Annotated in this window: 53 protein-coding genes and 1 pseudogene (1 of these 54 cut by a window edge); 24 read left to right on the top strand and 30 right to left on the bottom strand. The window is 72.0% G+C overall.

Annotation, left to right across the window (positions count from 1 at the left end):
* Window positions 1-652: the 3' portion of an alpha/beta hydrolase gene (locus ABZ714_RS00810; protein WP_358822939.1), read on the top strand. It extends 332 nt beyond the left edge of the window; the window shows 652 of its 984 coding nt (coding positions 333-984); its start codon lies off the left edge, out of view; the stop codon is at window positions 650-652.
* Window positions 653-716: 64 nt separating this feature from the next.
* Here the strand turns inward: ABZ714_RS00810 and ABZ714_RS00805 are convergent, their stop codons facing one another.
* Entirely contained in the window at window positions 717-1,298 is a 582-nt protein-coding gene (locus tag ABZ714_RS00805; RefSeq protein ID WP_358822938.1) for a helix-turn-helix domain-containing protein, read from the bottom strand.
* 314 nt (window positions 1,299-1,612) lie between these two features.
* Here ABZ714_RS00805 and ABZ714_RS00800 point away from each other — a divergent pair, with 314 nt between their 5' ends.
* The 6 genes from ABZ714_RS00800 (at window position 1,613) to ABZ714_RS00775 (ending at window position 6,659) form a co-directional block, all read left to right on the top strand.
* On the top strand, window positions 1,613-2,773 hold the full coding sequence (locus tag ABZ714_RS00800; protein WP_358822937.1) for an agmatine deiminase family protein: 1,161 nt from the start codon (window positions 1,613-1,615) through the stop codon (window positions 2,771-2,773).
* Window positions 2,774-2,928: 155 nt separating this feature from the next.
* Window positions 2,929-3,942, top strand: a complete 1,014-nt coding sequence (locus tag ABZ714_RS00795) for a helix-turn-helix transcriptional regulator (protein WP_358822936.1) — start codon at window positions 2,929-2,931, stop codon at window positions 3,940-3,942.
* Complete coding sequence (locus ABZ714_RS00790; protein ID WP_358822935.1) at window positions 3,939-4,688, top strand: SDR family NAD(P)-dependent oxidoreductase; 750 nt, start codon at window positions 3,939-3,941, stop codon at window positions 4,686-4,688. The genes ABZ714_RS00795 and ABZ714_RS00790 overlap by 4 nt, the downstream gene beginning before the upstream one ends.
* A complete protein-coding gene (locus tag ABZ714_RS00785; protein ID WP_358822934.1) occupies window positions 4,681-5,310 on the top strand; it encodes a hypothetical protein in 630 nt (209 codons plus the stop codon). Before ABZ714_RS00790 ends, ABZ714_RS00785 begins: the two co-directional genes overlap by 8 nt.
* Window positions 5,311-5,492: 182 nt before the next feature.
* Entirely contained in the window at window positions 5,493-5,882 is a 390-nt protein-coding gene (locus ABZ714_RS00780; protein ID WP_358822933.1) for a hypothetical protein, read from the top strand.
* A gap of 267 nt (window positions 5,883-6,149) precedes the next feature.
* Complete coding sequence (locus tag ABZ714_RS00775) at window positions 6,150-6,659, top strand: GtrA family protein (RefSeq protein ID WP_358822932.1); 510 nt, start codon at window positions 6,150-6,152, stop codon at window positions 6,657-6,659.
* 110 nt (window positions 6,660-6,769) lie between these two features.
* Here ABZ714_RS00775 and ABZ714_RS00770 read toward each other — a convergent pair whose 3' ends face one another.
* The 10 genes from ABZ714_RS00770 to ABZ714_RS00725 all read right to left on the bottom strand — a co-directional run bounded on the left by ABZ714_RS00770 (window position 6,770) and on the right by ABZ714_RS00725 (window position 17,595).
* Complete coding sequence (locus tag ABZ714_RS00770) at window positions 6,770-7,777, bottom strand: aldo/keto reductase (protein WP_358822931.1); 1,008 nt, start codon at window positions 7,775-7,777, stop codon at window positions 6,770-6,772.
* A gap of 302 nt (window positions 7,778-8,079) precedes the next feature.
* Window positions 8,080-9,237, bottom strand: coding sequence for a glycosyltransferase family 4 protein (locus ABZ714_RS00765; RefSeq protein ID WP_358822930.1), 1,158 nt, complete (start codon window positions 9,235-9,237; stop codon window positions 8,080-8,082).
* The gene (locus ABZ714_RS00760) at window positions 9,234-10,496 is read right to left on the bottom strand and encodes an endonuclease/exonuclease/phosphatase family protein (protein ID WP_358822929.1); all 1,263 of its coding nucleotides are present in this window, start codon (window positions 10,494-10,496) and stop codon (window positions 9,234-9,236) included. Before ABZ714_RS00760 ends, ABZ714_RS00765 begins: the two co-directional genes overlap by 4 nt.
* Window positions 10,493-11,539 (bottom strand): glycosyltransferase family 2 protein, encoded by a 1,047-nt coding sequence (locus ABZ714_RS00755; protein WP_358822928.1) that lies wholly within the window; start codon window positions 11,537-11,539, stop codon window positions 10,493-10,495. The genes ABZ714_RS00760 and ABZ714_RS00755 overlap by 4 nt, the downstream gene beginning before the upstream one ends.
* Before the next feature lie 65 nt (window positions 11,540-11,604).
* Complete coding sequence (locus tag ABZ714_RS00750) at window positions 11,605-12,588, bottom strand: UbiA prenyltransferase family protein (protein ID WP_358822927.1); 984 nt, start codon at window positions 12,586-12,588, stop codon at window positions 11,605-11,607.
* Between the two features lie 29 nt (window positions 12,589-12,617).
* Complete coding sequence (locus ABZ714_RS00745) at window positions 12,618-13,661, bottom strand: NAD-dependent epimerase/dehydratase family protein (protein WP_358822926.1); 1,044 nt, start codon at window positions 13,659-13,661, stop codon at window positions 12,618-12,620.
* Window positions 13,652-15,097, bottom strand: coding sequence for an aminotransferase class III-fold pyridoxal phosphate-dependent enzyme (locus ABZ714_RS00740; protein ID WP_358822925.1), 1,446 nt, complete (start codon window positions 15,095-15,097; stop codon window positions 13,652-13,654). Before ABZ714_RS00740 ends, ABZ714_RS00745 begins: the two co-directional genes overlap by 10 nt.
* Complete coding sequence (locus ABZ714_RS00735; protein ID WP_358822924.1) at window positions 15,094-16,161, bottom strand: lysylphosphatidylglycerol synthase domain-containing protein; 1,068 nt, start codon at window positions 16,159-16,161, stop codon at window positions 15,094-15,096. The genes ABZ714_RS00740 and ABZ714_RS00735 overlap by 4 nt, the downstream gene beginning before the upstream one ends.
* Window positions 16,154-17,266, bottom strand: a complete 1,113-nt coding sequence (locus tag ABZ714_RS00730) for a glycosyltransferase family 2 protein (RefSeq protein ID WP_358822923.1) — start codon at window positions 17,264-17,266, stop codon at window positions 16,154-16,156. Before ABZ714_RS00730 ends, ABZ714_RS00735 begins: the two co-directional genes overlap by 8 nt.
* Window positions 17,236-17,595, bottom strand: coding sequence for a hypothetical protein (locus tag ABZ714_RS00725; protein WP_358822922.1), 360 nt, complete (start codon window positions 17,593-17,595; stop codon window positions 17,236-17,238). Before ABZ714_RS00725 ends, ABZ714_RS00730 begins: the two co-directional genes overlap by 31 nt.
* A gap of 612 nt (window positions 17,596-18,207) precedes the next feature.
* On the opposite strand from ABZ714_RS00725, the gene ABZ714_RS00720 reads away from it, so the two are divergent.
* On the top strand, window positions 18,208-19,197 hold the full coding sequence (locus ABZ714_RS00720) for a helix-turn-helix transcriptional regulator (RefSeq protein WP_358822921.1): 990 nt from the start codon (window positions 18,208-18,210) through the stop codon (window positions 19,195-19,197).
* A 90-nt stretch (window positions 19,198-19,287) separates the two neighbouring features.
* On the opposite strand, the gene ABZ714_RS00715 is transcribed toward ABZ714_RS00720, so the two are convergent.
* Both ABZ714_RS00715 and ABZ714_RS00710 read right to left on the bottom strand, forming a co-directional pair.
* Window positions 19,288-20,001, bottom strand: a complete 714-nt coding sequence (locus tag ABZ714_RS00715) for a hypothetical protein (protein WP_358822920.1) — start codon at window positions 19,999-20,001, stop codon at window positions 19,288-19,290.
* A 71-nt stretch (window positions 20,002-20,072) separates the two neighbouring features.
* Window positions 20,073-20,834, bottom strand: coding sequence for a DUF6585 family protein (locus ABZ714_RS00710; RefSeq protein WP_358822919.1), 762 nt, complete (start codon window positions 20,832-20,834; stop codon window positions 20,073-20,075).
* Between the two features lie 218 nt (window positions 20,835-21,052).
* Here ABZ714_RS00710 and ABZ714_RS00705 point away from each other — a divergent pair, with 218 nt between their 5' ends.
* A complete protein-coding gene (locus tag ABZ714_RS00705; RefSeq protein WP_358822918.1) occupies window positions 21,053-21,949 on the top strand; it encodes a LysR substrate-binding domain-containing protein in 897 nt (298 codons plus the stop codon).
* Window positions 21,950-22,503: 554 nt separating this feature from the next.
* Window positions 22,504-23,925 (top strand): hypothetical protein, encoded by a 1,422-nt coding sequence (locus ABZ714_RS00700; RefSeq protein WP_358822917.1) that lies wholly within the window; start codon window positions 22,504-22,506, stop codon window positions 23,923-23,925.
* Between the two features lie 91 nt (window positions 23,926-24,016).
* Here ABZ714_RS00700 and ABZ714_RS00695 read toward each other — a convergent pair whose 3' ends face one another.
* Entirely contained in the window at window positions 24,017-24,934 is a 918-nt protein-coding gene (locus tag ABZ714_RS00695; protein WP_358822916.1) for a LysR family transcriptional regulator, read from the bottom strand.
* 146 nt (window positions 24,935-25,080) lie between these two features.
* Between ABZ714_RS00695 and ABZ714_RS00690 the strand changes: the two genes are divergently transcribed.
* On the top strand, window positions 25,081-25,431 hold the full coding sequence (locus tag ABZ714_RS00690; RefSeq protein ID WP_358822915.1) for a DoxX family protein: 351 nt from the start codon (window positions 25,081-25,083) through the stop codon (window positions 25,429-25,431).
* 60 nt (window positions 25,432-25,491) lie between these two features.
* On the opposite strand, the gene ABZ714_RS00685 is transcribed toward ABZ714_RS00690, so the two are convergent.
* Together ABZ714_RS00685 and ABZ714_RS00680 are read right to left on the bottom strand one after the other, a co-directional pair.
* On the bottom strand, window positions 25,492-26,727 hold the full coding sequence (locus tag ABZ714_RS00685; protein ID WP_358822914.1) for a hypothetical protein: 1,236 nt from the start codon (window positions 26,725-26,727) through the stop codon (window positions 25,492-25,494).
* A gap of 495 nt (window positions 26,728-27,222) precedes the next feature.
* Window positions 27,223-27,666, bottom strand: coding sequence for an RICIN domain-containing protein (locus ABZ714_RS00680; protein ID WP_358822913.1), 444 nt, complete (start codon window positions 27,664-27,666; stop codon window positions 27,223-27,225).
* Window positions 27,667-28,043: 377 nt separating this feature from the next.
* On the opposite strand from ABZ714_RS00680, the gene ABZ714_RS00675 reads away from it, so the two are divergent.
* Complete coding sequence (locus ABZ714_RS00675; RefSeq protein ID WP_358822912.1) at window positions 28,044-28,250, top strand: hypothetical protein; 207 nt, start codon at window positions 28,044-28,046, stop codon at window positions 28,248-28,250.
* A gap of 166 nt (window positions 28,251-28,416) precedes the next feature.
* Here ABZ714_RS00675 and ABZ714_RS00670 read toward each other — a convergent pair whose 3' ends face one another.
* Complete coding sequence (locus tag ABZ714_RS00670; protein WP_358822911.1) at window positions 28,417-29,331, bottom strand: glycoside hydrolase family 19 protein; 915 nt, start codon at window positions 29,329-29,331, stop codon at window positions 28,417-28,419.
* A gap of 279 nt (window positions 29,332-29,610) precedes the next feature.
* Here ABZ714_RS00670 and ABZ714_RS00665 point away from each other — a divergent pair, with 279 nt between their 5' ends.
* From ABZ714_RS00665 to ABZ714_RS00655, 3 genes are all read left to right on the top strand, one after another.
* Entirely contained in the window at window positions 29,611-29,703 is a 93-nt protein-coding gene (locus ABZ714_RS00665) for a putative leader peptide (protein WP_358822910.1), read from the top strand.
* Between the two features lie 159 nt (window positions 29,704-29,862).
* Entirely contained in the window at window positions 29,863-31,284 is a 1,422-nt protein-coding gene (locus ABZ714_RS00660) for a sulfatase-like hydrolase/transferase (RefSeq protein WP_358822909.1), read from the top strand.
* A gap of 240 nt (window positions 31,285-31,524) precedes the next feature.
* On the top strand, window positions 31,525-32,502 hold the full coding sequence (locus tag ABZ714_RS00655) for an alpha/beta hydrolase (RefSeq protein WP_358822908.1): 978 nt from the start codon (window positions 31,525-31,527) through the stop codon (window positions 32,500-32,502).
* A 58-nt stretch (window positions 32,503-32,560) separates the two neighbouring features.
* Here ABZ714_RS00655 and ABZ714_RS00650 read toward each other — a convergent pair whose 3' ends face one another.
* Window positions 32,561-33,100: a TetR family transcriptional regulator gene (locus ABZ714_RS00650; RefSeq protein WP_358822907.1), complete on the bottom strand. Its 540-nt coding sequence runs from the start codon at window positions 33,098-33,100 to the stop codon at window positions 32,561-32,563.
* 143 nt (window positions 33,101-33,243) lie between these two features.
* On the opposite strand from ABZ714_RS00650, the gene ABZ714_RS00645 reads away from it, so the two are divergent.
* Window positions 33,244-33,657 carry a PPOX class F420-dependent oxidoreductase gene (locus ABZ714_RS00645; protein WP_358822906.1) on the top strand — a complete coding sequence of 138 codons (414 nt, stop codon included), beginning with the start codon at window positions 33,244-33,246 and terminating at the stop codon, window positions 33,655-33,657.
* Between the two features lie 34 nt (window positions 33,658-33,691).
* Complete coding sequence (locus ABZ714_RS00640) at window positions 33,692-33,874, top strand: SDR family NAD(P)-dependent oxidoreductase (RefSeq protein WP_358822905.1); 183 nt, start codon at window positions 33,692-33,694, stop codon at window positions 33,872-33,874.
* 698 nt (window positions 33,875-34,572) lie between these two features.
* On the opposite strand, the pseudogene ABZ714_RS00635 reads toward ABZ714_RS00640, so the two are convergent.
* Window positions 34,573-34,848 (bottom strand): annotated as a pseudogene (locus ABZ714_RS00635) (flavin reductase); the annotation flags it as partial.
* A gap of 214 nt (window positions 34,849-35,062) precedes the next feature.
* A complete protein-coding gene (locus tag ABZ714_RS00630; protein ID WP_358822904.1) occupies window positions 35,063-35,890 on the bottom strand; it encodes an MBL fold metallo-hydrolase in 828 nt (275 codons plus the stop codon).
* 87 nt (window positions 35,891-35,977) lie between these two features.
* Here ABZ714_RS00630 and ABZ714_RS00625 point away from each other — a divergent pair, with 87 nt between their 5' ends.
* Entirely contained in the window at window positions 35,978-36,640 is a 663-nt protein-coding gene (locus ABZ714_RS00625; protein ID WP_358822903.1) for an ABATE domain-containing protein, read from the top strand.
* A 580-nt stretch (window positions 36,641-37,220) separates the two neighbouring features.
* On the opposite strand, the gene ABZ714_RS00620 is transcribed toward ABZ714_RS00625, so the two are convergent.
* The 3 genes from ABZ714_RS00620 to ABZ714_RS00610 all read right to left on the bottom strand — a co-directional run bounded on the left by ABZ714_RS00620 (window position 37,221) and on the right by ABZ714_RS00610 (window position 40,259).
* On the bottom strand, window positions 37,221-37,595 hold the full coding sequence (locus ABZ714_RS00620) for a MerR family DNA-binding transcriptional regulator (RefSeq protein ID WP_358822902.1): 375 nt from the start codon (window positions 37,593-37,595) through the stop codon (window positions 37,221-37,223).
* An 89-nt stretch (window positions 37,596-37,684) separates the two neighbouring features.
* A complete protein-coding gene (locus ABZ714_RS00615) occupies window positions 37,685-38,983 on the bottom strand; it encodes an MFS transporter (RefSeq protein WP_358822901.1) in 1,299 nt (432 codons plus the stop codon).
* 310 nt (window positions 38,984-39,293) lie between these two features.
* The gene (locus ABZ714_RS00610; protein ID WP_358822900.1) at window positions 39,294-40,259 is read right to left on the bottom strand and encodes an alpha/beta hydrolase; all 966 of its coding nucleotides are present in this window, start codon (window positions 40,257-40,259) and stop codon (window positions 39,294-39,296) included.
* Window positions 40,260-40,425: 166 nt separating this feature from the next.
* Here ABZ714_RS00610 and ABZ714_RS00605 point away from each other — a divergent pair, with 166 nt between their 5' ends.
* The 3 genes from ABZ714_RS00605 (at window position 40,426) to ABZ714_RS00595 (ending at window position 43,217) form a co-directional block, all read left to right on the top strand.
* A complete protein-coding gene (locus tag ABZ714_RS00605) occupies window positions 40,426-40,758 on the top strand; it encodes a helix-turn-helix domain-containing protein (RefSeq protein WP_358822899.1) in 333 nt (110 codons plus the stop codon).
* A 336-nt stretch (window positions 40,759-41,094) separates the two neighbouring features.
* Complete coding sequence (locus tag ABZ714_RS00600) at window positions 41,095-42,666, top strand: cellulose binding domain-containing protein (protein WP_358822898.1); 1,572 nt, start codon at window positions 41,095-41,097, stop codon at window positions 42,664-42,666.
* Between the two features lie 110 nt (window positions 42,667-42,776).
* On the top strand, window positions 42,777-43,217 hold the full coding sequence (locus ABZ714_RS00595) for a hypothetical protein (RefSeq protein WP_358822897.1): 441 nt from the start codon (window positions 42,777-42,779) through the stop codon (window positions 43,215-43,217).
* Window positions 43,218-43,284: 67 nt separating this feature from the next.
* On the opposite strand, the gene ABZ714_RS00590 is transcribed toward ABZ714_RS00595, so the two are convergent.
* Window positions 43,285-43,896, bottom strand: a complete 612-nt coding sequence (locus ABZ714_RS00590) for a TetR/AcrR family transcriptional regulator (RefSeq protein ID WP_358822896.1) — start codon at window positions 43,894-43,896, stop codon at window positions 43,285-43,287.
* An 82-nt stretch (window positions 43,897-43,978) separates the two neighbouring features.
* Between ABZ714_RS00590 and ABZ714_RS00585 the strand changes: the two genes are divergently transcribed.
* Window positions 43,979-44,833 (top strand): alpha/beta hydrolase, encoded by an 855-nt coding sequence (locus ABZ714_RS00585; RefSeq protein ID WP_358822895.1) that lies wholly within the window; start codon window positions 43,979-43,981, stop codon window positions 44,831-44,833.
* 79 nt (window positions 44,834-44,912) lie between these two features.
* Here ABZ714_RS00585 and rutA read toward each other — a convergent pair whose 3' ends face one another.
* The 5 genes from rutA to ABZ714_RS00560 form a co-directional block, all read right to left on the bottom strand.
* The gene (gene rutA, locus ABZ714_RS00580; protein WP_358822894.1) at window positions 44,913-45,995 is read right to left on the bottom strand and encodes a pyrimidine utilization protein A; all 1,083 of its coding nucleotides are present in this window, start codon (window positions 45,993-45,995) and stop codon (window positions 44,913-44,915) included.
* 290 nt (window positions 45,996-46,285) lie between these two features.
* Window positions 46,286-47,608, bottom strand: a complete 1,323-nt coding sequence (locus tag ABZ714_RS00575) for a glycoside hydrolase family 18 protein (protein WP_358822893.1) — start codon at window positions 47,606-47,608, stop codon at window positions 46,286-46,288.
* Between the two features lie 294 nt (window positions 47,609-47,902).
* On the bottom strand, window positions 47,903-49,054 hold the full coding sequence (locus ABZ714_RS00570; protein WP_358822892.1) for an AI-2E family transporter: 1,152 nt from the start codon (window positions 49,052-49,054) through the stop codon (window positions 47,903-47,905).
* A 239-nt stretch (window positions 49,055-49,293) separates the two neighbouring features.
* Window positions 49,294-49,914 carry an L-threonylcarbamoyladenylate synthase gene (locus ABZ714_RS00565; protein ID WP_358822891.1) on the bottom strand — a complete coding sequence of 207 codons (621 nt, stop codon included), beginning with the start codon at window positions 49,912-49,914 and terminating at the stop codon, window positions 49,294-49,296.
* A gap of 197 nt (window positions 49,915-50,111) precedes the next feature.
* Window positions 50,112-51,254, bottom strand: coding sequence for a serine hydrolase domain-containing protein (locus ABZ714_RS00560; RefSeq protein ID WP_358822890.1), 1,143 nt, complete (start codon window positions 51,252-51,254; stop codon window positions 50,112-50,114).
* A gap of 466 nt (window positions 51,255-51,720) precedes the next feature.
* Here ABZ714_RS00560 and ABZ714_RS00555 point away from each other — a divergent pair, with 466 nt between their 5' ends.
* Both ABZ714_RS00555 and ABZ714_RS00550 read left to right on the top strand, forming a co-directional pair.
* Complete coding sequence (locus ABZ714_RS00555) at window positions 51,721-52,911, top strand: sensor histidine kinase (protein WP_358822889.1); 1,191 nt, start codon at window positions 51,721-51,723, stop codon at window positions 52,909-52,911.
* A gap of 59 nt (window positions 52,912-52,970) precedes the next feature.
* Window positions 52,971-53,648 carry a response regulator transcription factor gene (locus tag ABZ714_RS00550; RefSeq protein WP_358822997.1) on the top strand — a complete coding sequence of 226 codons (678 nt, stop codon included), beginning with the start codon at window positions 52,971-52,973 and terminating at the stop codon, window positions 53,646-53,648.
* A gap of 34 nt (window positions 53,649-53,682) precedes the next feature.
* On the opposite strand, the gene ABZ714_RS00545 is transcribed toward ABZ714_RS00550, so the two are convergent.
* Entirely contained in the window at window positions 53,683-55,317 is a 1,635-nt protein-coding gene (locus tag ABZ714_RS00545; RefSeq protein ID WP_358822888.1) for an amidase family protein, read from the bottom strand.
* Window positions 55,318-55,682: the final 365 nt, after the last annotated feature.

Genomic DNA, 55,682 nt, shown 5'->3' with positions numbered 1-55,682 from the left:
CGCGAACGCGGCTCTGCTGGAGCCGGACGTCTTCCGCGCGGTGGGGCTGCTGAGTGTCCCGTACGCCCCGCGCGGCGGCCCCCGGCCCAGTGAGATCTTCAGCCGGATGGGCGGTGCCGACGAGGAGTTCTACGTCGGGTACTTCCAGCGGCCCGGTCGGGCCGAGGCCGAGGTGGAGCCCGATGTCCGGGGCTGGCTCCAGGGCTTCTACGCGGCCTTCTCCGGCGACACGATGCCGGCGCCGGGCGCACCGGATCCTCATTTCACGGGCGGTTCGGGCACTCTGCGCGAGCGGTTCCCCACCGGCAGTCGGCCGCACTGGCTGGGCGAGGCCGATCTCGACTTCTACGCCGGGGAGTTCGAGCGGACCGGACTGACGGGGGCGCTGAACCGCTACCGGAACATGGACCGCGACTGGGAGGACCTCGCCCCCTTCGACGGCGCGCCCGTCGTCCAGCCGTCCTTCTTCGCGGGCGGCGCCCTGGACGCCTCCACGACCTGGCTGGCCGACGCGATCGAGGCGTTCCCGGCGACCCTGCCCGGTCTGGTCTCCTCGCATCTGCTGGACGGCTGCGGCCACTGGATCCAGCAGGAGCGTCCGGCGGAGGTGAACCGCCTGCTGGTCGAGTGGCTGGACGCGCTCCCCGGCTGACGGCACCGCTCCGCGCGCGGCCCCGGCTGACCGGATTCTCAGTCCCGCGGTTCAGCCGGGCGCGTCAGCCCTGCCGGAGCCCCGCCAGTTCGGCGGCGACGGCGCCCCGGATCAGCTCCCGGGCGTGGCCGGTCCGGATCGCTCCGCCGAGCCAGCGCGTGCTGAGCCCTTCCAGCAAGGCGGTGAGCCGTTCCGCCGAGGCGGCGAGGGCGGGGGCGGACGCCATCGGCTCGACCGCGCCCAGCAGGGCGGCGATCTCCTGGACCCAGACCAGGGTGGCCCGGGCCAGATCCTCCCGCAGGGCCTCCTCGAACACGGCGCTCGCCCGCAGTTCGCCCCAGGCCGCGCTGTTCTCCCGTACCTCCGCCTCGTCCTGGATCTCCAGCAGCAGGGCCCGTTCCAGCTCCTCGCGGGGGGTCGGGGGCGGGGCAGCCGGGTCGAGGGCGGTGGTGTAGCGCTCGGCGCGGTCGTTGATGAACTCCAGGGTCCGGCGCAGCACCCCGGTACGGTCCTTGAAGTGGTAGTAGATCAAGGCGGTGGAGACCCCCGCCTCGGCCGCCAACTCCTCCACGCGCAGGCCTCTGACGCCGCGCCGGGCGATCACCCGGGCGGCCGCTTCGAGGATCTGAGTGCTGCGAGACGCCATGGCGGGCACTCTACCCGCGGGCGGTGAGCAGGTTCGGCCGAGGTCACCGGGGGTGCGGAGGGTACGAGGCGCCGACGCGCCCCTCGCCGGGCCCCTCACGCCTGCTCCGCCACGCCGTCCCGAAGCGTGATCGCTCGGCGGCTCTCCGCCCATCGGTTTGACTGAATTTTCAGTCAGTGTCAGGGTGACGACACGGGGCCCTTCACCGCCCGGAACACACCGGGCCACGGCGCCGGTGCGCATCCTGGCCGGGACCCGCCCGTCCGCCACCGCCCGCAGGCCGTTCCGGCCGCCGCCCACGACAGGAGTCGTCCGTGCCCTTCTCGCCCACCCGGCGGTCCGCCCTCCGCGCCCTCTCCGGCCTCGGCGCCCTCGTCCTCGGGACGTCCGCCTGCGGTCCGGCCGCCCCGTCCGGCACCCCGACGGCCGCCGCCGGCTCCACCGCGCCGGCCTCGAAGACCACGGGCCGCAGACTGGGCGCCGAGTGGGAGAGCCATACCCGGACCTTCATGTCCTGGCCTGCCCTGACCTCGGTCTGGGAGGAGTTCCTGCCCGACGTCCGGGCGGATATCGCCCGGATCGCCCGGGCCGTCGGGGAGTACGAGGCGGTCGTCATGATGGCCCGGCCCGACCAGGTGCAGGCGGCCCAGCGGGCCTGCGGCCGCGATGTGGAGGTCATTCCCCTGCCGGTGGACGATCTGTGGGCCCGCGACACCGTCCCGGTCTTCGTCGAGGAGGGCGGCCGGGTCACGGGGGTCGACTTCAACTTCAACGGCTGGGGCGGCAAGCAGCAGCACACCAACGACGCCCGGGTGGGGAGCGCCCTGCTGCCCGAGTACGGGATCCCCCGGTCCCGGGCCCCGCTGGTCTCCGAGGGCGGCTCCTTCGAGACCGACGGCGAGGGCACCCTGCTGATCACCGAGAGTTCGATCGTCAACGCCAACCGGAACCCGGGCAAGAGCCGGGACCGGATCGAGGCCGAACTCCGCCGGGCCCTCGGCGTCGGGAAGGTGGTCTGGCTGGCGGGGATGCGCGGCGAGGACATCACCGACGCCCATGTGGACAGTCTCGTACGGTTCACCGAACCCGGTGTGGTGCTGCTGGACCGGGCCTTCCCCGGCACACCGCCGGACTCCTGGTCCCGCTCGGCCGACCAGGCCCGGTCGGTGCTGTCGACGGCGACCGACGCCCGCGGCCGGCGCTTCGAGATCGTCGGCCTTCCCCAGCCCGATCTGCGGAAGATCACCGGCGACGGCGACGACTTCCTCGCGTCGTACGCCAACTTCTATGTCGCCAACGACTCGGTCTTCCTGCCCCGGTTCGGGGACCGGAAGGCCGACGACCGGGCCCGGGGCATCCTGCGGGAACACTTCCCCGGCCGCGATGCCGTCCAGCTCAGGATCGACACGGTCGCCTCGGGCGGCGGCGGGATCCACTGCGCCGCACACGACCAGCCCGGCACCCCGGCCGACTGATCCCCCGGCGCCCCCGGCACCCTGTGGCCCACAGCCCGGGCCCGAGGGCGCCGGGGCCACCGCCCGGCCCTGGCGCGATCGTTCAAGACGGACCGGGGCGGCCCCGCCTACCGTTCCCGTGGAGCGGAACCAAGAAAAGGAAACGGGTAACGGGTATGGAGGAGTACGCGAGCGCCAGACTGCTGGAGCTGGCACAGCGCGCGCTGGCCGCCGAGGGCATCCGGGCGGTCGCGCCCGTGACCGGCGGCGCCCTGCTGCCGCCGGCCGCGAAACGCGCCTACCTCGCGGAAGTCGCCCGTGAGCACGGTCTGCTGCCGCTGCTGCGGGTCGGCTCCACCCTCTCCGGGGCCACCTCGGACCCGCTGATCGCCGCGCTGCTGAACGCCGTCGGCCCGAGGGATCTGCTCGAAAGGTGGCGGCGGCTGGAGCGGTTCCAGCACTCCCGGCACCGGACGGTCGTCCGGGAGTACGGGCCGCGGCATCTCGTCGTCGAGCACATCGGGCCGCCCGGGGCGCCGCCGGAACCCGCCGAGGACGCCCTCGTGCTCGGTGTGCTGACGGCGCTGCTCACCCTGTCGGGCGCGCGGGACGTCCGGGTCACGGCGGGCTCCGACCGGCCGGTGACGGTGTTCTCGGACGGCCTCTTCCGGGCACCCCCGCCCCGGCCGGGCGGCGGACTGTGGCGGTTCGCCTGGTCGGCCGCGCCCCCCGGCGACGGCATCCGGACCGGGGAAGCCGGGGCGACCGGCAAACCCGGAGAACCCGGAAGATCCGGAACGGACCGAGCGGACGGAGCGGCGGGCCGGGACGAGGTCGCCCTGACCCGGCGGCTGATCGCCGCCGACCCCGCGCGGCGCTGGACCCTCGGGGGCCTCGCGGCCGAACTGGGCGTACCGGCCCGGAGTCTTCAGCGGCGGCTGGCGGGGGCGGGCGGCTTCAGCGGGCTGCTGGCCGCGGTGCGCTCGGAGGCCGCCGCCGAGCTGCTGATCCGCGGCGACCATCCGATCGGGATCATCGGCTTCGTCTGCGGCTATGCGGACCAGCCCCATTTCACCCGCCAGTTCGGGCGGCGAACCGCGTTGACGCCCGCCGTCTACCGCTCCGTGTTCCAGGACCCCGGCGGGCGGACGAGCCGCGCCGGTGAACCGACCAGACGAAGGACGCCATGAACCTCACCGGCAGAACGGTTCTCGTCACGGGCGCGACCCGTGGCATCGGACGGGCTCTGACCCACCGGCTCACCGGACTCGGCGCACACGTCGTGGCCGTGGGCCGGGACCCCGGCGGGCTCGCGGCGCTCACGGCCGCGTACGGCGACCGGGTGTCGCCCGAGGCGCTGGACCTCGCGGACCCGGACGCCGTCGACGCCTTCGCGGACCGGCTCCCCGAGCGGCACCCGGAGCTCTCCGTCGTCGTCAACAACGCCGGGGTACAGCATCTCAGCGACTTCCTGACCGGCGACCCGCGCGAGCTGCGCCCGGTACTCCGGCGCGAACTGGCGGTCAATCTCGATGCCGTGATCACCCTCTCGACGGCGCTGCTCCCGCACTTCCGGAGTCTGCCGTCGGCCGCGATCGTCAATATCGGCAGCGGGCTGGCCGTCGTGCCCAAACCGTCGGCGCCCGTGTACTGCGCCGCGAAGGCGGGGGTCCGTACCTTCACCCGGGCCCTGCGCTACCAGTGCGAGGACTCCGCGCCGCAGATCCGGGTGGTGGACGTGGTCCTGCCGCTGGTCGACACGGAGATGACGGCGGGCCGGGGCCGGGGCAAGATCAGCCCGGCGGAGACGGCCGGGGCGATCGTCGACGGGATCCGGCGCGGCCGTACGGAGATCAGGGTCGGCAAGGCCGCGCTGCTGCCCGTCCTGATGCGGGTCGCGCCGTCGCTCGGCTACCGGGCGCTGCGCCATGGCTGACGCGCCGGGGACCGCGGCGGCGGGCCGGACCGCGCGGCTGCTGATCCGGCTCGACCGGGCCGCGCACCGGCCGTGGTTCCTGCCCGCGGTGGCCGTCTTCCCGCTCGGCGACTACGCGCTGCCGGTACTGCCCAATCAGATCCTGCTGACGGGGCTCTCGGCGCTGCGTCCCCGGCGGTGGCGGGCGGTCGCCCTGACCTTCGTCATCGCGTCGGCCCTGGGTGCCTTCCTGGTGGCGACCGCCGTCCGGGCGGTCGGGCCCCGGCTGCTGGAGGCCGTCGGCCCGGTCCTCGCCGATATCGGCGAACTGCGGGAGGCTGGGGGGTTCGTGACCGAGTACGGCGCCCCGGCCGTGGCCGTACTCGCCCTGCTGCCGTGGACACCCCGGGCGGCCGTGCTGGTCTGCGCGCTGGCGGGGGTGCCGCCCTGGTCGATCGGGGTCGCCGTACTGGTGGGCCGCCCTGTGCCGGTGGTGCTGCTGGCGGCCACCGGGGCCCGCGCGCCCCGGCTGCTGCGCCGGTTCCGCCGGATCGACCGGGTACTGACGGAGGCGGAGACCCTGCGCGCGGTCGTTCCGCCCGGCCGTGAGGGGGTGTCAACCGGTATGCCGACTGCGGCGTAAGGGACTGGGGTGAGGGCGGGGACACAGGGGGCGATAGGGGTTGTGACCGGGGTACGGCGCCGATTGCATGGAGCAGGCACCGGATCCCGTGGGACGCGGACCGGGCCGCTCAGGGCGCCCGGGGACAGGGCGCCGGCTCCGGTGCCCCGCCGGGCCCGGCCGATCTTCCAGAGGAGCAACTCATGGCCAAGCGTTGGATGTCGCGTGTCGCGATCGCCGGTGGTGCGTCGGTGGCACTGGCCCTGACCAACGTGAGCACGGCCCAGGCGGCCAATCTTTCCTTCTCCTTGAGCTACAACGGCGCTCAGGTCGGCACGATGGCCCATCTCGACGCGGACCCGGACCGGATCCAGGTCTGCGACACCCGGGCCGACGGCTACGGCGTCACGGGCACGCTCTCCATCCTGCACGGGGCCGCGGGCTGGAGCACCATCGCGGTCGTGGACGACGGCGGCGACGCGGGCTGCGACACGCTGCAGGTCCCGATCAGCGGTACCGCCTACTACTCGATGGAGCTGTGCTGGAACGGCCGCGCCGGCGTCTGCAAGAGCACCGCCCCCTTCCAGGAGTAGGGGTTCCCGGGCCCGGTGACGGCGCCCGTGCGATCGGTCCGACCGGCCGGATCCAGGTGACGGTACGTCAGTCACCGGGCCCGGCCGGTCTTCGCGTTCCCCCGGCCCGCCCCGCTCCCCCACCCCTCGGCGACCCGGCGCCATCCACCAACCATCATGGCGCCAAATAAAGTGGCGAATGGCGCCACTCATGTGCCATGCTTGCGCCGTAAGCGACGCCCCGGGGTCTTGAACGGGGTGCTCGGGGAGTGGGAACAAGGGGGCGGCATGGAACGGCACGCGGCGGACGACACCAACCGGAAGACGGCCCGGTCGGCCTTCGCCCGGTTTGTGGTCTGCGGCGGCGGAACGGGCCTGGCCTCCAGTTTCGCCGTGACCGCCGCCTCCTCCTGGATGCCCTGGTTCCTGGCCAATGCCGTGATCACCGTGATCTCGACCCTGGTCGCCACCGAGCTGCACGCCCGCTTCACCTTCGGTACGGGCGGTCGCGCCACCTGGCGCCAGCACCTCCAGTCGGCCGGGACCGCGGTGGCGGGATACGCGGTGACCGGCGCGGCGATGCTCGTACTGCACGCCGTGACGGAGGCGCCGGGCCCGGCTCTTCAGCAGATCGTCTATCTCTCCGCGTCGGCGGTCGCCGGAGTCGCCCGGTTCGCGGTGCTGCGGCTGGTCGTCTTCGCCCGCGGCCGGGTACGGACGACGACGGCCGTGCGGCCCGCGATCGTGGTCGGCGCCCCGGCGCCCGCCGGCCCGCCGGCGCTCTGCCCCGCCGCCTGACGGACCGTGGAACGGCCCCCGCCCGATTCGTCCGGGCGGGGGCCGTTCACGGGTTCCGCGAGGTCGCCGTGGTCAAAGCGGTCGACGGTTCCGACGATCCGCCGGGTGGGTCAGCGCTCGGCCGGATCCGTGGCGATGACGCTGTACGGATACGGCAGCGGCTGGTCACCGGCCTTGGTCAGCAGCTCGGCGTCGGCCGGGTCGAGATCGACATCGGCCGCGCCGAGGACGTTCTCCAGCTGCTCCAGCGTCCGGGCGCCGACGATGGGGGCGGTGACCGCGGGCCGCCCGCCGAGCCAGGCGACGGCGACCTGGGCCGGGGTCAGCCCGCTCCGTTCGGCCACCTCGAAGAGGGCGTCCAGGACCCGCCAGGTCCGCTCGTCCTGGTACGCGCTCCACGACTCGCCCCAGCCGAACCGCTCGGCCGTCTCCACCCGGCTGCCGGCCGGTGGCGCGGTGTCGCCGCGCCGGATCCTGCCGCTGAGCCAGCCGCCGCGGAGCGGGCTCCACGGAATGACGCCGAGCCCCTCCTGCCGGGCCACCTCGATCAGCTCCCACTCGGTGGAGCGGTCCAGCAGGTTGTAGAGCGGCTGGAGGGCGACAAAGCGCTCCCAGCCGTGCCGCTTGCTGAGGTCCAGGGCCTTCTGGAGCTGCCAGCCGGTGAAGTTGCTGGCCCCCAGGTAGCGGACCTTGCCGGACTTCACCAGGGTGTCGAGGGTGGAGAGGGTCTCCTCCAGCGGGGTCGCGGGGTCCCAAGCGTGCACCTGATACAGATCTATGTGGTCGGTACCGAGTCTGCGCAGACTGGCCTCGACCCCGGCGATCAGATGCTTGCGGCCCAGGCCCCGGTCGTTGGGGCTGTCGCCGGTGCCGTACCGGACCTTGGTGGCGATCACCAGATCGTCCCGGCGCCGCTTCTCCAGCCAGCGGCCCAGGATCTCCTCGGAGGCGCCCGCCGAGTAGATGTCGGCGGTGTCGACGAAGTTGCCGCCCGCCTCGGTGTAGCGGTCCAGGATCGCGTGGGACTCCTCCTCGGCGCTCTCCCGCCCGAACGTCATGGCGCCCAGGCAGAGCTCGCTTACCACCAGGCCGGTCGATCCCAGGAAGCGTTGACGCATGGTCGATGTCCTCTCGGCAGTTCGGTTTCGCACACGGAAGGCGGGCACGGGGGCGGACCGGCGAAGCGGTCGGCGCTGAGCCCCGGGGCTCCCCCGTCTCCCGGACGACGACACGGCCGGACGGGCCCCGGGGGCGCGGATCCGGTACGTCAACCGACGGCATGGTGGACGTGACCGGTCCCCGGCCCGGCTTCCATCATCCCACAGGTGATCCACATCACCGCGAGAATTATTTGAGCCTACGGACCGTCAGATTCCGTCGCTCTTCGGCGAATCGGCTGCTCAGAGGTGCGTACGGACCGTCAGACGTGCACCCGGCCGTACGCCGCGAGCCCGGCCAGCAGCTCGTCGTAGCGGTCCAGACAGCCCTCGGTGCCGTACCGGGCCCGGGTGACCCGGCCGCCCTCGGCCCGTTGCCCGGGCGAGAAGGCGGCGGCCTCCAGCAGGGCCGCGGCGAGCGCCCCGGAGTCCCCGGGCGGGACGAGCCTGCCGAAGCCGGTACTGGTGACCGGTACCCGCATCCCGGGGGCGTCGCAGGCGACCGAGGGGACCCCCGTCATCATCGCCTCCGTCTGCGAGATCCCGAACGACTCCTCGGCCACCGACGGCAGCGCGAAAACGTCCAGGGAGGCGTAGAACTCCGCCACTTGATCGTCCGGGAGGAATCCGGTGAACCGGATCCGGGGATCACCGGCGGAGCGTTCCCGCAGCGCCCCGACGACACTGCCGCCCGCGACCTTGGAGTAGTCCCCCGCGATCAGCAGCCGGGCGGCGGGGTCCCCGATGGCGCGGAAGGCGTCGACCAGATGGTGCAGCCCCTTCTCGGGGGCGATCCGGCCGAGGAACCCGATATGCGGGCCCGGCCCGTCCCGGAACGTGGCGGGGCCCGGTTCCCGCTGCCGGCAGGGCGGGGCGATCACGGCGAGCCTGTCCCCCATCAGCGCCCGGTGCCGGGAGTGGTCCGCGTGGTCGGTGTTGTTGACGACGACGGCGGCCGAGCGGCGCAGGGCGGTCGCCACCGAGGCGTCCACCACGGAGACCTGGAGGCCGGCCGCGCGGCCGGGCGGCAGCCAGACGTCGTCGTGGTGGGTGGTGATCACCGGGGTACGCCCGGCCAGCAGGGCCAGCGGTCCGGCCTCCAGCATCGGCAGATGGATGTTGACGGCACGGGAGGCCCGGGCCAGCCGGGCGGCCAGCGGGACGAAGCCGGGGCTGAGCACGCCGCGCCCGATCCGGGCGGCGACGGGCGCCCGGAAGACGTCCACCCCGTTGACGCGCTCCCGCCGGGGCGAGGCCGGATCGTGCCGGGAGGCGACCACGGCGACCCGGTGGCCCCGGGCGGCGAGCCCTTCGGCGACCGCCCGGGCCACCTCGGTCAGGCCGCTGGTGTACGGCAGGTAGTAGGTGAGGGCGACGGTCAGGTCGTAGCGGTGGGGGCGGGTGGCCCGGCTGGTGGTCATGGCAGCGCCTTCGGGTCGTCCGGTCCCGTGCGGTCGCCGTCGGCCCCGGCGGGCGGACGGTCCGGCGGGGAGAGCCGGAGCAGGATCAGTCGGTGGGTGGAGAGCCCGGCGGGCGGATCGTCCAGGGACTGGCGGTGGATCTCGACGTCCGGGGAGGCGAAGGTCCAGTCGAGCCGCCACAGGGCGGCCGGTCCGGCCGGAAAGGTCGCCGGGTAGGGATCCGTACCGGATTCGGCGGTGTCGCGCAGCCCCCGGAACCAGCGCAGGTCGGCGCTGCCCGGCAGGGTGTTCAGATCGCCGCCGAGTACCACCGGGTTGGGGTTGGCGTCGAGGTCGGCGCGGAGCGCGCGCAGATGCAGCAGCCGGCGGTGGGCGTGCGAGCCGACTTCGCGGTAGTACGACGGGGTCAGCGGATTGCGGTCGACGTTGAGCAGGTCGGGCAGATGGGTGTTGTAGAGCGACAGGGTGCGGCCGTCGACGCTGATGTCGGTCCGTACCACCCGGACGTCCCAGTAGTCGGGCCAGTCGGTGGGCGGCGGCGGCAGTCCGGCGGGGCGCAGGGCGCGCCGCAGGGTGACGGGGTGGCGGGAGAGGGTGAGGAACGCCCCGTCGGCGGCGATTTGGTAGCCGGGGAAGGCAGCCCTGATCCGGGCGAGGTCGTCGATCGGGACGGGCCGGTCCCCGCGGGCGTTCTGGTACTCCTGGAGCAGATAGACATCGGCGTCGTAGCGGCGCAGATAGCCGAAGAAGCGGTCGGGGTCGGCGTCCTGGTGCCAGAAGAAGGTGTTCCAGGTGACGACGCGCAGGGCGTCGGCGGGCACGGGTCCCCGGTCGCGCAGCAGGGCGCCCGGGTGGACCCCGGACTGTCCGGCGCCCAGCAGGAGGGCGAGGACGAGCAGGGGCAGGGTGATCCGGCGCCGTCGCCGGAGCAGGGCGGCGGGGAGCAGCAGGGCGAGGGGGACGGCCAGATAGGCGAGCGGCGGGGCGAGGTCGATCCCGTTCCAGAGCCACCACCGTCCGCTGAGGGCGGTCCTGAGTACGGTGTTCAGCGCCCAGAGGGCCGCGAGGGCGCAGAGCGCCGTACCGGCGATCCGTGCCGTCCGGGCGCGGGGGCCCGGGGCGGCGGGTCCGGCAGCCGGACCGGCCTCGGCGCCGGAGGCCGGCCCGTACCCGGCTTCCGGGACCGGGCCGGATCCGGCGTCGCGGCCCCGGTACGGACCGGTGTCCGGGCCCGTGGCCCGTCCGGCGGGGGTGTTCACGCGCTCGCCCCGGCGGTCCGGCCGGTGTCGCGGGGCGCGGGCGGGTCGTAGAGACGGCGGAATCGCCGGGAGGTGAGCCACTGGACGACACCGATCCCCGCTCCGAGGGCGATGACGGCGTTGACGGCGAAGTGCGCCAGGGCGAAGTAGCCCGTGAAGCCGTAGCCCTTGCGCCGGAGGACGAAGGCGTAGAGGGACCGGTCGGCGAGCAGGGAGCCCGCGGCCAGGGCGGCGGGCAGCAGGGCCCATCCGGCGCCGAGCACCGCGAGGGGCAGGGCGACCAGGGCCAGCAGGGCGGCGACGCTGGCCCCGGCGCGCGGTCCGGTGGCGATACCGCCGGGCAGGTCGCGCCGGTCGACGTAGAGGGGGATGTGCAGCCGGGTGCGGTGGAAGACCTTGCGGAGCACCACCCGCCAGGTGTCGTCGTGGTCGTGGCGGCCGCGGACGGTGGTGGAGCTGTGGACCTCGTAGCGGCGGCGGATCCGGGCGGCGTAGTCGCCGTCCTCGGTGTGCCGGAGCCCCCGGTTGAACGGTCCGATCTCGGCGAAGACGGCGGCCGGGATCGCGCAGATCGCGGTATGAAGAGTGCCGATCCGGCCCTCGTGTTCGGCGAGCCAGTAGTACTGGTGGAGGCAGCGGTATTCCTCGATCCGGCTGTCGCGGATCAGGGGTTCGGCGTCGTAGGTGCCGCAGACCGCGCCGATCCGGGGGTCCGTACGGAGCAGGGCGACCGCGTTGGCGACGGCGTCCGGTTCCATGGCGACATCGGAGTCGACAAAGACCACGATCTCGCCGCGGGCGCGTTCGGCGCCGGTGTTGCGGGCGTGGGCGACTCCGCTGTTGACCCCGGTACTGACGACTTGTACGCCGAGGGAGCGGGCGACGGCCACCGAGTCGTCGGTACTGCAGTCGTCGACGAGCAGGATCTCCAGCGGCCGATAGGTCTGGGCCTGGGCGGCGCGCAGACAGAGTTCCAGCGCGCGGCCGTAGTTGTAGTTCGGGACGACGACCGAGACCAGGGGGTTTCCGGTGGGGCTGGACATGTCGGGCCGTGCCTCTCGGGTGGTCGGAAGGGGTGTGGGCGGGGGCGTGCGGCGGTCACCGGCGGTCAGGCCGGGGAGGCCGGGGGCGCCGCCAGGAGCAGGGCGGTGCCGATGAGTACGGCCCACAGCGCCGAGTTGACGAGGGTGGCCCGGTCGCGCAGCAGCAGCCGGACGGGGTCGCCGCCGCCCTCCTCGACCAGCAGCACCTGGAGATAGCGGGCCAGCCCGAAGACGGCGCAGAGCGCGGAGAGCAGGGCCGTGGTGTGGGCCGCGCCCGCGAAGACGGGGTCCTCGTCGAGGAAGAGCAGATAGGAGACGGCGGTCAGACCCGCGATCAGTCCGATCAGATGGTCGACAAAGCCGACGGTGTAGCCGCTGAGGGCGGGGCGGTGGCCCGGTTCGGCGGCGGTGAGTTCATGGCGGCGTTTGCCGAGGGAGAGCAGCAGACAGAAGGAGAAGACGCAGACGGCGAGCCACTGCGGTACGGGTCTGCCGACGGCGGCGCAGCCCAGGGCGAGCCGGAGGACGAATCCGGTGGCGACGATGAACGCGTCGAGCAGGGGGATGTGTTTCAGTCCCCGGCTGTAGCTCAGGCTGAGCACCAGGTAGACGGTGACGGGCCACCATTCGGCGACGGGCCGGGGCAGTACGGCTCCGGTCAGCGCGGCGGCCAGGACGGCGGTCAGGGCGAGCGCCCCGCCGGTGCCGATCCGCCCGGCGGCCAGCGGGCGGTGCCGCTTGGCCGGGTGGAGCCGGTCGCGTTCGCGGTCGGCGAGGTCGTTGATCACATAGACGATCGCGGAGGCGAGGGTGAAGACGGTCAGGGCCCAGAGGATCCGTCCGGCGCCGGACGGCGTCCAGGTACGGGTGTCGAGCAGGGCGAGCGGGACGACGGCCAGGTTCTTGACCCACTGGCCGGGTCTGACCAGGGCCAGCAGGTCCGCCAGGGGCCGGGGCCGGATCCGGGGGCCGGGGGCCGGGGGCGGGGTGACGAAGGCGGGTGGGGCCGCCACGCGCACGGGCGCGGCGGAGAACTTCGGGATGTCCACGAGGGTGCTCTCCACTGCTGGGTCAGGGGTCAGAAGAAGACCTTGGCCAGCCCGAGCGCGCCCTGTCGCCAGGGGTCGCGGCTGGTCCGGCCGCCGGTGCCGGTGGTGGCCCGGGCGGGCGGCAGGGTGCGCCACCAGTCGTATGTGCGCAGCACGGCGTCCCGGTTGGACTGCCGGGGTCGGAAGCCGAGCCGTTCCCTGGCCCGGCTGATGTCGACATAGCTGTCGTCGAGCAGTTTGTAGAGGAGCCGTCCGTAGACGGGTGAGAGTCCGCTGCGTTCCAGTCCGCGCAGCACGGCGAGAGCCGGTCCGGCGGGGAGCGAGACGACCCTCTTGCCGTGGCCTGCGGCGTCGAGGACGGCCTGGAAGTCCTCGCGTATGGTGCCGAACTCGGCGGCGCCGACGTTATAGACGTCATTGGCGATCTCCGGTGGCGCTTCCAGGACGCGGATCACCACATCGACCAGGTCGGCCATACCGAACATCTGGATCCGGACGTCGCCGCGGCCCAGGACCGGGAAGTTCCGCTTCTCGTCGGCCCATTCGAAGAGCATGGAGAAGAGCCCCATCCGGCCGGGTCCTACGAAGGTCTTGGGCCGGAGTACCGGCAGGCACATGCCGCGGGCCCGGAACTCCTCGCAGACCTCCTCGGCCGCCGCTTTGGCGCGGCTGTACGGGTCGACGGGTTCGCGCGGGTGCTCCTCGGGCGTGGGGACCTGCTTGGGGAGTCCGTAGACGGCGGTGGAGGAGATATGCGTGACGCGCGGGATCCGGGCCCGTTCGGCGGCGGTGAGTACGGTGCGGGTGCCGTCGACGGTGATGGAGCGGATCTGGTCGTCGGGGTAGCTGGGCAGGGCGGCGGCGCAGTGCACCAGCGCGTCGGCCCCGGCGAAGGCGCGGGCCAGGGCGGCGCCGTCGCGGATGTCGGCGATGAGGTGCCGGGCGCCGGGCGGGGTGTGTTCGGCCGGGCGCAGGTCGATCCCGGTGACCTCGTGGCCGTCGGCGGCGAGCCGGGCGACGAGATGGGAGCCGAGCATGCCCGCGGCTCCGGTGACGGCGACGCTCAGGCCCATCGGGAGACCGCCTTGTCCTTGACGAAGGAGGTGAGCAGCCGGGTGAGGCCCTTGGCGAGGGTCTGTTCGAAGGCGTCGAGGAAGAGCTCCGCGTCGGCGGGTTCGGCGACCAGGGGCGGGGCGACGACCAGGGGGCTGCGGCCGTTGAGGGTGTAGTAGAGGAAGATGTCGTGGTCCTGGTACATGGCGTTGATCACGGCGCAGGTGATCAGTTTGGTCCGCAGCAGCGGATCGCGGGCGAGGCCGCCGGGGGCCAGTTTGGCGGCGAGGTCGAGGACGCGGGGGCCGCCGTCGAGGAAGACGCCGTGGAGCGCGCCGGAGCCCCGGGTGTCGGCGATGATGTCGGGGAACTGCTTCCGCAGCCGGGCGAGTCCGGGGGCGAGGACCCGTTCGAGGGCGCGGGCGCGGGCCGGGTAGTCGTCCTCGATCGCGATGTTGACGGCCTCGATGGCGGTGGCGGTCTCCTCGCCGAAGCCGTAGTAGGTGGTGCTGGTGGACTGGAGCATGGCGTCGCCGAGGCTGTCGTACGCCTTCCTGAAGACGGGCTCGCGGGCGATGAAGGCGGAGATGGACGATTTGCCGCCGCCGAAGGACTTGGAGGTGGTGACCACATCGGGTACGAGCCCCGGGTAGCGGGTGAAGTGGAAGAGGCTGCCGGTCTTGCCCCAGCCGGTGTAGATCTCGTCGAAGATCAGCACGATGTCCTCGGCGGTGCACAGCTCCCGCAGTCCGCGCAGGAACTCCTCGGAGCACTCGTTCATGGTGGAGGCGGAGAACGGTTCGATCAGGACGGCGTAGACGTCGCAGCGGCCCTTGGCGTCGCGGGCGGCGCCGACGGCCGCGCGGACCGACTCCAGGTCGCCGTAGGTGAAGGAGGAGACACCGGGGATGCCGGGGAAGGTGAAGGCGGCGGACTGGGCGCTGCCGGTGAGGCTGCCGGAGCCGAGGAGTTTGCCGTGGAAGCTGATGTCGGCGTGGAGGATCCGGCCGCGGCGGCCCGAGTGGTATTTGTACGCGAGCTTCACCGCGCCCTCGACCGCCTCCGCGCCCGAGTTGGGGAAGAAGGACTGGGTGAGGTCGCCCGGGAGCAGCCGGGCCAGGTTGTGGCCGAGGGCGGCGACGTACGGCGAGAAGTAGGTCTTGTGGACCTCCATCCGGCGCCGTTCCTGGAACCGGCGGCGGGCGGCCAGGACGCGGGGGTGGTTGTGGCCGTGGTTGAGTACGCCGACGCCGCCGGTGAAGTCCAGGATCCGGCGGCCGTCGCGGGTGTGGATCCAGGCGCCCTCGGCGTGGTCGACGAGTTCCCGGCCGAAGCCGAAGGAGGTCATCAGGGAGACCTGGCTCCGGTTGACGTACGAGCGGTACAGGTCGTGGACTTGGCGTACGGTCAGCTGTTCGGCCTCGTCGAGGCTGATCAGTGGTGCTGCGGAGGTCATCGGACCCCTTCCGGGACGGTGGTACGGGACAGGGCGCCGGGCGCGGGGGCGGCGAGCTTGGCCCAGAGCAGGGCGGCTCCGGTGGCGGCGACCTCGCTCAGGACGCAGACGAGCCGGCTGGCGATCACCGCGGCGGTGGCGGCGGTGAGGGGCATCACGGCGGTCAGCGGGGCGAGCAGGACCAGTTCGCGGGCGCCGATGCCGTCGGGCAGGACGAAGGCGAGGCTGCCGGCGACGGTGGCGAGGGCGAAGCCGCCGACGGCCACCGGGAGCGCCGGGCCCGCCGGGGCGCCGAACAGGACGACCAGCGCCCACAGATGCAGTCCTGAGACGGCCCAGGAGGCCAGGGCGAGCAGGATCGAGCGGCGGACGGCCCGGGCGGAGCCCGGTGCGACCGGGGGCCTGCGGGCCAGTCGCAGGGCGCGGGCCACCAGGTGGTTCACCCAGCCGGGCCGTACATAGGCGGCGACGGCCAGCAGGATCAGCGGGGCGAGCGCCCAGGCGTGGCCGCCGAGGACGGCGGGCGCCGTCAGCAGTCCCGCGCCCGCGCCGGTGGCGATGCCGATCACCAGCCCGAGCCCGAATCCGGCCAGCATCCGCTCCGGCGCCACCCCGGCGTCCCGGCCGAGCTGGACATGGGCGAGCACGCCCCAGATCCGGCCGGGCACGAACTTGCTGATGAAGCCGATGAAGAAGATCCGGGCGGCGACGGGCGCGGGGAGCTGTGTCTCGCCGTCCGCGACCAGGACGCGCCAGGAGAGCATCGACAGCGTCAGTCCGGCCGCGTTGGCGAGGACGGCGGCGGCCAGCAGCACGGCCCCGCCGGGCCGCCGGGCGGCGGCGGCCAGTTCCGCACCCGCGCCGTCCAGCGCGCCGCCGGCCGCCAGCGCCGTCGCCCCGAGCAGGACGACGGCGGCGGCGGCGCGCAGGACCCGCGAACGGGTCGAACGCCGGGCAGCGGCCGGGGGACCCGGCGGCTCCCCCGGGCCGTACGGTCGCTCCGGGTCCCGCGGGCCGTCGGTGGTGGCGCCCGGGGCCGGGCGGGCCGGTACGGGGTCACTCACCGGCCGACCGCCGCCGGGCTCGGGCCGTCCCGGCCGTCGAACCGCCGGACGGGCCTTTGGACGTCCCGGCCGGGGCCCCGGCCGACGCCCCGGTGGTCGTACGGTCCTTCCGGCGTCGTACCGAGGGGCCGAACCCGGGGTCGACCAGCCAGCGGACCGCACCGACCAGCGCGCCCGACACCAGCGCCAGATGGACCAGGAAGTGCGCCAGCAGGAACCACGGCAGAAAGCCCACGCCCCGGCGCCGGACGGCGAACCGGGCCAGCCCCGGGTCCACCAGGGCGAACCAGAGCAGACAGGCCGCCGGAACCGTCAGCAGCCAGGGCGAGAGCAGGGCCAGCGGTACGGTGCCGGGCACCAGGGCCGCGGCGAGCGCGCCCGCCGGGCGATTGGCCTTCAGGCCGCCGCCGCCCCGGCGCTCCACCGCCGCCACCGGGACCAGCAGCTGCGAGCGGCGGAACTGTTCGGAGAGCATCGGACCGAGCCGGTCGACGTCGTCGTGCCGCCCCACCACGGTCTCGGTCATCCTGATCCGGTACGCCGCGCCGAGCCGGTCGCTGTACTCCACGTCCTCCGAGTCCCGCAGGTTCTCGTCGAACGGACCGACGTCGTCGAAGACCGCGCGGGGCACGGCCGCCAGGGCGAAGATCGCGGTACCGACCACACCGACGCTGCGGCGGCGCCAGAAGTGCGCGTGGAGGGCCCGGTAGCGCTCCACCGGCCCGTCGTCGTAGAGGGGCTCCGGATCGTAGATGCCGTGGACGCAGCCGGTGCCCGGATCGCTCAGCAGCAGGTCGACGGCGTTGGCGAGGGCGTCGGGGGCGAGGGCGACGTCCGAGTCGAGATAGAACAGGATCTCGCCCCGGCTGTGCCGGGCGCCGAGGTTCCGGGCCGCCGACACCCCCCGGTTGACCGGGGACTCCACCAGGACGACGGGGAATCGCCCGGCCACCGTACGGGAGTCGTCGGTACTGCGGTCGTCGACGACCACCACCTCCAGCGGGGCGAGGGTCTGGGCGTAGACCGACTCCAGGACGGTGCCCAGGGTCTTCGCCGCGTTGTAGGCGGGGATGATCACGGAAACGGTGGGTCGTTCCCCTGGCATGTCACTCCCTGACTTCTCGGTTCGGCGGTACCGGCCGGCTCGACCCGGACCAGGGCCGCCAGCGCCCAGCCGACGGGGTCCGGGCAGCGGGCGAGCGCCCCGGTGAGGAATCCGAAGGCGGCGCCTTCGGCGTCGACCGGGTCGACCGCCTCCATGAACAGGGCGGCGTGGACCCGGTCCGGGCCCGCGACTGCGTGCAGATGCGCGGGGACCGCGGTGTCACCGGCGGCCCGGGGCCGCCGGAACGTTCTCAGGATCTCGGCCAGTTCGCCCGGCCCGGGGGTACCCGGGGAGCATCCGGCCTCGGCAAGGATCAGCAACGCGGTCACGAGGTACATGAGGCAGCGCGCTCGGGGTCAGTCCCGTCCGGTCCCGTCCGGGGGTCTTCCCGGGTCGGCGGCGGGTGCGGTCGGGCCGGTGCGGGGCCCGGTCGCGGCTCCGGCGGATCCGGACGGTGCGGCGCTTCCTCCGAAGCCGGGCGTCCCGCCGGGACCGGTGGACGGGCGGGCGAACGGACCGGCGGACGGGCCGACGGACGGGCCGGGACAGGACGCGGGCCCACGCGGTGAATTGATCATGTGTCTGCTCCCCTCGGCAGTCGGACCGGACGCTCTCCGGCCCGCCGCCGATTCTCACGGGCCCGCCGGACGCCGGGCCAGAGCGTGGGATGGCCGCCGGTTCCCCGGCGACCGGCTGCCACCCGACGCCGGTCCGGGGATCGCCGCCGAGCAGGTGGAACCCGCCCGCTGGCAGGGAGATGCCCGGCACCTTTCGGCCACGCCCTCCGACTGGTCCATACCATTGGCAGGACCGAGGATGTACCCCGGCGCCACCCCGCCCGGTCCGGACGCGCGTTACCCGGCCGAATCCCGCACTCGCGCCCACCCCTGCGCACCCGAGCGGAATGATGTGCGCAAAAACCGGAGATTTGGGGGGAACGATTGTTTGACGCACTCGGCCTCGATCCGCAGACAGAAGCCGTCTACCGGCTCTTTCTGGAGGAACCCGAGCTAAGACTCGACCAGATCGTCACCAGAGCCGGCCGGAGCGAGCAGGAGGTTCGCTCCGCGCTCGACCGGCTCGCCGACCTCTGCTTACTCGACCAGGCGGAGATCCACGCGGCGGGCGAACAGCTCTTCCGCGCCACCGATCCCGATGTCGGCCTCTCCTATCTGCTCTCCCGGCGGGAAGCCGAACTCGCCAAACAGCAGCGCGGCCTGGAAGAGGCCCGGGCGGCGGTCTCCACCCTCACGGCCCGCCGCACCGCCCGGCTGCCGCGCGGCTACGACGTCGTCAAACGGCTGGAAGGCCGGGACGAGATGCGGATCCGCCTCGCCGAACTCGCCGAACTGGTCAGATTCGAATATCTCTCCCTGCTGCCGGGCGGCGCCCAGCCGCCCGACGCCATCGCCGACAGCAGACCGCTCGACCAGCGGGCGCTCGCCCGCGGCGTCCGGATCCGCAGCATCTACCAGGACAGCTTCCGCAACGCCCCGGAGACCGTCCGCTACGTCAACTGGCTCGGCGGCCTCGGCGGCGAGGCCCGTACCCTGCCCTCCCTGGCGGTCCCCATGGTGATCTTCGACCGTGAGGTGGCGCTCGTCCCGCTCGACCCGGGGGACGGCCGGGCCGGGGCGCTGGAACTGCGGAGCATCGGCGCGGTCACCGTCGCCCGGCTGCTCTTCGAGGAGTACTGGTCCCGGGCCAACCCCGTCGGCCCCGCCCCGCCCCACGACCGGAACGGTCTCAGCCCGCAGGAGAAGGAGCTGCTACGGCTCCTCTCCCGGGGCCACACGGACGAGAGCATCGCCCGCCGCCTCGGGGTGTCGCTGCGCACGGTCCGCCGGATGAACGCGGATCTGACCGGCAGGCTCTCCGCCCGCAGCCGGTTCCAGGCGGGGGCCGAGGCGGTCCGCCGGGGCTGGATCTGACGCCCCCGGGCACCGTCCCGGGCCGCCCCCGGGGACGGTGCCCGGCCCGGTCGCGCCCGGTCGCGCCCCGGAGCGGGTGAACCGGTCGCCTCAGAGCTCCCACCACCAGGCTTCGAGCTCGTCGTCCCCGGCGAACTCCGGCGGTACCGCGTAGGGCGAGCGCCGGGCGACGGCCAGGGCTCCCGTACGGCGGACGACGGCACGCAGCTCCCGTACATCGGGCAGCTCCGCGAGTTCGGCGGCGTCGAAGGGCAGCCCGGCGGGGCCGCCGAGCAGGGTCCCGCAGCCGAACGCGTACCACATGGCGACGAGTTCACGGTCCCCCTCCCGCTCGGCGGCGACGGCGACCTCCCGTACGGCCTCGATCAGCCGGGCCGGCCGGGGCGCGACCGCGTCGGGACCGGCCAGCTCACCGGCGGCGGCCATCCGCCGCCACAACGCGGTACCCGCGTCGCAGTAGAGGTACGGCGGCTCGACATAGCCGTCCTCCAGCCAGGACTCATGGCCCGCGAAGTCGGGGGCGTCCTCGTCGAAGACCCGCAGCCCGGTGAACCCGGTCAGGGTGTCGAAGTATCCGGAGCGTTCGGCGAAGTCGGGGTGCCGGTCGACCGGGAAGCGATAGGTGTACCGGCGGCGCAGCAGGATGTCCATCACCCTGAAGTGGGTGAAGGAGCAGTCGTGGCCGTTCTGGAAGCGGTAGAGCGCCGCGAACCGGTCCCGGACGTGTGGGTCGTCCGGGGCGGCGCGACGGTCCAGAACGCGTACCGAGTCCGCGACCAGGTCCTCGATCTCGTGCATGGACATCGATATTCCCCCCGGGGCCGGTGACGTCGGTACCGGGGATCATCCCAGGGCGGTCTCCGCCGCGACCCGGTTCAGAGATGGTCGCCCGTCCGGCGGCCGAGGATCTCGGCGGTGGCCAAGAAGAGATGGAGATTGGTGATGCCATTGGCCGGGGCCTTGGCCCAGGGTTCCGGCGTCCCGCGCCGTACGATCCGGACCTGGCCGCCGCCGATTCCGACCTCCTCGACGTCGGACCAGGCGAGGCGCCCGGTCCCGGCCCGGACCAGCCCGGCCGCGGAGACGTCGAACGCGCCGAAGTCGACTGTCCCGCCGTCCCGGACGGTGTCCAGGACCGTCTGCCCCTGGGCCCGGAGTACGGCCTCCTGCATCAGGGGCCCCCAGGTCTCGGGGTGCTCGTAGAACTCCGTGATCTCCGTGCCGCCGAAGCCGGTGGCGTACGCGGAGTAGACGTACTTGACGGGGGTCGGGATGCCGTCGACGTACAGCCGGGTGATGTCCTGACGGAGCTTCAGGGAGTCCCAGCGGAAGGCCGATACGCCCGCCCCGGACTGGGGTCGCACGATCATTCCGGCTTCGAAGAGATAGAGCCGCTTGGCCGCCTGCTTCCGGCTGAAGTTCGGGAACCGGCGCAGCCACAGGAAGTACAGCACCCCGGGGACCAGGAAGAACGCGGACAGGATGAACAGCGCGTTGAGATGGCAGATGAACATCAGTATGCCGAGACGCTTGGGCGCGAAGGCGCCCTCGCACGCGCCGAGCCGATGGCGAACGGCCAGCTCGGCGACCTCGGGCGGCAGGGATATCGACAAGGTCGCGGGCGGGTTCGGGGTCATGGAGCCTCTTCATTCCTGTACGGGCGACGGCTGGGCCGGAACGTGTTCACCGGACACGCCCCGGGGCGGGCACCTGCCGCTCGGGAGCGCCGCCGCGCGATCGACGGTAGAACCGGGCCCGTCGTGCCACCAGCGACCGGATCGCATGGGTGCCATGCGCGGGAGGAAGGTATCGCGGGATGATCGCGGCACCCGGAGCGTCCGGAGGGGGAGGAAGCGTGTTCGCGATCGACGATCTGCGGCTGCTGGTGACCGTCGCCGCGACGGGTTCGTTCACCAAGGCGGCGGCCCGGCTCAACTACACCCAGTCCGCGGTGTCCCGGCGGATCGCCGCCCTGGAACGCCGCTCGGGCGGCGCGCTCTTCGACCGGCTCCCCCGCGGCGTACGGCTCAATCCGGCGGGCCACGCGCTGTACCGCCACTCCACGGAGGTCCTCGACCGGCTGGCCCGGGCGGAACGGGAACTCGCCGTCCTGCACGCGGGCGACGGCGGACCGCTGCATCTGGGCGCGTTCGCCACCGCCAACATCGCCCTGGTCCCCGCCGCCCTGCGGGCCCTCGCGAGCACCCGCGCGGAGGTCGAGGTCGTCGTGACCGAAGCACCGACGGACACGCTCATGACACACGTCGCCGACGGCACACTGGACCTCGCCGTCGTCAGTGACTACCCGTCAGGTCTGCCGTCGGCCGACGGCGTCACCACGACCCCGCTGTGCCGGGACGAACTGTTCGTGGCCCTCCCCCGAGACCACCGGCTGGCCGGTTCCTCGACGGTGCACCTGGCCGAACTCCGCGACGAGGCATGGCTGCACAGCGCCTACGGCGACCGCCCCACCCTCCTCGCGGACGCCTGCGCCCGGGCGGGCTTCACCCCCCGGAAGATCATCCGCATCGCGGAATGGAGCGCGAAGTTCGGCTACGCGTCCGCGGGCCTGGGAGTGGCCCTGGTCCCCTCCCTCGCCGCCCGCGCGGTCCCCCCGGACCTCACCCTCCACCGCCTGTCGGCCCCGACGCTCCACCGAACGGTCTACGCGGCCCTGCCCACCACCCCCTTGCCGGCGGCCCTGAAACTCCGGGCGCTGCTGCACGAGACGAACGGTCCGCAACCGGCGTGACGGCCTACGGCCTACCGGACATCCGCCTATGCGGCCAAATGACAACTCGAGGGCTTCATGAAAGGCTGCCACCAGCCAGAACGCCCTCCGAGGCATTCTCAGTCCGTGCCACCACACCTCGTCATTACCACGTTGCGACCGAGCACTTCTGGGCAGATTCAGGCAGGCCGCGCAGGGGACATCCTCACGGATTGACGGATCCAACATGTCCGAAAAGAGTGGCAATTCGCCATCGAAGAGGAGGTGCCTCGCCCAGGACGAAGCTGCCACTGGCGTACGACAAAGCTGCAGCCGGTAGCCGACGTTGACGATTCGGCCCCGGTGCGCGGCGGGGCGGTGCCATGCTGGGCGCGCTGACGCGGAGGTCGTGCGCCGTGTCGGTTGTCGGGCATGTTCAGACCGTCGCGGACCGGGCCGGGGCGTGCGGGGGCCTGGCCCGTGCAGCAGCTCTCTTCGGTGCGGTCCGTGGCCGTGTGGCCGCCCCGCCGCGGTGTTCCGAGGGGCCGGCCGGTCCCCGCCGTCGTGGGGGCGGATCAGGGAAGGGGAACATCGTCATGGTGTCTGCACGCTCCGCCTTACGCCCGCTGACCCGGGCCGTCCGGTCGCGCCGTCGGCCGACCGCGTTGCTGGCCGCCGGTGCGCTGGTCTGCTCCGGGTTCGTCACGGTGGCCGTTCCGGCGGCGACCGCCGCTCCGGTGCGGGCCGCCGCTCCGGTGGCGTATATCGCCGCCGGCGGTTCGGATCAGGTGTCGGTGGTGGATACGGCCACCGATACGGTGACCGCGACCATTCCGGTCGGCGACGGGCCGTCCGGGGTCGCCGTGGCCCCCGGCGGCGGCCGGGCCTACGTCACCAACCGCGGCTCCGGTTCGGTGTCGGTGATCGACACCGCCGCCAATACGGTGACCGCGACCATTCCGGTCGGCGACGGGCCGTTCGGCGTCGCCGTGGCCCCCGGCGGCGGCCGGGCCTACGTCACCAACTTCCTGTCCGCGTCGGTGTCGGTGATCGACACCGCGACGAACACCGTCACCGCGACCGTGGCCGTGGGCGGGCAGCCGAACAATGTCGCGGTCGCCCCGGGCGGGGGCCGGGTCTATGTCAGCGGTGCCGCCTCGGTCGCGGAGATCGACGCCGCCACGAACACCGTCACCGCGACCGTGGCTGTCTCCCGGCCCAACGGACTCGCGGTGAGCCCGGACGGCGCCCGGCTCTACGTCAGTTCGCAGAACGCGGGCGCGGTGACCGTGGTAGACACCGCCACCCGTACCGTCACCGGAACCGTCCCGGTCGGGAACACCCCCTTCGGGGCCGCGCTCTCCCCCGACGGCTCCAGGCTCTATGTGACCAATATCGGCGGCAACAGCACCTCGGTGATCGATACCGCGACCGGTACGGCCGTGGCCACCGTCGGCGTCGGCTCCACCCCGATCGGCGTCGCGGTGAACCCCGACGGCACCGAGGTCTACGTCGCCAACAGCGGCAGCGGCACCGCGTCGGTGATCGATACGGCCACCAACACGGTCGCAGCCACCGTTCCCGTCGGCGGCGGACCGTACGCCGTGGCGTTCACCCCGGCGGTGGCCGCCGCCGATATCGATATCGACGTCACGGCCAGGCCGAACCTGGGCCTCCTGGTCCCCTATCTCACCTATACCCTGACCGCCCGTGACCTGGGTCCGGACGACGTCACCACGGCTACGGTGACCGCTGCCCTGCCACCCGGCGCCGGCGCGACCCATCTCTCGCCCGGCTGCGCCGCCACGGCCGGAACCGTCACCTGCGCCTACGGCCCCATCGCTTCGGGAGCCGCCGTGAGCAAGACGTTCCGGGTCCCCCTGCATCTGCTCTCCCTCGGCCAGGTGAAGGTCACCGGCGTCCGGACCGCCTCCGCACCCACCGACCCCGACCCCGCGAACGACACCGCGTCCGCCACCTGCAACGTCGTCTCCATCCTCCTCGTCAGCTGCCGCTGACGCCCCGGTCCGGGCCCCGGCGGGCAGCCGTACCCGCCGGGGCACCGTCCGCGGCCCGGAGACCGGGCGGACAACGGGCCGCGGACTCCGGTCAGTCCGGAGTCCCGTCCGGCGGCGGAGCCGGGAAGCTGTCCCGGCAGCAGCGGACGAAGTCCCGTACGGCCGGGTCGGTTTCGCACGCGGGCACCCAGGCGACCCCGACTCCGCTCGGAGCGACCCCGCTGACCGGCCGGTACGTGACACCGGGGCGGGCATGGAAGCGGGCCGAGGACGCCGGGGCCAGGGCGATCCCGTAGCCGTTGGCGATCGCGCCCAGCCAGGCGTCCGGCTGGTCCGTGACGGCGCCGATACGTACCGGATGCCCCTCGCGCTCGTCGACGGCGAGCCAGAAATCCCGCCACCGGCCCGTCTCGGGCGGAGCGGCCACGAAGGGCTCGTCCCAGAGGTCGCGGAAGGGAATCCCGTCCCGTACGGCCAGGGGATGGGCCGAGGGGAGCGCCACCCAGCGGGGCTCGGTGAAGAGCGGCTCGACCCGTAGCGTCTCCTGTCCCGGGAAGGGCAGCCGCAGCAGAGCGACGTCCACATCTCCGGTGGTGAGTCCGGCGGCCGGGTCCGACCACGCGGCCTGCCGCATGTCCACCCGCCACCCCGGACGGCACCGGCCGAACGCCGCCACGATCTCCGGGGTGCTCTCATTGGCGGCGCCCGCCAGGAAACCGACCCGCAGCACCCGGGCCGGGTGGTCCGCCGACCGCCTCGTCTCCCGGAGCGCCAGGTCCCAGCCGGACAGCAGATCGGGGGCCTTCGTGAGCAGGGTCCGGCCTGCCGGGGTGAGCGCCATACCCGACCGCGACCGGGTGAACAACGCCGTGCCGAGGAGGGTCTCCAGTTGTCTGATCTGCTTGGTCAGGGCGGGTTGTGACACGAACAGCCGCTCGGCGGCCCGGGTCAGGCTGCCTTCCTCCGCGATCGCGACGAAGTAGCGCAGCAGCCGGGTGTCCACATCCATGCCATCAGGTTATGGATACGGGTATTGGACGGCGCCCCGGGACTCCCCCGAGGCTGGATATCAGCGCACCCGAACAGCCTGACCGAGGCCGCGGCTCTCCGGTCCCTCCGTGCTCCGGCACCCCCTTCTCCCGAACGGTCCGCCTCATGTCCACCGTCTTGACCGCCGTCGTCGTCCTCACTGTCGCCGTCAATACCGCCATCGCCGTCGCGGACTTCGCCGGAGCCCGGTTCGTCCTCGCCAACGCGGCGGCGGCGGGCGTCCCTTCCTCCTGGCTCCTGGCCCTCGGCGCGCTGAAGGCCGCCGGAGCCGCCGGACTCGTCATCGGCCTCCTGGGTTTCCGGCCCGTTGGCATCGCGGCTGCGACCGGACTCGTTCTCTACTACATCGGCGCCGTTCTTACCCTGCTGCGCGCCCGGCTCTTCGGCGGCGTTGTCTACCCGGGCGTCTTCCTCGTCCTGGCCGGTGCCTCCCTCGGCACCGTCCTTGTCGGCTGACGAAGCCCCGCGGCCCCTTTGGTGCCGCGGGGCTTCGACACTGCCGATGGGCGCGGGTTGCTACCCCGCCCGTGAAGTCCGCTCGAAGAGGTCGAGCACGAGCGGCAGGGCCTTCTTCACGGAGGTGTTGTGGTCGTACGGACCGACGTCGACCACCTGATGCCGCGCGCCGTTCTCCGTCAGCCGGCCGGAGCAGTGACCGGCATGCGCGGGGGCGACGTCCTCGTCCCGGCTGCCGTGGAAGATCCGCACCGGCACCCGGGGGCGCCAGTCGCAGGTGGTGTCCAGCGGGCGCAGCCGCTCCTTCAGCACGCCACTGGGCTCACGGACCCGGTCGAGGAACTCCGCCGTGAACAGCTCCTTCGAGGTCGCGGGGAGTTCCCGCAGGATGTCGGCCGCGGTGTGCCGGCCGTCGAAGAGCCGCTCGATCCTCTGGTCGTAGGGGGCGCGGAACGCCTCGGCGGGCGAGTCGTAGAGTCCGTAGATCCGGTCCCAGGCCGTGGCGAAGTACGCGAGGTAGATCGCGGACCGCTGGACGGTGTCGTTCGCGGCGGCGGCCTCGAAGGTGCTCAGGTCGAAGGGGCCGCCGACCGGCGCGAGCGCGCCAGGCCGGAAGTAGCGGTCGGCGCGCTCCTCGGCGAGGGCCCGGCCGACCATCATGGTCGCGGGCCCGCCCTGGGAGAAGCCGCTGATCCCGACCTCCGGCCGCAGCTCCCGCCCGTGCTCGCGGGCGACGGTCCTGGCGGCGCGCGGTCCGTCGACGGCGGCGGCCACGGTGGCCTTGGGGTCGCCGTAGGGGTGGAGGCCGTCGCCCTTGCCGAGGCCCACATAGTCGGGAGCGGAGACGGCCCTGCCGCCGGCAGCGAAGAAGAGGGCGGCGCGCCGGTCGGCGGAGTTCGGATTCACCGACGCCGCCTCGTCCTTGTGTACGGAGGTGCCGTGCAGCCAGGAGACGGTGGACAGGGCCCGTTCGCCGTTCCGCGGCAGGACGACGAGCTGACTGGCGGTGGTGGGCGCGCCCGTGCTGTCGGTGGTGCGGTAGAGGACGCGGTACCGGGTGACGCCGTAGCGGACCCTGGATGTGTCGATTCCGCCCTGTCCCAGGATCGCGGCCACCTCGTCCGCGCTCACCCGGGTCTCCTCCTCGACGGCCACCACGGCCCCGCCCGGCGCGGGCCGGGGCTGCGGCCGGGCTTCGGCGTCCGGGGCGGGTCCGGCCAGGGGTACGACGGTGCCGAGGGCGAGGGCCCCGAGAAGCAGGGCGGTTAAACGCTTGTACCGGGTAGGACTGTTCATGTGTTGACCATGCTTCGGCCGCCCCGGTCCGGGATATGGAGCGGTCCCCCGTACCCGGTGGGGGGACAGCACCCCCGGACCCCTGCGGTCCGCCGTGCGCGGCCGGCTGTCAGTGCCGAGGCCCGGCGTTCGGATACGCCACTTCGGTGGACGCTGCTCTCCCGAATGCGCCGCCGATCACACCAGGACAGTGCCCTCAGAAGCTGTCCCACAACTTCTGATCTTGGATCGGGCCACGGGCTGAGAAGTCGAGCCCGGCCTTGCTCACCGGGCACTTGACCCGGGGCAGGCATCCCCTGCGGAAGGTCGGCAGCATGCGCAGGCTGCCTTCGGGACTCCCAGCGGCCACTCCTGCCACTCCCGCGAAGAAGGGAGACGGTGTCTGAAGATGCCGGCCCACCTCACCGACCCGACCGGCGGCAACGCGATGGACCGCATCATCAACGGCCTGTCGAAGGCGGCCCCGAAAGCGTGACGGCCCGCCGGGCCGGGCGGTCAGTTGTTGAGGATGATCTTCTGCCCCTGGATGAGCCACCGCTGGTGGCCGGTGTTCATGCAGGTGTTGAGGCCGGCCGAGGTGCCGTTGCTGGACAGGCACCGGGAGCTGCCGGAGCGCCTGATCTTCTCTCCCTCGATGGTCCAGCGCTGCTTGCCGGTGTCCATACAAATACCGAGGGTGACAGTACCGCCGAGATTCCCTTCGGACAGACACCAGGAGCTGCCGGAGCGCCTGATCTTCTCTCCCTCGATGGTCCAGCGCTGCTTGCCGGTGTCCATGCAGACGTTGACGAAGACCTCGCCGAGATTTCCTTCGGACAGACACCGGCCGGCGAGCGGGGCCGCCGGCTCGGCGGGCGCGGCGGTGGCGGGTGCCGACAGGGTGAGGGCCGCCAGCGCGAGCAGCGCGGGCAGGAGGAACGTGTGCGTGGTTCTGGCCATGGAGTGAGCCCTTCGACGGTCGGCGGATCCGCCCCGGCGGGTGGGCATGCGGCTGCCCGGACGGTTGGATCCGGTTGCGTGTGCCTGGAGTGATGCCCCTTGATGGTGGCGGCAGGGGTGGCCGCTGCGAAGTCGGTTATCCGCCGCCTGTGGATGAGGCCGAATACGCGTGTGCGGCCGGGCCTTCCGCAGGGGATGCCTGCCCCGGGTCAAGTGCCTGGTGAGCAAGGCCGGGCTCGACTTCTCAGCCCGTGGCCCGATCCAGGATCAGGAGTTCCGGGACGGCTTCTCACGATGGTCGCACCTGTGCGCGGTTACCAACGACCGGCGGCGCCCTCGGTGCCGATGTGGTGATCGGCCGGCCGCGTCTGGAGACCGTGACCCCGCCGGCGGTCATCGAGCGGGACGACCCGCGGCTGCTGGACCCCTTCGACCGCGATCTGCTGCGGGTGGACGACGACCACCGCATCAACGACAACGACGGCGACGCGATCGCCCGGGTCGACGGGTTCCACGACTTCCGCGAGCTGAAGCGGCGGGTGCGTGTGGGCCGACCACTGCGTACCGCCGGAATACACGAGTGACGGTACGACGGCGTTTCCGCTCCCCGCCCTGGTGATCACGGCGGCGCCCCCTCGGCACCCGCCGCCCGTCCGGTCCGGCCGGCCCGGTGCGGGCGGGCGGACGGCGGACGGGGGCGGGGCGGCCGTACGACGTACTAGCGCATGACCTTCTCAGCGCTCTCCCGGATCAGCAGGAGAGGTTGGAGCCGGTCGGCACACCCAGGATCTGGGTGAAGTTCTTGTAGCGGTTGACCCGGCTCTGGACCTGGGCGGGGTGGCCGCCGTCGCATTCGAGCGCGCCGTTGATGGCACGGATGGTCTGGCCGAATCCGGCGCCGCTGATCATGGCGTCATGGGCGGTCACCGGGCCGGGGCCGTCCTGGGTGTTCCAGTACCAGAGCGCCGTCATCATGGCGACGGCCGGGTCCGTCTCGACCAGGTCGGGGTTGTTGAGCAGATCGATGCCCAGCCAGTCGCCCACGGTCTTGTAGTTGAAGTTCCAGCTCAGCATGATCGGGCCGCGGCCGTAGTACTTGGCCTGGCCCGCGGGGCAGCCGTAGGGCTGGCTGCGGTCACAGTAGAGCGGGTAGTTCCGCTCGTCGATCTCCTTGATGTAGAAGAGCCCGCCGGTCTCGTGGCTGATGTTGGCGAGGAAGGCCGCGGCCTCCTGCTTGCGCATCGTGTCGGTGCCGGTGTGGGCGAACCCCGGGAACGCCTTCATGGCGTCGGTGAGGCCCTTGTACGTGTAGAACGGGTTCCGGTTCGGGAACATCTGGTTGAACTGCGCCTCGCTCACCACGAAGCTGTTCGGGTCGGGGTTGCCGCCCGTGCCACAGGTGTACGGGTCCCAGTAGTAGGTGCTGACCACCGGGTTGTACCCGGGGTTGGCCCGCTCCGCGATGTAGACGCTGCCGTCGTTGTACTTGACGATGTCGCCCACGCGGTAGTTCTGCCCGGCGGCCCAGGCGGGGGCTACGACGCACTCGTCCACCGGGATGGTGGAAGCGGGGGCGGCGGTAGCGGTCGGGACAAGAGCCGTCGCCAGCAGCGAGCCCGCCGCCAGCACGGCGGCCACCAGGCTCTTCATTCGGGTCTTGAGCACGGTCCAATGACCTTTCATGCACTTTCGGACATGCCTGACAGCCCCGGCCTGAGACCGGGGCGACCAGACACACCGTGTCGGGGGGTGATCAAGCACACCCAAGCGCCTGGAACGGGCACCGGTCAAGGTATAGACCAATGCCATTTTCGAAACAACGAGCTTTATTCCAAGGCCCGTTGAGACCAGCGCCGGGCGCCGGGGCGGAGCCGGTCGGCACGGCGGTCCGAGGCGCGGGCGGACCGTTGACAGGAGGAGGGGCATCGGGAAGGGTCTGGAGGCATGCAGCCACTGGGTGACCTGCGGGTCCGTCTTGTGGAGCGCCGCCACGTCGACTTGGTCCGTGTCGCGAGCGCCATCTGTCGCCGCGCCTGACACACTCCGCCGCGCCCTGACGCTTGATCAATTCGATGGTTGAGCGGGCACGTCCGGAAACACCTCTCCCCTGAACCCGGGCGACCCGGTTCCCGGCTTCCCTTCTCCGCGCGACGCCACGCGTCCGCGCGGCCCGTTCTCCTGCCCTGGAGCACCCCTGTGACCTCTTTCGACCCTGCTCTCTCCCGGCGCGCCTTCGCCGGCACCGCCGCCGGAGCCGTGACGGCCCTCGGGCTGTCCGCCGCCGATGCCGCGGCGGACAGCGGCGGAGCCCCTTCCGCCGAGCGTCCGTTCCGGGCCGCCCGCACGCGCGGCCGGGGCGCCCGCCGCCCCAATGTGCTCTTCATCCTGGGCGACGACCTGGGCTGGGCCGATCTGTCCTGCTACGGCGCCCCGGAGATCCGCACCCCCCATCTGGACCGGCTCGCCCGTCAGGGCGTGCGGTTCACCGATGCGTACAGCGGCTCCGCGACCTGCTCCCCCACCCGGTTCAGCCTGTACACCGGCCGCTACCCGGGCCGGACCCTGGGCGGGCTCGCCGAGCCCATCGCGGACCGGTCGGCGGGGCTCGATCCCGCCCATCCCACCCTCGCCTCCCTGCTGCGGGACGCCGGTTACCGGACGGCGCTGATCGGCAAGTGGCACTGCGGCTATCTGCCCGACCACAGTCCCACCCGGTCCGGCTGGGGGGAGTTCTTCGGCAACTTCGGCGGGGCGCTGGAGTACTACTCCAAGCTGAGCTCCGGCGGTGAGTACGACCTCTACGAGGGCGACGCGGAATACCGGGACCTGCGCTACTACACCCGGATCCTGACCGAACGGGCCGTCGAGTACGTCAATCGAGACCACGGGCGCACTCCGTGGCTGCTCAACCTCAACTTCACCACGCCGCACTGGCCGTGGATCGCCGACGGCGACGAGGAGGCCGGCGCCGAGATCGTCCGCCGGATCAGGTCCGGCGACCGGCGGGCACTGAGACACCAGGACGGGGGCTCGCTCGCGAAGTACCGGCAGATGGTCGAGGACCTCGACCGCTCGGTCGGCGCGGTGCTCTCGGCCCTGAAGCGGTCCGGGCAGGAGGAGGACACCCTGGTGTTCTTCGCCAGTGACAACGGCGGTGAGCGGTTCTCGTACAACTGGCCGCTCAGCGGCAACAAGGGATCGCTGCTGGACGGCGGTATCCGGGTGCCGTCGATTCTGCGCTGGCCCGCGCGGATCGAGGGCAGGCAGGTCAGCCGGGTCCCGGTGTACTCCCCCGACTGGACGGCGACCCTCCTGGAGTTGGGCGGGGCGCGGCCCGATCCGGCGTACCCCCTCGACGGAGTCAGCCTGGCCGGCTATCTGCTGCGCGGCGACGCAGTGCCCGAGCGCGACCTGTTCTGGCGGGTCCGGGGGGAACGGGCGCTGCGGCGGGGCGAGTGGAAGTACTACCGGGGCAAGGACGGCAGGGACCGTCTCTACCGGCTGTCGGAGGACATCCGTGAGCAGGCCGACAAGTCCGCCGCCCGGCCGGACCTCCTGACGGAGTTGAGGGCAGCGTGGGACCGGATAGACCGGGAGCTGCTGCCGTACCCGGCGTGAGCGGCCCCCGCGCCACCGGCCCGGGCCGGACGACCACCGGCCGGCCGGTTCGCACACCGACACGCCTTCACGGCAAAAAGGTCATGGGCTGACCGGATTCGGTCGCAGAATGGCGATACCGCCTCACCGGCGATTCCATGACCTGCGACCGTATCCGTCTCGACTTTTCAGGGGTGTATCGACGTCGTCCGCGGGACCTCTCATCGCCCGCTCACCCCGAAAAGACAGAAAGGCAGTCCAATGTTCCATCCAGCTGAATTCCCCGAGCCCACCATCGTTCCGGTCAACGGGGTGGAACTCGAAGTGTTCGAAGCGGGCCGGCGGAGCGCCGGAAAGCCGATCGTGCTCTGTCACGGCTGGCCGGAGCACGCCTTCTCCTGGCGTCACCAGATGCCCGCCCTCGCCGCCGCGGGCTATCACGTCATCGTCCCGAACCAGCGGGGGTACGCCAACTCGTCCCGTCCGGCGGAGGTGACGGAGTACGACATCGGGCAGCTGACGGGTGATCTTGCCGCGCTGCTCGATCACTACGGGTACGAAGACGCCACCTTCGTCGGTCATGACTGGGGCGCGATGGTCGTCTGGGGGCTGGCCCTGCTGCACCCAGGCCGGGTGAACAAGGTGATCAACCTCAGCCTTCCGTATCAGGAGCGCGGCGAGCGGCCCTGGATCGAGTCGATGGAGGCCGTTTTCGGCGGCGACTTCTACTTCGTCCATTTCAATCGGCAGCCGGGTGTCGCGGACGCCGTGTTCGAAGAAAACACCTCCCGGTTCCTTCGCAACATGTACCGGAAGAACGAGCCCCCGAAGGCGCCTCAGCCGGGTATGGCACTGATCGATCTCGCCCGGGCGGACAAACCACTCGGCGAGCCACTGATGAGCGATGAAGAGTTGGCGGTCTTCGTCTCCGCCTTCGAATCATCAGGTTTTACGGGCAGCGTGAACTGGTATCGGAACCTCGATCGGAACTGGCACTTGCTGGCAGATGTGGACCCGATTGTCCGGCAGCCCACACTCATGATCTACGGCGAGCGGGACGCGGTGTCGAAGTCCGCGAACCTGGCGGAGTTCGTACCCGGTGCGGAAGTGGTCGATCTGGATTCCGGCCACTGGATCCAGCAGGAGAGGCCGGAGGAAACGAACCAGGCGATCCTGACATGGCTGGCACGGCAGGACGCCGCCCAAGGGCTGCCACGCGATCCGGTGCGTACCGTCTGAGGCTCTCCGGGCCGTCGGGCGTCGGGCCGTAGCGGGCCGGCGCGGTGGGACCGGCCGCTCAGACCGGGCCAAGGCCCTCGGTCAGCGACCGGACCACCATGTCGGCCCCCTGGGCGCTCGTCAGTTCCGGCATCTCATGGGCGGCCATGGCGGTGAGATGGACGAGTTGGGAGCGGGCCCAGCGATCGGGAAGGCCGGCACGGAAGACGCCTTCGCGCACCGCGCGCTCCATGAAGTCGTCGAGCAGTTCGATCAGCCGCCGTACCCGGACGGCGCCCGCCTCGTCCTGCGCCTGCCGCACATCCACCGGCCACCGTCTGCTGACGGCGATGACGCCTTCCGTGTAGCGGTGCAGGGCGACCAGTACGGGCGCCTCCGGCAAGCGCGCCTCGGCGACCACCCGCTCGCAGGCGTCGAGCTTGGCCGTATGGACGGCGGCCAGGAGTTGCTCACGTGTGGCGAAGCGGCGGTAGACGGTGCGCCGGTCGACGCCCGCCGCCGCCGCTATCGCCGCGATGCTCGTACCGGGGTCGGCCGCCAGCAGGCGCGCGCCGGTCTGGAGGACCGCGTCCAGGTTGCGTTCCGCGTCAGCTCTCATCGTGACCGGGAGTCTATGCGGGGCGCGGCAGAAGAACCATCAATCACCCCTTGCCTGTTGCGGATCATTGATCAAATGCCACATAGTTGTGGCACTTGATTCTGCCTCCCACGGCGCCGTCCGCACTCGGTCAGGAGTCACCCATGAACCCGGTTCGGCTGTCCCCGAAACTCAGGGAAGCCCTCGATGCCCGCGTCTTCGTCACCGTGGCGACCCTCCGGCCCGACGGGAGTCCGCATCAGTCGGTGGTCTGGATCGGGAGGGAGGACGACGACATCTTCTTCGTGACCGGTGTCGACAAGCGCAAAATACGCAATCTTCGGCACGATCCCCGGCTGAGCGTGATGGTGAACCCGGCGGACGAACCGTACGGATACGCGGCGATCAGCGGCACGGCCCGGCTGGAGAGCCCCGGCAGCCGCGCACTCATGGACCGACTGTCCGTCAAGTACACCGGTATGACCTATGCCGAGCACAACCCGGAAGCCCATGCGGTCCTCCCGGGGCTGGTGACCGTCCGGATCACTCCCGAGAAGATCGCGGCGCGGTTCCTGTGAGCCGCGGACCCGGACGACGAGGGGCGTCCCGCCGATGAAGACCTATGTCATCACCGGCGGTACGGACGGCATCGGCAGGGCCGTCGCCCGCACCTTCCTGGACCGGGGGCAGGAGGTAGTGGTGATCGGACGCGACGAGGAGAAGGCCGGGCCTGGCCGGAGACCGCGCGGCGACGCGGCGCGTCCGCCCGGGCGCACTTCCTCCGCGCCGATCTGAGCCTGCTGTCCGAGACCGGGGCACTGCTCGACGCACTGCGCACGTCCTTCGCGAAGATCGACGCCCGGGTGCTGTGCGCCCGGCACTTCCGTACCACCCGTCTGGTCACGGCCGAAGGATTCGAGAACACCTTCGCCCACTACTACCTGAGCCGCTTCCTCCTGAGCCACGGGGCTGACCGGCCGGCTCGGACACGCCGAGACCCCGGTCGTCGTCAATGTCGCCGGACCCGGCGGTGAAGGGACGATCCACTGGGACGGCCTCCAACTCGCCGGGGCGTACGACGGAATCACGGCGCTCGCCCGGGGCGGCCGGCTCAACGATCTGCCGGGCGTCGCCTACGCGGACCGCCGACCGGAAACAAGGGTGCGGTACGTCCTGTTCCATCCGGGAACGGTCGACACCGCGTTCTCCGGGGAGTACTCCCCCGACGCCCTGTCCGTGATCACCGGCATCCGGAGAACCGCCCGGCCGGTCGCCGAGGCCGTGCTACCGGTCACCCGCGTACTCGACACCCCGCCGGACACCGGACTCAGCGCCTTCGTACGGGATGGTCCGCCCCTTCCCCTCGGCCCCGGGGTTCCCGGTCGCGCAGGCCCGGCGACTGCGCCTGACCACCGAGAACCTGCTGGCGGGGTAGGCCGCAGCCGTATAAAGAGGACGGCTGACACGGCGTCCGGCGCCGGAAGGGCCACCGGTCAGCCCCGGGCGGACCGAGGGGCCGGAGCACCGTTCCCGTCGTGTACCTCCAGTTCGGTGATCCCGTGGTAGCCCCGGTCCACATAGAGGAGGGGTCCACGGGAATCATGGACGGACGACCGGCGGACGACGGACGCCGTGGCGACGATCAGGGTGTGATCGGCGACCGCGACACATCGGATCGTGCGGCACACCAGGACGGCGGCGCTTCCCTCCAGTTCCGGCCCGCCGCCGTGGGCGGACGGCCGGTGGCGCACCCCGGCGCCCAGCTCGTGAGAGCGGCGTCCCGGGCCTGAGGAGGGAGCCGGCGGGCCGTCACCCGGGCCGCCCGCCGGCTTCGCCGCGCCCGCTCACCGCAGGCGCGGCCTCCGCACACGTGGAACCGGGCGGCCCGCCCGTGCCGCCGCCCGGGACATCGGCGCGAGAACGTCACGGCCGACCGCACCCGGGGCCTCCGTCCCGCTCCCCGCGTCCCGAGCGATCCGCGGATCAGCTGCCCTCCGAGCCCGCCCGGCCCCAGTCCAGGCGGTCGGCGAGTCCGGCCGCGGCGAAGGCGTCCGCCAGTTCGGCGCGCCCCTCGGTGAAATGCGCCCAGCCCTCGTAGTGGAGCGGCACGACACGGAAGGCGTCGAGGATACGGGCCGCCTCCGCGGCCTGGAGGCTGTCCAGGACGATCGGCCGGTTGCCGAAGAGCACGGGGAAGCGGGGAGCGCCCGCGAAGAGCAGTGCGGTGTCCACGCGCGGGTGGCGCGCGGCGATCTCGCGGACGACGCCGAGAGAGGCGTTGTCGCCGCTCACGTAGACCGTGGGCAGCGCCTCGCCGCTCAGGACGAAGCCCACGACCTGCCCGAGGAGGGGCTCGACCTCCTCGCGGAGACCCGGGCCGTGGACGGCGGGGACCCCGGTCACGGTGACGGTGCCCCCGTCGGGGCGCGGCAGGTCCACGGCTTCCCAGTCGCCCAGGCCCCGGACCTTCCCGGCCAGCGCCGCGCCGAGGCGCCCGGCGCCGCCGGAGGTGGTCAGGGTGAGACCCGCGCGCGCGAGCAGGGCACGGCCGGAGATATCGAGATTGTCCTCGTGCTCGTCGTGGGAGAGCAGCACGATGTCGACGGACCCGACCTCCTCGGCGGTAATGCCGGAGCGGGTGGTCTTGGTCAGGACCGGACGTCCGGGCCCCCCATACTCCCCGGGCCCGTCGAAGGTCGGATCGGTCAGAAACCGCAGGCCCCCGTACTCGAACAGGGCCGTCGGGCCGCCGAGGGCACGGACGGGGAACGAGCGGGGCGCCGTCGAAGAGGAGAGGGCAGGGGAAGACATGGAAAACCTCACGGATGTCGAGGGCTTCAAACGTGAGGCGATCGTAGACGTGTCTCACGGATATGAGCAACGCCTAACATGAGCATCATGGAAGAGTCCGCGACCGGCAGATCCGTCCCGCCACCGGCCCACGGCGAGGAGGAGCACCCCTCGCTGGCCCTGGCCAACAGCGCCGTCGCCCTGCCCGGTGGACTGACGGCCGACCTGCTCGGCGATCCGGCCCAGGCGAATCGGTGGCTGACGGAACGCGGCCTCGCCCCCGTCGACTCCGGCATGCAGGAGATGTGCGCGGGGCTGTTGCGGACCTTGAGAGAGAACGTCAGATCGCTGTTCTCCTCCCGCTGCACCGGCCTTCCCGCCCACCCGGCGGCGGTCGCGGCCGTCAATGACGCGATGACCCGTGTCCCGACCGTCCCGCTGCTCCGCTGGGATGCCGAAAGGGGGCCCTACCGGACCCCGCCCCATCCCACTACGGCCATCGTCGAACACGCCCTGGCCACCCTCGCGGCCGACGCCGCCGACCTTCTCACCTCCCCCGAGGCCGACCGCCTCACCGCCTGCGGCTCGCCTCCCTGCAACCGCTTCCTCCTCCGCCGCGGCCGGCGCCACTGGTGCTCCACCCGCTGCGGCGACCGCGTCCGCGCCGCCCGCGCCTACGCCCGCCGCAACAGCCACGGCGACCCGGCGGACGAGGGCGCGCCCGATGGCTCTCCGGCCGAACCACCGAGCGGCTCGGGACGGCCTCGGTGAACTGTCCGCCGCCGCCCGGGACATCTGTCCAGGGCGGCGGCGACGCGATCAACCCCCAGGGTCGTACGCCGGTTCACGCCGGGGCGCCCTGCCGGTTCACGCCGGGAACGGCAGCCGGTCCGCCCTCCGGACCGGAGTCGTCGGCCCCTTCGCGGGAAGCCGTTCCGGCGGGCCAGGAGGACCGTGAGGGCGGAGGCGGCGAGAAGCCCGGCCGCCGTCCACGGCAGGGCCGTGGTGCCCTCGCCCCCGAGGACCGCGCCGCCGAGGAGGGAGCCGCCCGCCATGGCGGTGTTCCAGCCGGTCACCCAGAGGGAGTTGGCGGTGTCCGGGGCCCGCGGAGCCGCTCTGACGCCTGCGGTCTGCATGAGCGCGGGGATGCCGCCGCGCGTCACGCCCCACAGGATCGCGGCGGCGAGGACGACGGCCGTGATGGTGCCGGAGAGGGCGAAGTCGGCGCCGGAGAGGATGAGCAGGCCGCCCAGCGGCCACGACGGGGCCGGAGCGGAAGCCGTCGCGGGCGGGGACGGGCAGATCGTCGATGCCGTGACCGGACCGCGGAACCCTCACGTGCGCGTGAGGGTCAAGCCCGGTTTCCCGCCGCCCCCCGTACCGCCTTCAGACAGTCGTCGAGAGCGTTGCGGTTCCGTACGAGGCAGTGGATGCGCCGGTCGAGCTGTTCGCGTTCGGCGGCGACCTGGGCGGGCATCTGGGCACACGGTACGGGCGGCAGCGGATCGGCCGGCCCGTCGAGATAGGGCAGAATGCCGCGGATGATCCGGGTGGGCAGACCGCAGTCGATCAGCCCCCGGATCTGCCGGACCACCTCGTCCGCGCCCTCGCAGGAGTCGCGGTAGCCGTTGCCCGGGCGGACGGGCCGGATCAGCCCCTTCTCCTCGTAGTAGCGCGGCGCGCGCACACTGACTCCGGTCAGCCGGGAGAGTTCACCGGTTCCCACTCGCGCCCCTCCCCGGAAACCCTTGCACGGACGTGGAGGTTCACGATATCTCCGGCACACGGAGCATCGGGGCGGGGCCGCCTCCGGCTTCACACCGTCTGTACGCAGGTGCACTGGCAGACGGCGAGCGTGCCCTGTGCCGCCTCGGTCTCCTCCCTGACCGTGACGTCGGAGATGGCTCCGGCGGCCTCGGCCCTCTCCTCGCGCGGCCACAGCGCCGGTGCGGCGACGGCGCCCAGCGCGGCGAGGACGGCGAGGATCACCCAGGTGAGCGTGAACCCCGATTCCGTGGCGATCCAGCCGGCGACGGGATAGGCGACCAGCCACGCCAGATGGGAGAGCGAGAACTGGGCGGCGAAGACCCCCGGCAACCGGCTCGGCTCGGCCGAGCGGCGCAGCACCCGCCCCGTCGGCGTGACGATCAACGCCATCCCGCCCCCGATGACGGCCCAGACGGCCGCGGTGCCCGCCCAAGTGGTGAGGCCCGACCCGCTCATCGCGACGGCGGCGGCGACGCCCGTCGTCAGGACCGCGGCGCCGGTCATCATCACCGTACGTTCATCGATCCGGTCGAGTACGCGGGGCAGCAGAAGCGCGACCAGCAGGGTTCCGCCGCCGGAGGCGGCGAGCATCCAGGCGACATCCGTCTGGGTTCCGCCGAGTTCGTCGCGGACGTAGTTCACGGTGTTCACCACGACGATCGAACCCGCGGCGGCGACCACCAGATTCAGTGCGAGGATGCCGCGCAGCCTCGGTGTGGTGGCGAAGGTCCGGATCCCCGAAGCGACGCGGTCCCATGCCCGGGTGTGCTCGCTGGGCCGGGCGTCGGGGATATGTGTCGACAGCACGAGCAGGGCGGAGACGGCGAACCCGATGGATGTGCCGGCGAAGAGCCAGTCGAAGCTCATGAAGGACAGCGCCACGGCTGCCAGGACCGGGCTCAGCAGACTCTCCATGGTGTACGCGACCTGAGAGGCGGAGAGCGCCCGGGTGAAGTCGGCCTCGTCGGTGACGATATCGGGGATCACCGCCTGGAAGGTCGGCGTGAACGCCGCCGACGCGGCTTGGAGCAGGCCGATCAGCAGATAGATCTGCCAGATCTCCGTGACGAACGGCAGCGCGACCACGACCACGGCCCGGACCACGTCGAGGGCGGTGAGAAGCTTCCTCCTCGGCAGACGGTCGACATACGCCGCGGCCGGCGGCGCGATGACGACGTACAGGACCATCTTGATCGTCAGAGCGGTGGCCAGGACCGCGCCGGCGCTCGGGCCCGCGAGCTCATAGGCGAGCAGCCCCAGGGCGACGGTCGCCAGCCCCGTGCCGAACAGCGCGATGATCTGCGCACTGAACAGACGACGGAAATCTCGCAGCGCGAACAGTCCCACGGCTACCTTCCTCCCAGGCCATATACCCCATCGGGGTATTGCAGGATAGGTATACCGCATCCGCCGGGGGAATCCTCGCGGCCCGTACCGCGACTGCCCCGGAGGTCGGCGGAGCCGGACGGTGGCCGGAGGCGCTCGTTCGCCCGCATGCCGCTCGGGAACCATACGGACCACGACAGGCCCGGCCCCCGGGCCGCGGTGCGCGGAGCGGGGGCCGGGCCGGTGGTTCGAGCGACTCGCCGGCCGCGGGTGCGTCACCCGCCGGGGAGCGGTCAAAGGCGGCCGTCGACCGGGCGCGGGCGCCCGGTCGTCAGCCCAGGAAGGCGGTCAGGGCGTCGATGACGGCCCGGGGCTGCTCCTCGGGAATGTAGTGGCCGCAATCGGCGACTTCCAGCACGGTCACGTCGGTGCCTTTGGCGGGCATCAGATCGCGGAGATAGGTGTAGTTGCTGTGGTCACCACCGAGAGCGAGCAGAGGCACGGTCACCGGCCCGTAGCCGCGCTCATCGGCTATGTCACGGTTGAACGCCCGGTACCAGCCGTTCCCGGCCCGGACGGCTTCGGGGGTGGCGTAGGCGTGGGCGTAGACCTGCCGGGAGAATTCGTCCAGGGTGTCCGGGTCGTGTGCCAAATAGGCGAAGAGCCAGTCCACCAGGCTCCGGAAGCGGCCTTCCAGCAGCTGCTCGGGCAGGCCCCTGATCTGGTTGAAGGCGAACCACCACAGATAGGTCCGGCTGCCGTCCTCGATGACGGAGTCGGTGTGCTGGTCCGGGCCGGGAAGCAGGCTCAGGGCGGAGAGGCTCGCATCCGGATGCGGGACGTCCAGCAGGACGGCGCGGGCGGTCGCCTCGGGGTGGTTGGCCGCATGGGCATAGGCCACCATGGCGCCGATGTCGTGTCCGGCGATACTGGCGGAGGTCAGGCCGAGGTGGCGGATGAGTTCGCGGATGTCGCGGGCCATCGTCTTCTTGTCGTAGCCGCCCTCGGGCTTGCCGGAACCGCCCATGCCGCGCAGGTCCACGGCGATCACCCGGTATCGGCGGGCGAGTTCGGGCATGACCTTGTGCCACTGCCACCAGTTCTGCGGCCAGCCGCCCAGCAGGATCAGCGGCTCTCCCGTACCGCCCTCCACATAGTGCAGACGGATTCCGTTGACGTCGGCGTGGCGGCTGGCGAATCCGGGGCCGAGCCGGCGGGCGAGAGCTTCGTCGCTCAGCGGTCCGCCCGGAGAGATGTTCGGCGAGTCGGCCGCCGGGCCGGTCTGATGTGCGGGCATGGGGATCCTCCGGAGATGGGCCGCCCGTGGCGGCAGAGGGGCACGCTGAGACACGGCGGGATCGTCGGGCATCCCGCATCAATCAACTGTACGAGATTTTCGTACAGTTGATTCGCCGCTGTCAACGGAACCCTCCGGCCGCACCGGGCTCACGTACAGTGAGGCCATGGAGGAGCTGCACCATCCCGAGGCCGAGGACATCCACCTGGTCGACGTCCTGGCGGCGCTGGGTCACCCGATCCGGCTGGAAGCCGCGCGAACACTGGCGAGCGGCGAGGAGCGGTTCTGCGGCGAAATCCTGTGTGACGTACCGAAGTCGAGCATGACGCACCACTGGCGCGTGCTCCGGGAGAGCGGTGTGATCCGCCAACGGCGCGACGGCCGGAAGTTCTTCCTCACCCTGCGCCGCGACGACCTCGACACCCGCTTCCCCGGCCTGCTCGACCTCGTCCTCGGCGACCGGTCGGCGCTCCCCGCCAGGGGCCGTTCCGAACGCTGAACGGGCGGAGAGACAACCCCGGACGGGCGGGCCGGGGATCCGGGGCAGGGCCGGGGATCCGGGGCAGGGGTGGGGATCCGGGGCAGGGGTGGGGATCCGGGGCAGGGGTGGGGATCCGGGCAGCGGCGGAAAAGCCCATCGCCCGTCGGCGGGAGACCCCTCACGGGCGGAGACGCCGGCACCCGCGCCCGGTTCGCCGTGACGGGGTCGAGGCCCGGACGGCCGTTCGTCTTGACGCGGCACTCCGCGGCCGATAATCAATGCGGGCGACATGGTCCAGACCAAAGCTCCATCGACCGGCACAGCTCGCGCGCGTTCCCCGCTCGGGAGGAAGCAATGCGCAGACCACTGGCGTCCTTGATCGCCACCGTCCTCGGGTTCCTGACCCTGTTACTCGCCCCACCCGCCTCGGCCACCAGCCCCCTGGTGCCGGTGACGGCGGAGTTCCGCAAGACCTCGTCCTGGGAGAACGGCTACCAGGGCACGTACACGATCCGGAATCACAGCCGTACGACGCTGGACCATTGGACCGTCGAGTTCACCCTGCCCGCGGACACCGGCGTCGCCACCCACTGGGACGCCGGACTCACCCGCGAAGGCGCCCGGTACACCTTCCGCAGTGCCGGCTACAACGGCACACTCGCCCCCGGGGCCTCGACCACCTTCGGCTGGATCGCCCAGGGCAGCGGTCTGCCCGGACTGTGTGTCATCAACCGGGGCGGGCCCTGTGAACAGGACGCGGACATCACTCCGCCGACCGTCCCCACCGGTGTCCGCGTCATCGCCGTCGAGAGCGAGGCGCTCACCCTCGCCTGGGCGGCGTCCGCCGACGACCGCAGCCCGGTGGTGGAGTACGAGATCTACGTCGACGGTGTCCGGCGGGCGGCCCTGACCGGCTCCACCTCCCACCGTCTGACGGGGCTCGCGCCCGCCATGACGTATCAGATCCAGCTCCTGGCCAAGGACCTGGCCGGCAACCGATCGGCACTGAGCCACGCGATCACGGGTACCACCGGCGATCTCCGTCCCGCCCGGACGATGCCCACGGCGCCCTATGTCGACATGGGCGCCTGGCCGACGCCGGATCTGCGCACCCTGGCGGCGGGGAGCGGACTGAAGAACTTCAGCCTGGGCGCGATCACCTCACCGACCTGCAAGGCGATGTGGTTCAACTACTACGATCCGCGCGCGGGATGGGCCAAGGAGACCATCGACGGGCTCAGGTCGGCCGGCGGCGACGTCAAGGTGACCTTCGGCGGTGCGGGCGGCCGGGAACTCGCCCAGAACTGCACATCGGTCGATGCTCTGTTCACCGAGTACGACGCGGTGGTCAGGCAGTACGGCCTCCGTTACGCCGACTTCGACATCGAGGGCGCCGCGATCAACGATCCGGTGTCCGTCGACCGCCGGTCGGCGGCGCTCGCCCGGCTGCAACAGGCCCATCCCGGGCTCCGTATCTCCCTCACCCTGCCGGTCACTCCCCGAGGGCTGACGGCCACCGGGATCTCCGTGGTGACATCCGCCCGGGAGGCCGGTGTCGACGTGGACGTGGTCAACGTGATGACGATGGACTACTTCATGCCCATCGACTACGGCGACGCCGCCCTGCAGGCGGCCGAGGCCACCGTCGGCCAGCTGAGGGCGCTCTATCCGGGCCGTAGCGACACCCGTCTGTGGAGCATGCTCGGCATCACACCGATGATCGGCGAGAACGACGACCACCAGATCTACGACCAGGCCGACGCCCGGCAGTTGGTGGCGTTCGCGCAGAGCAGGAAGCTCGGCATGATCGCTTTCTGGGACGTCACCCGCGACCGGAACGCCTGCACCGGGAACCTCTCCCTCTGCACCAATATCCCGCAATCGCCGTACGAGTTCTCCCGCATCGTCGCGGCGTACACCGGCTGACCGGCCCGCGCCGTCCACGGCGTCCGCCGCGACGGGCTACCGCCCTCGGCCGTCGCGGCGGACGGCGGGCCCCGTGCGCGGCGCCTCGGCCGGGCAGGTAGTTTGCCCGAATGAGTCTTCTCGATGATGTGGCCGAGCGCGACGGCTGGCGGTGCTGGGTATGCGACGAGCCGGTCGACCCCGACAAGTCGGTGAACGACCCGCTGGGGCCGAGCGTCGACAGCCGGACCGCCGACCGGAAGGCCAAGGTCCCCGAGCGGCTCGCGCACCGCGGCTGCAACTCCCGCAAGGGAGCGGTGAAGGTGGTCATCGACTGGCCGGACCATCTGTACGTGGTCGAACCGGCGCCGCTGATCGCCGTTGCCGCGAGGCTGGAGCGCAAGGGAGGCCGCGAGACCGTGGGTCGCTGTCCGACCAGGCAGGACGCCCAGGAAGCGGCGGACTGGCTGGTGGACCGCTTCTCCCGACTGGTCCCGGGGCTGCCGGTGACCGCCCGCGTCGAGGCGGGCGGCGGCCAGTTCCTCGTCGTCCTCGCCACCGGCCGCCGCTGACCGGGGACCGCCGGAGCACACGCGCGCCCGGCTGAACGGCCGGGCAGCCGCGTGGGACGGTGCCCTGTCAGCGCTCCGCCCGCGTGAGCAGCCCGTTCAGCAGGTGCTCCAGGGCGTCGGCCATCTCCGCACGGGTGGCCGGGGGGTCGTCGGAGTGGGCGACCGTCAGCGCCGCCTCGTCGAGCGCGCCGAGCAGCACATGCGCCAGGGGGGTGACCGGCCTGCGCTCCAGGACGCCGCTCGCCATCGCCGCCTCCAGGGTCGCCGCGATCAGCCCCAGACCGTGCTGCTGCCCGATCTCCCGCCAGCGCGGCCAGCCCAGTACCCCGGGAGCGTCCAGGAGCAGCATCCGTTCCACGTCCGGCTCGGCGAAGGCGTCCAGAAAGGCACGAGCACCCGCCTTCAGCGCCTCGACGGGATCCGCGGCGGCCTCCATGGTCCGGGAGGCGATCCGCCCGGTCAGTTCGGCCTCGACCACCTGCACCGTGGCGTCGAAGAGATCCGCCTTGTCCCGGAACTGGTGGTAGAGCGCCCCACGGGTGACCCCTGCGACCCGGACGATCTCCTCGGTCCCCACCCCCGCGTAGCCACGCTCGCCGAACAGCCCCCGGGCGGCGGCGATCAGGGCCTCACGGGTCGCCCGGGAGCGCCGGCCGTGCTTGTTGTCGGCTGATTCCATCCTGCCCCCTTGAATTCCGTACCGTCGACCCAGCACTCTACATACATACAGTCTGTATGTAATTTGAGGCGGAGAGTTCCGCATGCCACAGATCACGCTCGACCAGGGATCGGTCCGGTACCGGGACACCGGGGGCGACGGCGAGGCCGTACTCCTGCTGCACGGCTACCTCATGAGCGGGGAACTCTGGAAACCGGTTGCCGACCGGCTGGCCCCGGAGTTCCGCTGCGTCACCCCCGACCTGCCCCTCGGCTGCCACCCCACTCCGCTGAACGACGGTACGGATCTCGGCCTGCCGGGGCTCGCCCGCCTCGTCGCCGATCTGATCGCCGGACTGGACCTGCGCCGGGTGACCCTGGTCGGCAACGATCTCGGCACGGCCATCGCCCAGATCGTCGCCGCCCGCCATCCGGAACGGGTCGGCCGCCTCGTCCTCACCAGCGGGGAATGTTTCGACAACTGCCCACCGATCTGGTTCAGAGCACTCGTCCCCGCCGCCCGGGTGCCCGGTCTGCTCCCCCTCCTCTTCCGCTTCCTCCGCCTGCGCGCCACCCGCCGGCTGCCCTTCGCGTACGGACTGCTGACCAAGGGCGCCCTGCCCCACGATCTGATCGACGACTGGCTGGAGTGCCTCTTCGGCGACCCGCGCGTCCAGCGCGACTGCGCCGAGGTCACCCGGAACTTCGGCCCGGCCGCCCTGCTCGACGCCGCCGAACGGCTCGCCTCCTTCGACCGGCCCACCCTGGTCGCCTTCGCCCGCGACGACCGGATCTTCCCCTTCGCCCATGGCGAGCGGCTGGCGGCCCTGATACCCGGCGCCCGGCTCGAGACCATTCCCGACAGCCGTACCTGGGTCATGCGGGACCAGCCCGAGCGGACCGCCCGTCTGATCCGGGAGTTCATCCGCGCCGCCCCGGCGGACACCGCTTCCGGCTGAACCCCGGGAGGCCGACGGCACCGCTACCGTGCGCGGGGTGACCGGGCGGCCTCCCGGCCGGCGTCGGCATGAGGAATGATCAGACGCCCTTCGGGACCGCGGTACGGGACTTCATGAGCGGCTGGATCCGCGTACCGAAGTTCTCCATACCTTCGAGGAACTCGTCGAAGACGAGAATGACTCCCTTGACGCCGTGCACCTCGGCGAGTTGGTCGAGCATCCGCGCGACGCTCTCGTACGACCCGACGAGCGTCCCCATGTTGAGGTTCACAGCCCCCTCGGGGAGCGCCACGGTCCGCGCGGTCGACGCGTCGTCGGCGTCCGCGTCCTCGGCCGTCTGCGCCACGACGTACCCGAGCGCCGCGAGATCCGCGTTGTCGTGGTAGTCCTTCCACTTCGCCCGAGCGGCCGCGTCGGTCTCGTCCGCGATGACCATGAACAGCGCCAGCGCCCCGACGTCGCGACCGGTCGTACGCGCCTGTCCGGCGAGTACGGCGGCGGCCTCGGAGAGGGCGAGCGGAGTGTTGACCCCCGTACCGAGAACGAAGTTCCCGTCGGCGTGTTCGGCGGCGAACCTCATTCCCGTACCGCTCTGTCCGGCGGCCAGGATGTCGACCCGCCCGCCCGCGGGGCGGGGTGACAGGACGCAGTCGTCCATGCGGTAGAACTCGCCCTCGAAGTCGCTCACGCCGTCAGCCCACAGCTGCCGCAGCACGGTGACGTACTCGGCCGCCCGCGCATACCGGTTGGCGAAGTGCTCGTCTCCGGGCCACACGCCCATCTGCGCATACTCGGCGGGTGCCCAGCCGGTGACGATGTTGACGCCGACCCGGCCCGGGGCGATCGCGTCGACGGTGGCGGCCATCCGGGCGGCGATCGCCGGGGGCAGGGCGAGGATCGGTACGGAGGCGTACAGCCTGATCCGCCGCGTGACGGCGGCCAGGGCGGCCGTGAGGGTGAAGGATTCGAGGCAGTGGTCCCAGAACTCCGTCTCACCGCCGAAGCCCCTGAGCTTGATCATCGACAGTGCGAAGTCCAGTCCGTACTCCTCGGCCCGCAGCGCGACGGTCCGGTTCAGCTCGAAGGTCGGCATGTACTGCGGAGAACTCTTCGAGATGAGCCAGCCGTTGTTGCCGATGGGAAGGAAGACCCCGATCTCCATACCGCTCCTCCGTCACCGGGCAGCCGCGCCCCGGACCTGCCGCCTTCCCCGCGCGGTCAATCCTGCCCCCGGCGCGCGGTGGTACACCACGGCGGCGGCACCTCCTCAGCCGGGACGACCCGGCCCGGCTCGTCCCGGCTGAGGAGACGGTGCCGCCGCCGCACGGCCTCCACCGGGCGGGATCCCCGCTACCGCCCAGCATGTGCCATGTACGGGGAGTCCGTGCATTCGGCCGCCGCACCCGGTGGCGGCCGGGTCGCCATACCCGCCACCGGGTCGCAAGCCGCAGGTCAGCGCCGCAGACCGCGGTCCAGCGCAGCGATCAGCGAGCCCTGGGCGTCATCCCCGTCGAGGGACCAGACCATGACACCGCCGAGACCGTTCCGCTGGGTGTAGCGGGCCTTCTGGGCGGCGGTGGCCGGGGTGTCGTACGTCCAGAACTCGGTGCCGTCGTACTTCCAGGCCGCGCCGTGCTCGCGGTCGGTGTGCACGGCGCCCGGCAGGTCCTTGATGGCCTTGTAGGGCAGCTGACCGCCGCCGCGCGGGGACATGCCGGTGGCGGGCTGATAGAGGCCGTTCTCCGGCCCGGCGGGCACTCCCGTCCAGCCGTAACCCCAGAACGGCACCCCGAGCACCGCCTTCCGGGCCGGCAGGCCACCGGCCAGGTAGTGCCGCACCACCCGGTCAGCGCTGTAGCTGTAGTCGGCACCGGAGGGGTCGGCCGGGTCGGTGTAGAGGTTGGCCTGGTGGTTGGTCGGGCCCTGCGGCTCCCAGGAGCCGTGCATGGTGTAGGTCATCAGGTTCAGGTAGTCCACCTGGCGGGCGACCTTCCGCAGCTCCAGCCGGTCCGCGACGTCGGTGTTGGCGGCGACGGCCGCCGTCAGCAGGTGGCGCCCCCGCTCGCCGTCGCCCAGCGCGTCCAGCTGCCGCCGGAACTCGGCCAGCAGCAGGGTGAAGTTGCGGCCGTCCTCGGGGCGTACCGAGTTGTCCGGCAGACCGTCGCCGCCCGGGTGCTCCCAGTCGAGGTCGATGCCGTCGAAGACGCCCGCGCCGCTGCCCGGGCCGCCCTCCGGCGAGCCCAGCCGCGGCAGATTGCCCTTGATGTAGAGGTCGACGCAGGAGGCCACGAACTTCTTGCGCGCGGCGTCGGTGGCGGCCACGTCCGAGAAGTACTTGGACCAGCCCCAGCCGCCGATCGAGATGACAGCCTTCAGGTGGGGGTTCTTCGCCTTCAGCTTCCGCAGCTGGTTGAAGCTGCCTTTCAGCGGCTGGTCCCAGGCGTCGGCGACGCCGTCCACCGAGTCGGCCGCGGAGATCGGGCGCTGGTAGTCGGCCCAGGCGTCGGCCTGGTCGGCCTGGTTGTCCTCGAAGCAGGTGCCCTGGGGGGAGATGTTGCCGAAGGCGTAGTTGATCACGGTCAGCTTCGCCGCCTGGCCCGAGTCCTGGACCTTCTTGGCGGAGAAGCCGCCGTAGACGCTCCACGCGGTGAAGTAGGCCACACGGTGGCCCGGCAGCCCACGGCTGTCGTCGTCATCGGCGTGAGCGTTCGCGGGGACCGCGACGAGCGAGGCGAGCAGAGCCGTTGCCAGGAACGCGGAAATGCGTCTGAACATACTGGTGGCCTTGTCTGAGTGGGGTCAGATGGTCTGTACCAATCGCGAGAAGAGGTCTAATCCATGCCGAGGGGTGCGCACAAGAGCCAGGACGTCACGAAGTAGCCCGATTCTCCTGAGAGTTGATGAAACGTCAGCGAATCACGCCGCGCGGCACGTCCTGCGGAATGCCACCGCCGCGACCCGGTTTCCCTCCGGGCCCGGCCGGCCTCTCACGGGCAGCGCCGAACCCGCCCCGCCGTTGCGACGGGGCCCCGGGAACAGGCCATGAGGACGACCCCGGCTCCGTTCGGCTCAGGCCAGGTCGGCGGTAGCGGTTGTGGTCGCGGTCGTGGTCGCGGTCGCAGTGGCGGTCCCAGGCTCCTGGGAGTCGAGCTCCTGCGGCGGATCGCCGAGCTGCTCGCGCAGATAGTTCCAGGCCACCGCGAGCAGCGCGGCGAGGGGTACCGCGATCAGGCTGCCGACGATCCCGGCCAGGCTGCCGCCCAGGGTCACCGCCAGCAGGACCATCCCCGCGTGCAGGCCCAGCCCACGGCTCTGGATCATGGGCTGGAACACGTTCCCCTCGAGCTGCTGCACCACGACGATGATCCCCAGCACGATCAGCGCGTCCGCGGGACCGTTCGACACCAACGCGATGAGCACCGCGACCAGGCCGGCGAACAGGGCACCGACGATCGGCACGAACGCCGAGACGAAGGTCAGAACCACCAGCGGGAGTACCAGCGGCACCTCCAGCACCCACAGGCCGATACCGATGAGGACGGCGTCGAGCAGGCCCACGAGCGCCTGGGACCGCACGAACGCGCCCAGGGTGTCCCAGCCGCGCGCGGCCAGCGTCGGCACGTCGGTGGCGAGCCGGCCCGGCAGCTGGCGGGCGAGCCACGGCAGGAACTTCGGACCGTCCTTGAGGAAGAAGAACATGAGGAAGACCGACAGAACAGCGGTCACCACACCGTTCACCACGGTACTCAACCCGGTGAAGAGCGTGGTGAGCACAGTGTCGACACTGTCCTGAACGCGGCTGACCGCGGCGTCGACCCCCTCGGTGATCTCGTCGTCGCCGATGTTCAGCGGCGGCCCGGCGGCCCATTCGCGCAACTGGTGGATTCCTTCGACCACGCCGGTGATCAGCTCACCGGACTGGGAAGCCACCGGAACCGCGATCATCGCCACGACACCCACGACGGACAGGAGGAAGAGCATCGTCACGGTGAAGGCGGCCAATGCGGGGGCCCAGCCGTGACGACGCAGGAAGCGGGCCAGGGGCCAGGTCAGCGTAGTGAGCAGAAGAGCGACTATGAGCGGCCATATGACCGACCACATCCGGCCGAGAACCCACACGACCACCGCGACCATGACCAGGACCACGAGCAGCTCGCCGCAGACCCGCGCCGACGAGCGGAGCGCGGCGCGGGATCTTGCGGAGTTCAGCTTTTCAGACATGAAATCACTCTATGATCACTTCGGCCACCTCGTGTCGTGACTTGGGGAAATCGCCTGCGGAGCACGGAATCTGACAGCACGTCATAGTCGGTTTCCGGCGATTCCCGTGGGCCTGCGGACCGCGATCACGGCTTCGGACGACGTACACGGCCGACAGGCAGTGGACCGCCCCGGGCCGCACCGACCGGCACCGCTTCCCGCACCGGAGCGCGCCCTTGGCGGGAGGCGACTGGAAGCGGCTATTCGAACCGGGCGGTGTCGCCCGCTCCCCTGCGCACGATCTCCGGCTCACCGCTGGAGAAGTCGATGACGGTGGTCGGCTCCGTGCCGCAGTCACCCGAATCGACCACGGCGTCGACGACATGGTCGAGCCGTTCCTTGATCTCCCAGCCCTGGGTCAGCGGCTCCTTCTCGTCGGGCAGCAGGAGGGTGCTGGAGAGCAGGGGCTCACCGAGTTCGGCGAGGAGGGCCTGGGCGACCGTGTGATCGGGGATGCGGACCCCTACCGTCTTCTTCTTCGGGTGCAGCAGCTGTCGCGGCACCTCCTTCGTCGCGGGCAGGATGAAGGTGTAGCCGCCCGGCGTAGCCGCCTTGATCGCGCGGAACACGTCGTTGTCGATGTGTACGAACTGGCCCAGCTGGGCGAAGTCCGCGCAGACGAGGGTGAAGTGGTGGCGCTCGTCGAGATTCCGGATCGATCGGATGCGCCCGAGCCCGTCGCGACTGCCCGGCTGGCAGCCCAGCGCGTAGCAGGAGTCCGTGGGGTACGCGATAAGCGCGCCGGAACGGATGCTGTCGGCCACGCCGGTGATGGTGCGTCGCTGGGGGTTCTGGGGGTGGACGTCGAAGTACTTTGCCATCCGGGGAGCTTAGTGGTGTTCGGTGAGCCGGTCCCCTCTCATCGATGGCCCGGCGGTGCTGATCAGTCGGCGGGTCTCCGCCCCTCGCGTCTCGATCCCGGGGAGACCGCGAGGTGTCCGGAGCCGCGGTGCGGCACCTTCGGACGCCCCGCCGCACCTCGGGTCGGGGTGCGGCGGGGCGGATGCCGTCGAGAGGCTCAGCGGCACAGCGCCTTGTCCACGACCGCCTCTGCCCGCGCGGTCGTCGCACCGTCCGGGATGGTGGTGACCGTGACGTTCACCGCACGGCCGTCTGCGGTGACACCGCCGTACGTGCTGAAGCCGGGGATGCCGCCGCCGTGGCCCCAGTAGCGGCCGCCGCAGCTCAGAGGGGTGCTCTGGACGCCCAGGCCGTAGCGGGCGCCGGTCGGGGCCTCGGTGTCGACGGGGACCGTCTCGCGCATCTCGGCGAGCTGGGCCGGGGCGAGGAGGCGGCCGGAGAGGAGCGCGCCGTAGAAACGGTTGAGATCACCGTTGGTGGAGATCATGCCGCCCGCCGCCCAGCCCCAGGAAGGGTCCATCTCGGTGAAGTCACGCCAGGGGCCGTCGGCGGTGGGCTTCTGGTAGCCGTGCGGGTGCTTGCCCCGGATCGACATGTCGCCGGGTGCCGGGAGGTAGGTGTGGCGCAGTCCGACGCGGTCGGTGATCCGCTTCTTGATCTCCTCGCCCAGTGGGCGGCCCGTCACCTTCTGCACGAGCAGTCCGGCGGCGACGTAGTTGGTGTTGCTGTACGACCACTGCGCGCCGGGAGCGAAGTCGGCCGGGCGGCCGAGGGCGCGGTCGAGCAGTTCCCGGGGCTCGTAGTAGCGGTGCGGCTCGCCGAGCACCGCCTGCTTGTCCAGGTACTCGGGGAGTCCGCTGGTGTGCTGGAGAAGCTGACGGACCGTGATCACGCGGCCGTCGACGCCCTCGCCGCGCAGCAGCCCGGGAAGGTAGGTGTCCACGGGCTCGTCCAGGGCGATCCGGCCCTCGCCGACCAGTTGCAGCACGACCGTCGCCGTGAACGCCTTGGTGTTGCTGCCGATCCGGATCGAGCCGTCGCGGGGCACCTCGGCTCCGGTCACCAGGTCGCCGACGCCTGAGGTGTAGTGCCGTACCTTGCCGTCGGCCCGTACGACCCCGGCCAGGGCGCCGGGCGCACCGCCGTCGCGGACCACGGTGTCCAGCTCCCGCTGTACGAGGTCGGGGGTGCGGGCGGTGGTCTCCGCGGCGGGCGCGGGGGTGGTGACCAGACCTGCGGTGAGGGCGGCGAGCGCCGTCAGTGTGGCCGCCCGGAAGGCGGCGCGGGGGGATACGGACATGGATTGCTCCGTTTCGTCGGGTCTGTCAGGTCGGATCTGGGCCAGTCGTCGGCCGGACCCTGGCGAGGGGTGTTTCAGCCGGCGGCGTGAGGGGTTCCGGACGGTGGCCGGCCGTGGTGGAAACGGTTGCGGCCGGCCCCTCCCGCCTGCCGCGGCCGCGGCGTCTGCCCGGGCGTACCGGCCACCGGACGCGGCGAGGACGCCGCGAAGCAGCACCGGCTCGAATCACGGTTCACCTCCGGCAGAGGGACAAAGGGGAGGTCGCCGGGGTTTCCGGACTGCCTTCAGCACATCAGCCGGAACGCGCCGGCTCGTCCGATCCTGGAAGGAGAAGCGGGCTGGGAGCGTGGTACCGGGAGGCCCTCGTCCAGGAGCCTGGTCCCGGGCCGGGATCGCCCTCGGGCTTCCACGACCTGCGTCGGAGCTCGGGAAGAATGGATGCCGAGACGGCCGAGGAAGGAACCCGATGCCCACGACCCACACCGCGCCCGCCGCGGGGCGCGAGCGATCGCCCCTCGGCTACGCCCTGCCCTGGAGCCGCAATGACGCCCTCGTCGCGGTCGGCGCGGCGGCCTTCGACCTGATCGGCTTCACTCTCACCAGTCAGAGCGTCCAGGGCTTCGTCCCGGTGGCCGGTTGTCTGCTGATGACGGTGTCCGCCCTGGCGCTCCTCACCCGGCGGCGGGCTCCGCTGCTCGCCTTCACGGCCGTCCTGGCCGTCGGGCTCGCCGTCCATCTGAGCTGGCCGGTGGGGCAGGGCCTCAACGCCGCCATGGTCGTCGCCCTCTACTCCCTCGTACGCGCCCGCGGCCCCGCCGTCTACGTACCGGCGGCTCTGGTGAGCGTGGCGTTGCCGCTGGCCGTGCGGGAGCCCTGGTCCCAGGGTTCCTTCCTGAGGCTGGCGGGGAACTGTGCGGCCGTGGTGTTCGTCGTCGTCGCCGGGCTCGCGATGAACCGCCGGCACCAGGAGGTCGAGGCGCACCGCAGGCTGGTCGCCGAGCGGGCCCTGGCCGACGAACGCCGGCGTATCGCCCGCGAGATGCACGACGTCGTGGCCCACCACGTCACGACGATGGTGCTGATGGGAGGCGGCGCCCGCGCCAACATCGACCGGAACCCGGAGGCCGCGCGGGACGCCCTCGTCACCCTTGAGGGCCTGGGGCGTACGGCGCTGCACGAGATGCGGCAGCTCCTCGACGTACTACGGGCCGACGACGAGGCGCGGGAGGAGACGACCGCGCCGCAGCCCGGCATCGCCGACCTGGAGCGGATCGTCGCCGAGGCGGGCGCGGCGGGCCTGCCCACGGAGTTCGAGGTACGGGGAGAACCCCGGCCGCTACCGGCCGGGATGCAGTTGACGGTGTTCCGTATCGTGCAGGAAGCGCTGACCAACAGCCGCAAGTACGCGGGAACCGGCGCCCACGCGCGCGTCTGCCTCACGTACGGGGACGACGGGACCACGGTGGACGTACTGGACGACGGGGAAGGGACGGCCGGCGGTCTCGGGCCCGCGCCCGGCTCCGGCTACGGCCTGGTCGGCATGCGCGAACGCGTCGCACTGCACGGCGGGTCCTTGGAGACGGGCCGACGGGAAGGACAGGGCTTCCGGGTCACGGCCCGGCTGCCGCTGCCGAAGGAACAGGGAGCACTGCGGTGAGCGGGACGACAGACGGTACGAGCGGGGCGGACACGACGGGTACGGCGGAGCCCGCCACCATCCGCGTACTGGTCGCCGACGATCAGCTCCTCGTCCGCCGCGGCCTGGTGCTCATGCTCGGGCCCGAACCCACCGTCGAGGTCGTCGGCGAGGCCGCCGACGGGGCCCAGGCCGTGGACCTCGCTCGGCGGCTGCGGCCCGATGTCGTCGTCATGGACGTCCGCATGCCCGTCCTGGACGGCATCGCGGCGGCGGAACGGCTCACCCAGGAGGTGCCGGACTGCCGGGTGCTGGCGCTGAGCGCCTTCGACATGGACAAGCACGTGGTCGCCGCGCTCCGCGCGGGCGCCTGCGGCTTCCTGCCCAAGGACATCTCGCCCGAAGAACTCGTCAACGCGCTGCGCGTGGTCCACACCGGCGAGGCGGTGGTCGCCCCACGCCTGCTGACCCGTCTCATCTCCTCGTACGTGACGGCCCCGCAGCGCCCCGCGGCACCCGCCGCCGGGACCGGACCCGCGGGCGTCCCGGCCGAGCTGACGCCGCGCGAGCGGGAGGTATGGCGGCTGATCGCCACCGGCCGGGAGAACACCGGGATCGCCGCGGAGATGTTCATCAGCCCGTCGACGGTGAAGAACCACATCACCGCGCTCTTCGCGAAGCTTCAGGTCCGCGACCGGGCCCAGGCGGTGATCGCCGCGTACGAGGCGGGCCTGGTCAGGGCGGGCGAGCGCGAGTGACGAGGTCGGTTCCCGGCCGGAGCGCCGCGCCCGCTCAGCCGACGCCGGGCAGATAGCTCGGCGCCTTCCGGACCTGCGTCGCCTGCTCGAAGGCGTACGCGTAGCCGAGGAGCCCGGCGTCGCTCGCCCTCGTACCGAGGAAGGTCACACCGAGCGGGAGTCCCTTGGCGGTGTACCCGGCGGGGACGCTGATCTGGGGGTAGCCCGCGGCGACCGAGCTGTTGGTCGTACTGACGAACGGATTCGTGTCCCCCTCCTCGGGCTGGTGGCCGGCATCCGGTGCGGGCAGGGCGGTGGGGGTGACGATCGCGTCGAGCTTCTTCGCCTCCAGCACGTCGTCGATCGAGCGGCGGGCGAGGCCGGTGGCGGCGGCCCGGTGAGCTCGGTACGCCGGGTCCTTCAGGTCGGCGCCGTTCTTCTGCGCCTCCGTGAAGAGCATCTGCCCGAACCAGTCCATCCGCTCGCGGTCCCGGTGCTTCTCGTTGTACGCGATGAGACCGGCCAGGTCCTTCGGGTGGGAGCCGGGCGTCGCGGCGAGGTAGGCGTTGATGTCGTGCTTGAACTCGGAGAGCAGCGCCGGCAGGAGGTGGCCGAGCAGTCCCTTCGGTTCGGTCACGTCGGCGCCCTCCACGACGGTCGCGCCCAGCGCCTTCAGCTTGCGCACAGTCGCCTCGAAGACCCGGTCGACGTCACGGTCCACGCCGATGTGCCCCGCGCGCCAGACCCCGATCCGCTTGCCGCGCAGCGCCCCCCGGTCCAGGATCTCGCCGGCGTCGGCGGGCAGGGCTCCGGCGGCGGCAGCGGTATCCGGGTCGGCCGGGTCGGTGCCGCTGATCGCGGCGAGGGTGAGCGCGGCGTCCGTGACGTTGCGGGCCAGGGGCCCCGGGGTGTCGTGGCGGGAGGAGATCGGCACGATGCCGGTACGGCTCGCCACACCCAGCGTGGGCCGCATGCCGACCGTGGAGGTCAGGCCCGCCGGGTCGACGATGGAACCACCGGTGTCGGTGCCGAGCGTCACCGTGGCCAGGTTCGCGGCGGCGGCCGCAGCCGAACCGCTGGAGGACCCGCCGGCACTGCGATCCAGGACATACGGGTTCCGGGTCAGCCCGCCGACCGCGCTCCAGCCCGCGACGGCCCTCGGGTCGCGGAAGTTGGCCCACTCCGTCATATTCGCCTTGCCGAGGATCACGGCTCCGGCCGCGCGCAGCCGCTTGACCACCTCGGCGTCCTGATCCGGCCGCGCGCCGAGGAGCGCGGTCGAACCGGCCGTGGTCGGCTGCCGGTCGGCGGTGTTCATGTTCTCCTTCAGCAGCACCGGGATCCCCTCCAGCGGCCCCCGCGGCCCGTGCGTACGGCGCGTCCGGTCGCTGTCCCGTGCGATGTCCTTCGCGTCGGGGTTGACCGTGACCACGGCCTCGAGCCTCGGGTTCAGGGCGCGGATCCGCTTCAGATACAGGTCGGTGAGCTGCTCGGAGGTGAGCCGCTCGCGGTCCATCGCCCGCTGGATGTCGAGGATGGTCATCCGCTCCAGGTGCGCCTCCCGCACCATGGTGGGCCGGGGTTCGGCTCGGCTGGTCTGCACGGCCTGAGCCGCCAGGGGGGCGGTCAGACCGATGACCGCGGCGGCCACCAGGGCGCAGTGCAGTGTGGTCCGGCTGGTCGGTCGCACAGTGGCTCCTTACTCCCGGACGCGCGACTTCCCTGCCGTTGTGGCTGGTCCGTGGCGCGCCAATTCGGCTTCGTGGAGCAGAAACAGTAGGTTCGGCGCGATCGTCGCCGACAGTGACCAGGCTCCTGATTCGCCGGATTCGTCCTGGGACTCCGGGGGGAGGCGCCACGAGGACCCCGGTCGTGGACGACCTCGCCCGGGAGGAGGACGCCATGCCCGGATGCACAGATGCCCGGGGCGCCGAGGGGCCGCCGAGACCGCGCGGCGCCCCCTCCGCATCGCATCGGATGGCGTACGGCGTCACCGCACCGAGATGCCCGAGCCCTGCCCGGAGCGGCTGACGGCACCCGCCCGGCTCGAACTGA

Origin of the sequence: Streptomyces sp. NPDC006798, assembly GCF_040635975.1 — a bacterium.
Lineage (GTDB): Bacteria > Actinomycetota > Actinomycetes > Streptomycetales > Streptomycetaceae > Streptomyces.
Note: the sequence above shows the minus strand (reverse complement) of the source record. Positions and strands in the feature narration are given on the sequence as shown.

Excerpts from the sequence above, each read along its gene's own strand:
- ABZ714_RS00805 (WP_358822938.1), bottom strand. The coding sequence starts at position 1,298 with ATGGCGTCTCGCAGCACTCAGATCCTCGAAGCGGCCGCCCGGGTGATC.
- ABZ714_RS00795 (WP_358822936.1), top strand. The coding sequence starts at position 2,929 with ATGGAGGAGTACGCGAGCGCCAGACTGCTGGAGCTGGCACAGCGCGCG.
- ABZ714_RS00790 (WP_358822935.1), top strand. The coding sequence starts at position 3,939 with ATGAACCTCACCGGCAGAACGGTTCTCGTCACGGGCGCGACCCGTGGC.
- ABZ714_RS00785 (WP_358822934.1), top strand. The coding sequence starts at position 4,681 with ATGGCTGACGCGCCGGGGACCGCGGCGGCGGGCCGGACCGCGCGGCTG.
- ABZ714_RS00780 (WP_358822933.1), top strand. The coding sequence starts at position 5,493 with ATGGCCAAGCGTTGGATGTCGCGTGTCGCGATCGCCGGTGGTGCGTCG.
- ABZ714_RS00775 (WP_358822932.1), top strand. The coding sequence starts at position 6,150 with ATGGAACGGCACGCGGCGGACGACACCAACCGGAAGACGGCCCGGTCG.
- ABZ714_RS00770 (WP_358822931.1), bottom strand. The coding sequence starts at position 7,777 with ATGCGTCAACGCTTCCTGGGATCGACCGGCCTGGTGGTAAGCGAGCTC.
- ABZ714_RS00765 (WP_358822930.1), bottom strand. The coding sequence starts at position 9,237 with ATGACCACCAGCCGGGCCACCCGCCCCCACCGCTACGACCTGACCGTC.
- ABZ714_RS00755 (WP_358822928.1), bottom strand. The coding sequence starts at position 11,539 with ATGTCCAGCCCCACCGGAAACCCCCTGGTCTCGGTCGTCGTCCCGAAC.
- ABZ714_RS00745 (WP_358822926.1), bottom strand. The coding sequence starts at position 13,661 with ATGGGCCTGAGCGTCGCCGTCACCGGAGCCGCGGGCATGCTCGGCTCC.
- ABZ714_RS00740 (WP_358822925.1), bottom strand. The coding sequence starts at position 15,097 with ATGACCTCCGCAGCACCACTGATCAGCCTCGACGAGGCCGAACAGCTG.
- ABZ714_RS00730 (WP_358822923.1), bottom strand. The coding sequence starts at position 17,266 with ATGCCAGGGGAACGACCCACCGTTTCCGTGATCATCCCCGCCTACAAC.
- ABZ714_RS00715 (WP_358822920.1), bottom strand. The coding sequence starts at position 20,001 with ATGTCCATGCACGAGATCGAGGACCTGGTCGCGGACTCGGTACGCGTT.
- ABZ714_RS00710 (WP_358822919.1), bottom strand. The coding sequence starts at position 20,834 with ATGACCCCGAACCCGCCCGCGACCTTGTCGATATCCCTGCCGCCCGAG.
- ABZ714_RS00700 (WP_358822917.1), top strand. The coding sequence starts at position 22,504 with ATGGTGTCTGCACGCTCCGCCTTACGCCCGCTGACCCGGGCCGTCCGG.
- ABZ714_RS00695 (WP_358822916.1), bottom strand. The coding sequence starts at position 24,934 with ATGGATGTGGACACCCGGCTGCTGCGCTACTTCGTCGCGATCGCGGAG.
- ABZ714_RS00690 (WP_358822915.1), top strand. The coding sequence starts at position 25,081 with ATGTCCACCGTCTTGACCGCCGTCGTCGTCCTCACTGTCGCCGTCAAT.
- ABZ714_RS00685 (WP_358822914.1), bottom strand. The coding sequence starts at position 26,727 with ATGAACAGTCCTACCCGGTACAAGCGTTTAACCGCCCTGCTTCTCGGG.
- ABZ714_RS00680 (WP_358822913.1), bottom strand. The coding sequence starts at position 27,666 with ATGGCCAGAACCACGCACACGTTCCTCCTGCCCGCGCTGCTCGCGCTG.
- ABZ714_RS00665 (WP_358822910.1), top strand. The coding sequence starts at position 29,611 with ATGCAGCCACTGGGTGACCTGCGGGTCCGTCTTGTGGAGCGCCGCCAC.
- ABZ714_RS00655 (WP_358822908.1), top strand. The coding sequence starts at position 31,525 with ATGTTCCATCCAGCTGAATTCCCCGAGCCCACCATCGTTCCGGTCAAC.
- ABZ714_RS00650 (WP_358822907.1), bottom strand. The coding sequence starts at position 33,100 with ATGAGAGCTGACGCGGAACGCAACCTGGACGCGGTCCTCCAGACCGGC.
- ABZ714_RS00645 (WP_358822906.1), top strand. The coding sequence starts at position 33,244 with ATGAACCCGGTTCGGCTGTCCCCGAAACTCAGGGAAGCCCTCGATGCC.
- ABZ714_RS00640 (WP_358822905.1), top strand. The coding sequence starts at position 33,692 with ATGAAGACCTATGTCATCACCGGCGGTACGGACGGCATCGGCAGGGCC.
- ABZ714_RS00630 (WP_358822904.1), bottom strand. The coding sequence starts at position 35,890 with ATGTCTTCCCCTGCCCTCTCCTCTTCGACGGCGCCCCGCTCGTTCCCC.
- ABZ714_RS00625 (WP_358822903.1), top strand. The coding sequence starts at position 35,978 with ATGGAAGAGTCCGCGACCGGCAGATCCGTCCCGCCACCGGCCCACGGC.
- ABZ714_RS00610 (WP_358822900.1), bottom strand. The coding sequence starts at position 40,259 with ATGCCCGCACATCAGACCGGCCCGGCGGCCGACTCGCCGAACATCTCT.
- ABZ714_RS00605 (WP_358822899.1), top strand. The coding sequence starts at position 40,426 with ATGGAGGAGCTGCACCATCCCGAGGCCGAGGACATCCACCTGGTCGAC.
- ABZ714_RS00600 (WP_358822898.1), top strand. The coding sequence starts at position 41,095 with ATGCGCAGACCACTGGCGTCCTTGATCGCCACCGTCCTCGGGTTCCTG.
- ABZ714_RS00595 (WP_358822897.1), top strand. The coding sequence starts at position 42,777 with ATGAGTCTTCTCGATGATGTGGCCGAGCGCGACGGCTGGCGGTGCTGG.
- ABZ714_RS00590 (WP_358822896.1), bottom strand. The coding sequence starts at position 43,896 with ATGGAATCAGCCGACAACAAGCACGGCCGGCGCTCCCGGGCGACCCGT.
- ABZ714_RS00585 (WP_358822895.1), top strand. The coding sequence starts at position 43,979 with ATGCCACAGATCACGCTCGACCAGGGATCGGTCCGGTACCGGGACACC.
- rutA (WP_358822894.1), bottom strand. The coding sequence starts at position 45,995 with ATGGAGATCGGGGTCTTCCTTCCCATCGGCAACAACGGCTGGCTCATC.
- ABZ714_RS00575 (WP_358822893.1), bottom strand. The coding sequence starts at position 47,608 with ATGTTCAGACGCATTTCCGCGTTCCTGGCAACGGCTCTGCTCGCCTCG.
- ABZ714_RS00570 (WP_358822892.1), bottom strand. The coding sequence starts at position 49,054 with ATGTCTGAAAAGCTGAACTCCGCAAGATCCCGCGCCGCGCTCCGCTCG.
- ABZ714_RS00565 (WP_358822891.1), bottom strand. The coding sequence starts at position 49,914 with ATGGCAAAGTACTTCGACGTCCACCCCCAGAACCCCCAGCGACGCACC.
- ABZ714_RS00560 (WP_358822890.1), bottom strand. The coding sequence starts at position 51,254 with ATGTCCGTATCCCCCCGCGCCGCCTTCCGGGCGGCCACACTGACGGCG.
- ABZ714_RS00555 (WP_358822889.1), top strand. The coding sequence starts at position 51,721 with ATGCCCACGACCCACACCGCGCCCGCCGCGGGGCGCGAGCGATCGCCC.